Annotated in this window: 55 protein-coding genes and 4 pseudogenes (1 of these 59 only partly in view); 27 read left to right on the forward strand and 32 right to left on the reverse strand. The window is 58.1% G+C overall.

Annotated elements, in window-relative coordinates; genetic code table 11:
• Positions 1-279 precede the first annotated feature (279 nt).
• The 4 genes from CIB54_RS18095 to CIB54_RS18110 form a co-directional block, all read right to left on the reverse strand.
• Entirely contained in the window at positions 280-2,631 is a 2,352-nt protein-coding gene (locus CIB54_RS18095) for a TonB-dependent receptor (RefSeq protein ID WP_101220539.1), read from the reverse strand.
• Between the two features lies 1 nt (position 2,632).
• Positions 2,633-5,035: a hybrid sensor histidine kinase/response regulator gene (locus tag CIB54_RS18100; RefSeq protein WP_101220540.1), complete on the reverse strand. Its 2,403-nt coding sequence runs from the start codon at positions 5,033-5,035 to the stop codon at positions 2,633-2,635.
• Positions 5,035-5,853, reverse strand: a complete 819-nt coding sequence (locus CIB54_RS18105) for a response regulator transcription factor (RefSeq protein ID WP_101220541.1) — start codon at positions 5,851-5,853, stop codon at positions 5,035-5,037. The genes CIB54_RS18100 and CIB54_RS18105 overlap by 1 nt, the downstream gene beginning before the upstream one ends.
• 144 nt (positions 5,854-5,997) lie before the next feature.
• A complete protein-coding gene (locus tag CIB54_RS18110; RefSeq protein ID WP_101220542.1) occupies positions 5,998-6,936 on the reverse strand; it encodes a LysR family transcriptional regulator in 939 nt (312 codons plus the stop codon).
• 149 nt (positions 6,937-7,085) lie between these two features.
• Between CIB54_RS18110 and CIB54_RS18115 the strand changes: the two genes are divergently transcribed.
• The 10 genes and pseudogenes from CIB54_RS18115 (at position 7,086) to CIB54_RS18160 (ending at position 16,493) form a co-directional block, all read left to right on the forward strand.
• Positions 7,086-7,931 (forward strand): SDR family NAD(P)-dependent oxidoreductase, encoded by an 846-nt coding sequence (locus CIB54_RS18115; protein WP_101220543.1) that lies wholly within the window; start codon positions 7,086-7,088, stop codon positions 7,929-7,931.
• 2 nt (positions 7,932-7,933) lie between these two features.
• A complete protein-coding gene (locus tag CIB54_RS18120) occupies positions 7,934-8,092 on the forward strand; it encodes a hypothetical protein (protein ID WP_332871800.1) in 159 nt (52 codons plus the stop codon).
• 265 nt (positions 8,093-8,357) lie between these two features.
• Positions 8,358-9,034, forward strand: a pseudogene (locus CIB54_RS18125) (type II toxin-antitoxin system HipA family toxin); the annotation flags it as partial.
• A 292-nt stretch (positions 9,035-9,326) separates the two neighbouring features.
• Positions 9,327-10,772 carry a hypothetical protein gene (locus CIB54_RS18130; protein WP_101220544.1) on the forward strand — a complete coding sequence of 482 codons (1,446 nt, stop codon included), beginning with the start codon at positions 9,327-9,329 and terminating at the stop codon, positions 10,770-10,772.
• Entirely contained in the window at positions 10,772-11,578 is an 807-nt protein-coding gene (locus CIB54_RS18135; RefSeq protein ID WP_101220545.1) for a hypothetical protein, read from the forward strand. Before CIB54_RS18130 ends, CIB54_RS18135 begins: the two co-directional genes overlap by 1 nt.
• Complete coding sequence (locus CIB54_RS18140) at positions 11,579-13,069, forward strand: hypothetical protein (protein WP_101220546.1); 1,491 nt, start codon at positions 11,579-11,581, stop codon at positions 13,067-13,069.
• Complete coding sequence (locus CIB54_RS18145) at positions 13,069-14,124, forward strand: hypothetical protein (protein WP_101220547.1); 1,056 nt, start codon at positions 13,069-13,071, stop codon at positions 14,122-14,124. The genes CIB54_RS18140 and CIB54_RS18145 overlap by 1 nt, the downstream gene beginning before the upstream one ends.
• A 206-nt stretch (positions 14,125-14,330) precedes the next feature.
• Positions 14,331-14,906: a TetR/AcrR family transcriptional regulator gene (locus CIB54_RS18150; RefSeq protein ID WP_101220548.1), complete on the forward strand. Its 576-nt coding sequence runs from the start codon at positions 14,331-14,333 to the stop codon at positions 14,904-14,906.
• Positions 14,907-15,069: 163 nt separating this feature from the next.
• Positions 15,070-15,624: an OsmC family protein gene (locus CIB54_RS18155; RefSeq protein ID WP_101220549.1), complete on the forward strand. Its 555-nt coding sequence runs from the start codon at positions 15,070-15,072 to the stop codon at positions 15,622-15,624.
• A 95-nt stretch (positions 15,625-15,719) separates the two neighbouring features.
• Positions 15,720-16,493, forward strand: a complete 774-nt coding sequence (locus CIB54_RS18160) for an SDR family NAD(P)-dependent oxidoreductase (RefSeq protein WP_101220550.1) — start codon at positions 15,720-15,722, stop codon at positions 16,491-16,493.
• Positions 16,494-16,568: 75 nt separating this feature from the next.
• Here CIB54_RS18160 and CIB54_RS18165 read toward each other — a convergent pair.
• The 4 genes and pseudogenes from CIB54_RS18165 to CIB54_RS18180 all read right to left on the reverse strand — a co-directional run.
• Positions 16,569-16,862, reverse strand: a pseudogene (locus CIB54_RS18165) (NAD-binding protein); the annotation flags it as partial.
• A gap of 89 nt (positions 16,863-16,951) precedes the next feature.
• Positions 16,952-17,170, reverse strand: a complete 219-nt coding sequence (locus CIB54_RS18170) for a tautomerase family protein (RefSeq protein ID WP_101220552.1) — start codon at positions 17,168-17,170, stop codon at positions 16,952-16,954.
• A gap of 27 nt (positions 17,171-17,197) precedes the next feature.
• A complete protein-coding gene (locus CIB54_RS18175; RefSeq protein WP_101220553.1) occupies positions 17,198-18,304 on the reverse strand; it encodes an alkene reductase in 1,107 nt (368 codons plus the stop codon).
• Positions 18,305-18,340: 36 nt separating this feature from the next.
• On the reverse strand, positions 18,341-18,673 hold the full coding sequence (locus CIB54_RS18180) for a carboxymuconolactone decarboxylase family protein (RefSeq protein ID WP_057725563.1): 333 nt from the start codon (positions 18,671-18,673) through the stop codon (positions 18,341-18,343).
• A 365-nt stretch (positions 18,674-19,038) separates the two neighbouring features.
• Between CIB54_RS18180 and CIB54_RS18185 the strand changes: the two are divergent.
• Positions 19,039-19,230 (forward strand): annotated as a pseudogene (locus CIB54_RS18185) (aldehyde dehydrogenase family protein); the annotation flags it as partial.
• Between the two features lie 64 nt (positions 19,231-19,294).
• On the opposite strand, the gene CIB54_RS18190 reads toward CIB54_RS18185, so the two are convergent.
• From CIB54_RS18190 to CIB54_RS18235, 10 genes are all read right to left on the reverse strand, one after another.
• Complete coding sequence (locus CIB54_RS18190) at positions 19,295-19,999, reverse strand: helix-turn-helix transcriptional regulator (RefSeq protein ID WP_101220554.1); 705 nt, start codon at positions 19,997-19,999, stop codon at positions 19,295-19,297.
• A gap of 2 nt (positions 20,000-20,001) precedes the next feature.
• Positions 20,002-20,934: an NAD(P)-dependent alcohol dehydrogenase gene (locus CIB54_RS18195; RefSeq protein ID WP_101220555.1), complete on the reverse strand. Its 933-nt coding sequence runs from the start codon at positions 20,932-20,934 to the stop codon at positions 20,002-20,004.
• A gap of 194 nt (positions 20,935-21,128) precedes the next feature.
• A complete protein-coding gene (locus CIB54_RS18200) occupies positions 21,129-21,899 on the reverse strand; it encodes an L-rhamnose 1-dehydrogenase Lra1 (protein ID WP_101220556.1) in 771 nt (256 codons plus the stop codon).
• A 28-nt stretch (positions 21,900-21,927) separates the two neighbouring features.
• A complete protein-coding gene (rhaT, locus tag CIB54_RS18205; protein WP_101220557.1) occupies positions 21,928-22,986 on the reverse strand; it encodes an L-rhamnose/proton symporter RhaT in 1,059 nt (352 codons plus the stop codon).
• A gap of 40 nt (positions 22,987-23,026) precedes the next feature.
• Positions 23,027-23,347, reverse strand: coding sequence for an L-rhamnose mutarotase (gene rhaM / locus CIB54_RS18210; protein ID WP_178084424.1), 321 nt, complete (start codon positions 23,345-23,347; stop codon positions 23,027-23,029).
• Positions 23,347-24,228 carry an amidohydrolase family protein gene (locus tag CIB54_RS18215; protein WP_101220558.1) on the reverse strand — a complete coding sequence of 294 codons (882 nt, stop codon included), beginning with the start codon at positions 24,226-24,228 and terminating at the stop codon, positions 23,347-23,349. The genes rhaM and CIB54_RS18215 overlap by 1 nt, the downstream gene beginning before the upstream one ends.
• 70 nt (positions 24,229-24,298) lie before the next feature.
• Positions 24,299-25,732, reverse strand: a complete 1,434-nt coding sequence (gene aldA, locus CIB54_RS18220) for an aldehyde dehydrogenase (protein WP_101220559.1) — start codon at positions 25,730-25,732, stop codon at positions 24,299-24,301.
• Between the two features lie 11 nt (positions 25,733-25,743).
• Positions 25,744-26,544: an aldolase/citrate lyase family protein gene (locus tag CIB54_RS18225; RefSeq protein WP_101220560.1), complete on the reverse strand. Its 801-nt coding sequence runs from the start codon at positions 26,542-26,544 to the stop codon at positions 25,744-25,746.
• 11 nt (positions 26,545-26,555) lie between these two features.
• Positions 26,556-27,740, reverse strand: coding sequence for an L-rhamnonate dehydratase (rhmD, locus tag CIB54_RS18230; RefSeq protein ID WP_101220561.1), 1,185 nt, complete (start codon positions 27,738-27,740; stop codon positions 26,556-26,558).
• 16 nt (positions 27,741-27,756) lie between these two features.
• Positions 27,757-29,052, reverse strand: coding sequence for an MFS transporter (locus tag CIB54_RS18235; protein ID WP_101220562.1), 1,296 nt, complete (start codon positions 29,050-29,052; stop codon positions 27,757-27,759).
• Between the two features lie 116 nt (positions 29,053-29,168).
• On the opposite strand from CIB54_RS18235, the gene CIB54_RS18240 reads away from it, so the two are divergent.
• The 3 genes from CIB54_RS18240 (at position 29,169) to CIB54_RS18250 (ending at position 31,759) form a co-directional block, all read left to right on the forward strand.
• Positions 29,169-30,125: a LysR family transcriptional regulator gene (locus CIB54_RS18240; RefSeq protein ID WP_101220563.1), complete on the forward strand. Its 957-nt coding sequence runs from the start codon at positions 29,169-29,171 to the stop codon at positions 30,123-30,125.
• Between the two features lie 357 nt (positions 30,126-30,482).
• Entirely contained in the window at positions 30,483-30,974 is a 492-nt protein-coding gene (locus CIB54_RS18245) for a (R)-mandelonitrile lyase (protein ID WP_198557201.1), read from the forward strand.
• A complete protein-coding gene (locus CIB54_RS18250) occupies positions 30,971-31,759 on the forward strand; it encodes a carboxymuconolactone decarboxylase family protein (RefSeq protein ID WP_101220564.1) in 789 nt (262 codons plus the stop codon). The genes CIB54_RS18245 and CIB54_RS18250 overlap by 4 nt, the downstream gene beginning before the upstream one ends.
• Before the next feature lie 5 nt (positions 31,760-31,764).
• On the opposite strand, the gene CIB54_RS18255 is transcribed toward CIB54_RS18250, so the two are convergent.
• The 4 genes from CIB54_RS18255 to paoA are packed head-to-tail and all read right to left on the reverse strand — an operon-like array spanning position 31,765 to position 36,587.
• Complete coding sequence (locus tag CIB54_RS18255) at positions 31,765-32,679, reverse strand: LysR family transcriptional regulator (protein ID WP_101220565.1); 915 nt, start codon at positions 32,677-32,679, stop codon at positions 31,765-31,767.
• A 29-nt stretch (positions 32,680-32,708) separates the two neighbouring features.
• Positions 32,709-34,919 carry an aldehyde oxidoreductase molybdenum-binding subunit PaoC gene (gene paoC / locus CIB54_RS18260; protein ID WP_101220566.1) on the reverse strand — a complete coding sequence of 737 codons (2,211 nt, stop codon included), beginning with the start codon at positions 34,917-34,919 and terminating at the stop codon, positions 32,709-32,711.
• Between the two features lie 52 nt (positions 34,920-34,971).
• A complete protein-coding gene (locus CIB54_RS18265; RefSeq protein ID WP_101220567.1) occupies positions 34,972-35,922 on the reverse strand; it encodes an FAD binding domain-containing protein in 951 nt (316 codons plus the stop codon).
• Positions 35,919-36,587 (reverse strand): aldehyde dehydrogenase iron-sulfur subunit PaoA, encoded by a 669-nt coding sequence (gene paoA / locus CIB54_RS18270; protein ID WP_101220568.1) that lies wholly within the window; start codon positions 36,585-36,587, stop codon positions 35,919-35,921. Before paoA ends, CIB54_RS18265 begins: the two co-directional genes overlap by 4 nt.
• A gap of 548 nt (positions 36,588-37,135) precedes the next feature.
• Between paoA and CIB54_RS18275 the strand changes: the two genes are divergently transcribed.
• Both CIB54_RS18275 and CIB54_RS18280 read left to right on the forward strand, forming a co-directional pair.
• Complete coding sequence (locus CIB54_RS18275) at positions 37,136-37,561, forward strand: VOC family protein (protein ID WP_010656575.1); 426 nt, start codon at positions 37,136-37,138, stop codon at positions 37,559-37,561.
• Positions 37,562-37,676: 115 nt separating this feature from the next.
• Positions 37,677-38,936: a cation:dicarboxylate symporter family transporter gene (locus CIB54_RS18280; RefSeq protein ID WP_101220569.1), complete on the forward strand. Its 1,260-nt coding sequence runs from the start codon at positions 37,677-37,679 to the stop codon at positions 38,934-38,936.
• A gap of 152 nt (positions 38,937-39,088) precedes the next feature.
• Here the strand turns inward: CIB54_RS18280 and CIB54_RS18285 are convergent, their stop codons facing one another.
• Positions 39,089-39,412, reverse strand: coding sequence for a winged helix-turn-helix transcriptional regulator (locus tag CIB54_RS18285; protein WP_101220602.1), 324 nt, complete (start codon positions 39,410-39,412; stop codon positions 39,089-39,091).
• Between CIB54_RS18285 and CIB54_RS27900 the strand changes: the two are divergent.
• The 3 genes and pseudogenes from CIB54_RS27900 to CIB54_RS18300 all read left to right on the forward strand — a co-directional run.
• Positions 39,377-39,478 (forward strand): annotated as a pseudogene (locus tag CIB54_RS27900) (nuclear transport factor 2 family protein); the annotation flags it as partial. The gene CIB54_RS18285 and the pseudogene CIB54_RS27900 overlap by 36 nt on opposite strands.
• Before the next feature lie 68 nt (positions 39,479-39,546).
• On the forward strand, positions 39,547-40,566 hold the full coding sequence (locus tag CIB54_RS18295) for an alpha/beta hydrolase (protein WP_101220570.1): 1,020 nt from the start codon (positions 39,547-39,549) through the stop codon (positions 40,564-40,566).
• Positions 40,567-40,777: 211 nt separating this feature from the next.
• Complete coding sequence (locus CIB54_RS18300; RefSeq protein ID WP_232790573.1) at positions 40,778-41,236, forward strand: nuclear transport factor 2 family protein; 459 nt, start codon at positions 40,778-40,780, stop codon at positions 41,234-41,236.
• A gap of 53 nt (positions 41,237-41,289) precedes the next feature.
• On the opposite strand, the gene CIB54_RS18305 is transcribed toward CIB54_RS18300, so the two are convergent.
• Positions 41,290-42,165, reverse strand: a complete 876-nt coding sequence (locus tag CIB54_RS18305; RefSeq protein ID WP_101220571.1) for a LysR family transcriptional regulator — start codon at positions 42,163-42,165, stop codon at positions 41,290-41,292.
• A 153-nt stretch (positions 42,166-42,318) separates the two neighbouring features.
• Here CIB54_RS18305 and CIB54_RS18310 point away from each other — a divergent pair, with 153 nt between their 5' ends.
• Positions 42,319-42,900, forward strand: coding sequence for a TetR/AcrR family transcriptional regulator (locus CIB54_RS18310; protein ID WP_198557202.1), 582 nt, complete (start codon positions 42,319-42,321; stop codon positions 42,898-42,900).
• Between the two features lie 183 nt (positions 42,901-43,083).
• Here the strand turns inward: CIB54_RS18310 and CIB54_RS18320 are convergent, their stop codons facing one another.
• The 3 genes from CIB54_RS18320 to CIB54_RS18330 form a co-directional block, all read right to left on the reverse strand.
• Positions 43,084-43,755, reverse strand: coding sequence for an SDR family oxidoreductase (locus tag CIB54_RS18320; RefSeq protein ID WP_101220572.1), 672 nt, complete (start codon positions 43,753-43,755; stop codon positions 43,084-43,086).
• Between the two features lie 257 nt (positions 43,756-44,012).
• Complete coding sequence (locus CIB54_RS18325; protein WP_101220573.1) at positions 44,013-44,651, reverse strand: TetR/AcrR family transcriptional regulator; 639 nt, start codon at positions 44,649-44,651, stop codon at positions 44,013-44,015.
• A 109-nt stretch (positions 44,652-44,760) separates the two neighbouring features.
• Positions 44,761-45,027 (reverse strand): LysR family transcriptional regulator, encoded by a 267-nt coding sequence (locus CIB54_RS18330; protein WP_232790572.1) that lies wholly within the window; start codon positions 45,025-45,027, stop codon positions 44,761-44,763.
• 176 nt (positions 45,028-45,203) lie between these two features.
• Here CIB54_RS18330 and CIB54_RS18335 point away from each other — a divergent pair, with 176 nt between their 5' ends.
• From CIB54_RS18335 to CIB54_RS18345, 3 genes are all read left to right on the forward strand, one after another.
• Positions 45,204-45,785: a TetR/AcrR family transcriptional regulator gene (locus CIB54_RS18335; protein ID WP_101220574.1), complete on the forward strand. Its 582-nt coding sequence runs from the start codon at positions 45,204-45,206 to the stop codon at positions 45,783-45,785.
• A 51-nt stretch (positions 45,786-45,836) separates the two neighbouring features.
• Entirely contained in the window at positions 45,837-46,940 is a 1,104-nt protein-coding gene (locus CIB54_RS18340) for an alkene reductase (protein ID WP_101220575.1), read from the forward strand.
• A 70-nt stretch (positions 46,941-47,010) separates the two neighbouring features.
• The gene (locus CIB54_RS18345) at positions 47,011-47,754 is read left to right on the forward strand and encodes an SDR family oxidoreductase (protein WP_101220576.1); all 744 of its coding nucleotides are present in this window, start codon (positions 47,011-47,013) and stop codon (positions 47,752-47,754) included.
• A 181-nt stretch (positions 47,755-47,935) separates the two neighbouring features.
• Here CIB54_RS18345 and CIB54_RS18350 read toward each other — a convergent pair whose 3' ends face one another.
• From CIB54_RS18350 to CIB54_RS18365, 4 genes are read right to left on the reverse strand one after another with little or no spacing between them, the layout of a single operon-like run.
• The gene (locus CIB54_RS18350; protein ID WP_101220577.1) at positions 47,936-48,514 is read right to left on the reverse strand and encodes a flavin reductase family protein; all 579 of its coding nucleotides are present in this window, start codon (positions 48,512-48,514) and stop codon (positions 47,936-47,938) included.
• A gap of 56 nt (positions 48,515-48,570) precedes the next feature.
• The gene (locus CIB54_RS18355; protein WP_101220578.1) at positions 48,571-49,020 is read right to left on the reverse strand and encodes an SRPBCC family protein; all 450 of its coding nucleotides are present in this window, start codon (positions 49,018-49,020) and stop codon (positions 48,571-48,573) included.
• A gap of 44 nt (positions 49,021-49,064) precedes the next feature.
• On the reverse strand, positions 49,065-49,451 hold the full coding sequence (locus CIB54_RS18360) for a nuclear transport factor 2 family protein (protein WP_101220579.1): 387 nt from the start codon (positions 49,449-49,451) through the stop codon (positions 49,065-49,067).
• A 55-nt stretch (positions 49,452-49,506) separates the two neighbouring features.
• The gene (locus tag CIB54_RS18365; protein WP_101220580.1) at positions 49,507-49,890 is read right to left on the reverse strand and encodes a nuclear transport factor 2 family protein; all 384 of its coding nucleotides are present in this window, start codon (positions 49,888-49,890) and stop codon (positions 49,507-49,509) included.
• A gap of 706 nt (positions 49,891-50,596) precedes the next feature.
• Between CIB54_RS18365 and CIB54_RS27360 the strand changes: the two genes are divergently transcribed.
• Positions 50,597-50,734 carry a hypothetical protein gene (locus tag CIB54_RS27360; RefSeq protein ID WP_157829741.1) on the forward strand — a complete coding sequence of 46 codons (138 nt, stop codon included), beginning with the start codon at positions 50,597-50,599 and terminating at the stop codon, positions 50,732-50,734.
• 268 nt (positions 50,735-51,002) lie between these two features.
• Here the strand turns inward: CIB54_RS27360 and CIB54_RS18380 are convergent, their stop codons facing one another.
• Entirely contained in the window at positions 51,003-51,917 is a 915-nt protein-coding gene (locus CIB54_RS18380) for a LysR family transcriptional regulator (RefSeq protein ID WP_101220581.1), read from the reverse strand.
• Between the two features lie 269 nt (positions 51,918-52,186).
• Between CIB54_RS18380 and CIB54_RS18385 the strand changes: the two genes are divergently transcribed.
• From CIB54_RS18385 to CIB54_RS18395, 3 genes are all read left to right on the forward strand, one after another.
• Positions 52,187-53,209: a zinc-dependent alcohol dehydrogenase family protein gene (locus tag CIB54_RS18385; protein WP_065953441.1), complete on the forward strand. Its 1,023-nt coding sequence runs from the start codon at positions 52,187-52,189 to the stop codon at positions 53,207-53,209.
• A gap of 702 nt (positions 53,210-53,911) precedes the next feature.
• On the forward strand, positions 53,912-55,336 hold the full coding sequence (locus CIB54_RS18390) for a hypothetical protein (RefSeq protein ID WP_101220582.1): 1,425 nt from the start codon (positions 53,912-53,914) through the stop codon (positions 55,334-55,336).
• A gap of 34 nt (positions 55,337-55,370) precedes the next feature.
• Positions 55,371-56,181 carry the 5' portion of an aminotransferase-like domain-containing protein gene (locus tag CIB54_RS18395; RefSeq protein WP_101220583.1) on the forward strand. It continues 593 nt past the right edge of the window, so 811 of the gene's 1,404 nt are visible here — the first part of the coding sequence; the start codon lies at positions 55,371-55,373; its stop codon lies beyond the right edge, outside the window.

Here is a 56,181-nt window from a genome sequence, read left to right on the forward strand (position 1 = left end):
ACCAAAAAGGCTCTTGCCCCACCACTCGGCACCTCGCTCAGGCTCGGTGTGCCCGCAATCCGACATTGATGTGGGGGGCCGCCGCCACGCGCCATCCATGGCGCGGGGCGGCTAAACCGGCGTCCTGCCGGTTTACCCCCCACATCAATATCGAATTGCGGCCAGCGTGGTTTAACGGGGCGCCTGAGATCAAGATCAAAAGCAGATCAAGATCAAGAGCGGCTCGCTGCGCATCGTGGTTAGCGTTGGGCGCTACAGCGTTGTGTAGATACCTATGGGTCAGTAGCGAAGCCTGACGGTGGTGCCCACGGTTCGTTCGCTGCCCGTCATGACGCCGTAGTCACCGGCGCCGAGCAATGAGTACACGGCGCTAATGTACTGGCGGTCGAAGACGTTGCGCACCCAGCCTTCCACTTCCCAGGCACGGTCCTGGCTGCGTAACCCAAGGCGCAGGTTGGTGAGGCCGTAGCTGGGTTGATAGCTGCCTTCGCCACCTTCGAGGGTGCCGTAGTAACCGGTCCTGAAGCTGTAGTCGATTCCGCTGTAGGCTTGCAATCCATACGCCAGCGAGTGGACGTGGGCCAGGCCGGCGCTGAAGCTCCATTGCGGCGCGTTGTAGAGACGATCGCCGCTGAGGTCGCAAGTCCATTGGCCCGAGGCCGGTGGGCACGGGGCGTTGGGGAAGCTGCGGTAGCGCGCATCGTTCCAGGCCAGGCCCAGGCGTGCGGTGAGTGGGGCGGTGAGTTGCCAGGCCGAATCCAGTTCGATGCCGCGCAGGCGGACTTTGCCGACGTTGATCAGGTTGTCGCGCAGCGGTGGCGCGAACAGCGAGGTCGGCGGGCTGTAGGTGAGCGCCTGGTAGTGGTCGACGTCGGTCTGGTAGACGGCAAGGTCGAGCATGGCGCGGTCCTCCCAGAAGCGCGTCTTCACGCCCAGTTCCAGGGCCGTGGCGCGTTCCGGTGCGAACGTGGGGGCGGTAAACGGGCCGACCACGTCGAAGTTGATTCCGCCGGCCTTGTAGCCCCGCGACCCACTGACGTAGCCCATCACGGCATCGTTGAAGCGGTAACTGGCGCTGAGCAGGCTGGACAGGCTGTTCTCTTCAATCGAGTCGTCACGGTAATAACCACCGCCGAGTGCGATCCCACGCAGCAATTGCCCGCCCGCCTGGAAAGCCTGTGGTAATCCATTCAGCGGAGCGAGGTTACTGACGTCGCGCGCGATCCAGCCGTCCTTGCGCTCCTGGCTGTAGCGCAGGCCGCCGGTGAGTTCCAGCGGATCAATCGGACGCCAGGAAACCTGGCCGAAAAGGGCGCGGCTTTCGCTTTTCTGCTCGCCATCGTACCGTTGCCGGGCGCCCTCCAGCAGCATGGCCGGCACCTGGTCTGGCGCGGTGAAGGCAATGCCATAGTTTTTTTTCAACGACGCCAGTTGGTCGCCGACGAACCATGGTGCGGCGTCCTTGCCGAATTCGACGTCGATCCTGCGGTGGAGCTGCTGACGCAGGTAATAGAGCCCGGCGACATAGTCGATGGACGGGCCTGCGGTGCCCGACAGACGCCATTCCTGGCTGAACTGCCGGTGATCCAGCGCGGTTGCGGACGCGGCCACCGACAGCGCCGTGCTGTCGCCGTCGCGGGTAGCGCGGTAGTCCCAGTCGCGGTAGGCGGTGATGCTGGTAAAACGCATGGCCTGGTCGAAGTCCCGGTTCAATTCCAATGACACGCCGTTCTGCAGAGTCCGCGGTCGGCCCGGTGCGTCGATGCGTGTCTCGCGCCGGTAAGGGGAAGGCTCTGCCAGCGAATAGCCAAGGAACTTGGCGCGCTGGCGCGTCTGGGCGCTGTAATGATTGGCCAGCAGTACATTGCCGGCCTCGTTTTGCTCGGCATGGTCGGCGATCAGGCGCGCGCTGAAATCCGGGCCTGGCGTCCACAGCAATTGCCCGCGCAGGCCCTGGCTGTCGGCGTCGCCGAGGCGGGTGCCATCCTGCAGGTTGCGCACGGCGCCATCGACCGAACGGTTGAAAACGTTGAGTCGCCCGGCCAGTACGTCACCCTGCAGCGGCCCGGAAATAACGCCGCGATATTCCCGCAAACCGCGCTCGCCCTGGCTGGCCTCGAGGTTGGCTTCGGGTTCAAAGGTTGGCGGGCGCGTGATGATGCTCAGCGCGCCGGCGCTGGTGTTTTTGCCGAACAAGGTGCCTTGCGGCCCGCGCAGGACTTCGATGCGCTCGATGTCCATCAACTCGGTGAAGGCCATGCCCTGGCGCGCCTGGTAAACGCCATCGACGTAGGTGCCGACGCTGCCTTCCAGGCCATCGTTGTAGGTGGTGGCGCCCAAGCCGCGCAGTCCGAACCCGGCGAAGCGGGCGTCATGACCGGACACCACCAGGCCGGGTACCCGCTGTTGGATGTCCTGGAACCGGTGCAGGCCGGCCTCGTCCAATTGATCACCGTAGAGCACGCTGATCGGGATCGGCACGTCTTGCACCGCCTCTTCACGGCGCCTGGCGGTGACGGTTGATTCATCCAGCGTGAGCGGGCCGGGTGCCTCAGCCCCGGCATTTGCCGGCGCCCAGGGCAGTGCCGCAAGGCAGCCAACCCAGAGCAGCCGATAACCTGGACCCGGCATGCTAAACCTCCCTGGCCATCTCGCGACGCACCGTGTCCGGGCAGGCCAGCGTCTTGACCCAGGCCAGCAATTCCCGGCTGTCGGCGGGCTTGAGCAGTACCGCGTCGAACGCCAGGGCATCCGGATAATCCTGCGGCCTGCGGGGCGGGACCGCCGAATACAGCATCACGGGAAGAGGGCCCCAGTGATCGCGCACCTGCCGCAGCAGTTCCCAGCCATCCATGCCGGGCATCATCTGGTCGCTGATCAGCAGGTCGACCGGTTGTGCGGCCAGGCAGGCCAAGGCAGCTTCGCCGTCCGCCGCCATGCTCACGTCAAAACCGTAGCCAGCCAGCAGGTCATACAGCCATTCGCTGTTCTGCTCTACGTCATCTACCAGCAGAACATGCTTGCCCCGGCCGTCGAGCGGCGCGGCGTTGTTGTCGACGATGCCCAGTTCCAGATCCTGCTCCCCGGCGCAGTTGAGTCGCAGGCGAAAACTGAAGTGGCTGCCGCCCCGTTCACTGGCGTGCGGTTCGAGCCGGCTGTCCATGCGCGCCAGCAACTGCGTGACAATCGACAAGCCCAGCCCGCTGCCCTCATGGTGCTGCGCATTGCGGCCACGGCGGAACGGTTGCAGCAGGTGTTCGAATTCGTGTGGATCGATGCCGATACCGGTGTCGATCACGCTGAAGTACAGCTCCACGCGCTCGGCAGTCGCGCCCGGCTGAGCGCTCACTTCGAAACGGATCTGGCCGTCGCGGGTGAACTTTGCCGCGTTCGCCAGCAGGTTCATGAGGATTTGCCGAAGACGTGTGAAGTCGGCCTCGACCAGTGGCGGCAGGTCATCTGCCAGCACCGCTTCGAAAGTGTTGCCCTGGCGCGCGGCCAGAAAGCCGGCCTCATCGGCGATCTCCTTGAGGAAGCCGTACAGGTAACCCGGCGCGAGGCTCAGTTGCATGTGCTCCAGTTCGCCACGGGAAAATTCGAGCATTTCATCGATCAGTTCCAGTTGCTGGCGGGCATTGCGTTCGATCGTGGCTTGGTAATCGCGGTTCGGCCCGGCGTGCAGCAGGCGCGCATAGTCGATGATGCGCACCAGCGGCGAGCGCAGGTCGTGGCTGATCCGCGCCATCAGGGCGCTGCGCGCCGCCAGCGATTCGCGCAACTGCGCGGTGCGCAGCGCGACGGTGCTTTCCAGGCGTTCGTGCTCGGCCTGGCGTTGGTGTTCGAGGCTGGACAGCGCGTGCTTTTCACGGTCGCGGCTGCGCGCGACTTCCATGATCAAGGTGCACACCAGCAACGCCACGCCTGCCAGCGTGGACGATAAGCTGTATTTGCTGTGCGGCGACTGCCAGGGCAGCTGTTCCTGAGGGAAAAAAATCCGCATCAGCAATTGGCCCAGCAAGAGCCCCGGCACCAGCCAGGCCATCGAGCTGTAACGCAGGCGTCTGCGCCAGGCCATGACTAACGTGGCGAGCAACACGGCATAAAAGCTCATCAGTGACCATTGGATGAGTTGTGCGCCCTGGACCGGATCGACGTTCAGCCACCAGAGCCGGCCCAGAAGGCAGCCCGACAGGGGCACCCAATAGCTCCAGCCAATGGCTTTGGGCAGGTGCGATACCTGCAACAGCACACGCATATAGGCCAGGAACAGGATGAACGAGACCACGCTGGCGCAGGTCAGCCACTCGCGCGTCCAGCCCAGCGCGGCGGGCCAGTAGACCAGGTAGCCATTGAGGATGCAGGTCAGCAGAATGTAGCTGAGCACCGCGCCCGCGTTCACGCTCAGCAATCGGGAGCGCAGGATCCAGCCGACGATCAGGCCGAACGGGACGACCAGCAGGACAATGCCAAGGGTGAGTCCGTCGCTCAGGTAGGTCTGTTGCTGACTGCGCAGCAGTGCCGGTTCGGACCACAGTTGCGGCTCCAGCAGCATTTGGAAATGGCTCGTCACGCGGATGAGCACAGTGACGTTTTCCCGCGCGGCCAGCGAGATCGGGAACGCAGGCTGACGCGCGGGGGGCTGGGGCCATTCGGTCAGGGGGTGGGCGCTACCGGCGTGTGCATCGCTCCACTGTCCATCGGCGCGCCGGTAGACGCGGATGTCTTCCAGGCGCGGCGCCCCGACCACCAGCAGGCGCGAACACGCCACATCGCTCGCGTTGGTGAACTGCACGCGCAACCAGAATGCGGAGCGGCTATAGCCTTGGGTCGGCCAGCCTGGGCGTGTGGCGGCGAAACGCGCTTCGGGCAGTCGAGCAACGTCTTGCACGCTCAAGCTGGCCTGGGTGTCCTCGAAAATGTGCAGCATGGGCATCAGGTCCAGGTGCTCGGCCTGGCAGATATCCACGGGGGCGGCGCGCAGCAGGCCTGCGGATAACAATGCCAGCGTCAGCAACAGGAACTGTAGAAGCCGCATCAGGCGTGCTCGTTGCCCAGGGCGTGCTGGCGAAACTGACTGGGCGTCATGCCGATTCGCTGGCGGAATGCGGTGGCGAAGTTGCACGCATTGCGAAAGCCCACCAGTTCGGCCACGTCCTGCACACTCATGGCGCTTTCGCAGAGCAGTGCCTGGCCACGACGCAGCCTTGCATCGCGAATGTAGGCGAACACGGTCAGCCCCAAATGCTCACGGAAAATCGCGGAGAGGCGTTTTTCATGGGTGCCGACTTTTTGCGCAAGGCAGGGCAGGGAAGGTATGTCGTCCAGTTGGTGTTCAATCACTCGCATGGCCGCCCTCAACACGATTTCATCGCCTTGCGGTGCTGGCTCGGTCAGGCTGGCCTGAAGGGGCGGCGGCGCTCGCCAGGTCAATTGCAGATGAATCCTGATGCGCGCCAGGACTTCCTCGGGCGCATAGGATTTGGGGATGTAGTCCACCGCGCCCACGGCCAGCCCTTCGAGGCGTTCCAGTGAGGTATTTGCCGATGACAGGAACAGGATCGGCGTATGCCGGGTGGCCGGCGCCTCGCGTAACAGCCTGCACAGGCTGAAACCGTCCATGTGTGGCATGTGAACATCCAGCACGATCAGGTCCGGGCCCAGGGCGAGTGCCCGTTGATAGCCCTGATGGGCATCGCTGGCCACCGAAACGCGCCAGGGCTGGGTCTTGAGCAGAATGAGCGTGGCACGGATATCTTCAGGGGCATCGTCGATCAGCAGAATATGCGGCAGCGCGTCGCACGCGCCCGCGTCCTGCGCAGTCGTTGCCCGCCTGTCGTAGTGGCCATTGTTCATTCGCCAGGTTCTCTTATCGGTTTTGTTGCCGCGACATCGCCAGCGCGCCCCGGGGGATTGGCCAGCAGGCATTCGCTCAAGCGTTGCCTGCCTGCCGGATTGCCGCACTTTAGAGCGTTTTGCAACGATAAGTCACGTCACGCTTCAGCTGACCTGGACGGCCAGCGTCCTTTCAACCCGGGAGTCTGCGTTGAAGTCGAGGAGGGAGATAAAGCTGTCCATCAGCGGTGTTTGGTTGAGGGTGTTCCAGCTCATATATAAGCCGATCGACGGGTTGGGGGCGGCGGTCAACGCAGAGATCCGGCGAAACAGGACCTTGTCGCGCATGATTGAGTTGGCAATTGATTCAGGCACCAGCGCGACGCCAAAACCACAGGCCACCAAGCCGATCAAGGTATGGATCTGTGCGGCTTCCTGCACCACCTTGGGATAAAAACCGGCAGCTTCGCACAAGGCGATAAGCTGACTGTGATAGCCGGGCCCCAAGGCTTCGGGGGTGAATACGAAGTCTTCCCCGGCGAAATCCCGCAAGTCGATCCGGCCCTCCTCAGCCTTGGGGTGATGGACGGGCAGCGCCAGCACGATCTCTTCATTCAGCACTAGACGTGATTGGAAGTTTTGCGCCGAAATCGGCAGCTGGCGCATGAAGGCGATATCCGCTTCTTCGCACAGGATGGCCTTGGCCTGACTGGCGGAGGGCATCTCCCTGATGACCAATTGGACCTTGGGGAAGGTCTCGCGGAACTGGCGCAAGGTATTGAGCAGCGACTCGTATCCGGCGATCGATACTGCGGTCACCGTCAGTTTTCCCGCAATCCCTTCGGACACTTGACGGGCACGTTCGATGCCCAGCTCCAGCTCCTTGAGCGTGCTATAGGCAGCCTTCAGGAACGCACCCCCGGCGGGGGTCAGGTTGACCCCGCGTTTATTCCGGTTGAACAACCTGAACCCCAATTTATCTTCCAGCCGATTGATCGCCTGGCTCAAAGGCGGCTGGGCCATGTGCAGGCGGATGGCAGCCTTGTGGAAATGCAACTCTTCAGCCACGGCGATGAACTGGCGCAGCAGGCGGGTTTCGATCATTTCTTCTGTTCCTTCATTGAACTGATCAGCAGGCTTACAGGGACCCGACATTAACTTGATATTAATCAGGTATCAACTTTGGCCGCCCTTAGTATTAAACAGGTCCGATAGACATTGTTAGGATGAAGGCACTCCAGAGGAAATAGCCAATGAACTTTACAGGAAGAACTGCAATTGTAACGGGTGCGGGTCGAGGCCTCGGCTTTAGTTATGCGCAATCGTTAGCCGCGTTGGGCGCCAACGTTGTGATCAGTGATATCGGCGCAGACAAGCTGGGCGCGGGGGGCGATGGCTCGATTGCCATGGATGCGGCACAAACCCTTAAAGACAAAGGGTTGCGCGTGGTGGGGCATCACGGCGACCTGTCCACCGAACAGGGTTGCCAGCAATTGGTGGACAAGGCGATCGAGGCATTTGGGCAACTCGATATCTTGATTCACAATGCCGGTTGGGTCGGTTATCAACCCATTGAAGAGGCTGACGCAACGTTTATTGGTCGCGCGGTGGATATCAATATTTATACGCCCGTATGGTTATGTAAATTTGCCTGGAAATATCTGAAACACTCTACTGCTGCGCGGGTCGTGCTGACGTCCTCCGACCGTGCGATGTATCAGCATTATGCGCAACCGGGCCTGGTGGCGTACGCCGCCGCAAAGATGGCCCAACTGGGCATCATGAATGCGTTGAGCATGGAAGGCGCGCCAGTGGGCATCCTGGTCAACGCGGTATCGCCGGTTGCCAAGACGCGTATGTGGGGCGTGACCGAAGAACCGGAAAACCTCAAGCCCGAATGGGTAGCGCCGGGTGTGGTCTTTCTGGCATCGCAGCAGTGCAATGATACGGGCTATGTCTTGCGCGCCAGCAACGGCCAGTTTACGGCGACGCGGTTTGTCGAAAACCCGGGTGTCGACTATCCCGTCGATCTGGCCCGAGTCAAAGCCGCCAGTGCCGAGCAGGTTGCCCAACGTTGGAACGAAATCAAGGAGTGTTGAATATGCCTGCTCGGGAAGCGCCACGTCTTTTTTTCGCCTGTCAGGCCGATTTGGGCGAAAGCCCGGTCTGGGATGAAACCTCTGCGTGTCTGCTGTTCGTGGACATCAGTGGCGGCTGGATCAACGCTTTGGGCCCACAGGGCAACCTGACACGCCTGTGATATGCGAGCGTTGTTCATTACCACCGCCGAAGTTGGGATGTCTGCGAACGAGCACGCGGACTATCCGGAGGCGGGCAACATCTACAGCATTCGGTTGCCGATGGCAGGAAGGCCGCGCTACCGTTTCAAGGTACATAAATCCAATAATTGTGGCTAATCACGGAAAATAATCCATAAGCCCCAAAATCAGGGGGGCTATGCAGCTGAATAGAAGCGCGTGTCAATTCTATAATTTCAGGCACTGACGATTGGCTGGGCACACACCATTGAAATGGTCTACGCCGAGTGCCTGCGCATGTGCGGTATCGAACCCCCCCCAAACGCAGTACTTCAGTCTGCCCGATGGGTTGGCGGCATTTGCCAGTAAGCGATTTGACCGCCAGGATGGCTTGCGCAGACCCATGTAAAGCCTTGCGGCCTTTACCGGGGCCGATTCCCGCTCGCCGGGCGTGTTGGACTACGTCAACTTCCTGCGCGCAACACAAATGTGTACCAACGACGTGCGAGAGATGACGGTCGCCTTTGAACGTGCAGTCTTCAACGTTGCGTTCCACAACCGAGACGATCATCCCAAGAACTTTGCAAGACGGTCAGCGGAGACTGTCGCCGGCTTACGATGTGACCTTCTGCGAGGGACCGGGTGGGTATCACCAGATGGATGTGATGGGGGAAGTCCTGTCGATTTCCCGTACGCACATGCTTCGGCTTGCCGAGGAAGCCGAGGTCCCCCCGGAGGTTGCCGGCAGAATGATTGACGGCATTTTTGATGTGGCGAGCCGGTTTGCACGCATTGCCGAGGATCTGTACCCAGAGGTAAACACTCAAGAAACATTGCGCACGATCCAAGGGCGCATTGATCAGAACGTCGCTCGGCTAAACCAAGGTCACGCGAGTAGCGGTCGCCGTTCTGATCCGAAGTCACAAATCTTGGATCGCAAGTGAACCTCTCAAACACGACTTTGCGACATAGTTGTCTTTCGGCATCGTTGGGTAGCCACGCATGGGCGGGGCACCCCAACGCGCCAATCGCGGCACTGACCATTTGTCCAAAACAATACAATTCTGTACTGACCTGTTGCCCTTATCTGTGCGCATTGGCATTATTTCGCCATCACTCGATGCCGGCGCAGGGATGGCCGCGACACGCTGCCTATTTCTGTGCGCCTAATTCGGCGCCAGCCTAGCGCTCATCTATCTCTGCATACCCCACGTCTAACCTTTTGCGGTTCTATAAATGAGTTTCATACGAAAGCTCCTGGATTTCATTGTCCGACTATTCGGTCGCAAGGATGAGCCTGATAGCGATGTATTGCCGAAAATTGATCCTGAGAAAATCCAGAAAGAGCTGCGCGTCGTTGAGCTGGCGCGGCTTCGCGGAGCTGCCGGAGTGCCTTCTAGTACTGCGACGCAGCTTTCAGATGTCGAGCACAGCATTCGGGGCAAGCTGGGCGGAATGCGTGAACAAATACTCAAGTATGGTGAGCGATCCCTAAAAAGCGCCGATAACCGCTTGGGCGCCATTGATGTGACCCGCGACATCAAACGCACTATCGCACTTGGCGAGGAGTTTGAGCGAAACGCCGATCAGGACATTTCCAAAATGGATGGCGAGCTGGCGGAGCTTCAGCAAGCAGCCGAAGGCAAGGCCCATGCGCTCGAGACTTTCCGTGAGAAAAACAAGTTGCAGTGCAGGACTGCTGATGCTGCTGATGGGGATGCCAAATGGAAGAACGGCGGCTTGCTGTTTGCGATGACGGTAGCCGAAGGCTTTGGAAACGCCTTTTTGTTTTCTGAGGGCATGGCCAGCGGATATGTGGGCGGGTTTGTCACCGCATTAATGCTATCGGCGTTCAACGTGTTCGTATGCTTCTTTCTGGGCCGGGCCGGCGCCTATAAAAACCACGTCAAACCGTCCCGGATGTTCGCAGGCTATTTTGCGTTCGGTGCGGCAGTTCTCAGCATGGTCACCGTTGGCTTAGGAACAGCCTATTTCCGTTTTGTACTGCCTCAACTTGAAGATGAATCGCAATCAGCTGTCGATTTGATTCTTGCTTATTTACACAATTCAATCCTTCCATTTCAGGACATCAGCTCATGCGGCCTATTTGCGCTGACGCTCATTTTTGGAGTGGCAGCAGTCTATAAGGGCTACACCTGGACTGATCGTTATCCAGGGTACGCGAAGGTTTACCTGGCTTACGAAGACGCTCAACGCCGCTATGTCTTTGCTATTGAGGCGCTGCGAGATCTGCTGGAGCAGCGCAAGCTCGAATCCCTTCTCCTGATCGATCAGAACGTTGATCGTGCAGCGGCGGCCATTCAGAACTTCAAGCGGAGCATGAACCAGAAAACGATCATCAAGAAGGTCGTGGATGAGCGGATGGTACTGGCCGATGAAACGCTCACTAACCTGGTCCGCAAGTACCGGATTGAGAACGAAATGGCCCGGCCTCGCGACAATCCCCCTCCGGCCTATTTCGACGAGCCCGTGACATTTGTCGAGGTCACCATACCTGACTTCGGCACCGAGAAGGATGAGCTCAAACTCGCTGAGCAAGAACGCTTGATGAACGAAATGATCGCCAGCCTGGAAACGATCAGGGCGCGAATTCAATCGTCGTTTAATCAGAAATACGATCAGGTGCAACCGTTGCAGCAACTTATTTCAGGGAGAGCATAATGGCAATTTATGCCAAAAAAAAAGGGCTTTCCGGTAAAGCTGTCGGCTTATTGGTTGGTGGTATCGCCGTAGCTGCGGCTGGCGTGATGTTCTATATCAATGCCACACGTGAAACCTTCGATAAGGAGACGCTATGTCCATCGACGGGTCCCAAAGGGCAATACGTGGTGCTCATTGATAACACCTCACCGTTCCCATTTACCCAGAAAATCGCTTTAGGCCAACGGCTTAAAACGATGGTCACTGAGGAGCTCCCCGAAGGTTATCTGCTCTCGGTATTTCTTCTCGGTGAAGACTTCAAAAACAACGAAAAACCGTTATTCGAGCGCTGTAATCCCGGTCAGTGGAAGGATAGGAACCAGCAGACGAGCAACAAAAAATTTGTTGATCGCGACTTTAATCAAAAATTCGTAAAGCCGTTCGACGACATCGTGCACAACATCTCGCTAGAAGAACGCAGCAAGAACTCCCCCATTTTCCAAATGCTGCAGCTGGTTGGCATCAATGGGTTTGAACGCGCGCATGTGTCGGGTGAGCGGAGGCTGGTGATTTACTCCGACATGCTGGCGAACATGCCGGAGTTCAGCATGTATAAGGCCAACCTGCCGCCGTATGCGGACTTTCGTAAGACCGCTTATGGACAAAATGCAGCGGCACCGGGCCTGCAGGGTAGCAGTGTAGCAATCAACCTGCTGGCAGCCGATCAGAAAGCCCTACAGAACACCAAGCTCTCCATGTTCTGGGAGCAATACTTTCAAGATAACGGCGTATCTGTGGAAGGTTTTTCCCGGGTCGAGGGGCTATGAGTGAGCATCAATAAATTGATCAAGCGCGTCAGCACCTACTTTGCGCTCGCGGTGCTGCTGAAAATCAGTTTGTCCGTAGCCAGCCTGAAGTTAAATGACCCTCTTTGGCTAGGTTTGGTCTTTCCTCTGACGGTGATGGTCGCGTACTGGGTCATCGGCTATGTCGTTCGAGAAAAATGGGACAAGCAACTCACCCTGGCTAAGTTTGCCGACTCGGTTTACTACCTGGGTTTCCTGTTCACCGTCGCCAGCATCATTATCTGCTTGCTGGACATTGAGAGCATGGGTGACAACCTAAATGGTATGGCCACGCGGTTCGGTGCCGCGATGGTCAGCACAGCACTGGGTATGCTGGCGCGGATTATTCATACCGGGTTTCGTATCGACGCTAATGATGCGGTCAGAAGCGTCGAAGAACGTGCGATTCATGCAGCCGAAAACCTGACTATCTCCTTTGACAACACCTTTCAACAGCTCGAAGTCTTCCGGGACAAGGTTGACGTCGCCTCTCGCGAAGCCGTGCAGAGCGTGAAGGAGCAGGTGAAAGCGTTGTATGAGCACAACATCACCGCCACCGACGCTTACTTTGCCAATGCTACGCAGCAGAGCAATGACGCCTTTGCGCTGATACTTGAAAACACCCGACAATCCAGCGCCAACTTGTTGAGCACGATCAATGAGCTGACCCAAAAGAGCGCTATTACGCTACGGAAGATGGAAGACAATGCCATGGATTTCGGCACGTTGGCGCGTGATCGCGTGGAGCAAATGATCTTTCCTGATGACCTGTTCACCCGCAAGTTGGGTGGTTCAATCGAAACATTGGCAGGCACAACAGACAGTGTGAATGAGGGCGTTGCCGCCTTGGCCGATGACGTTAAAACCGCTACGCGCCAAGTCACCACCGCTATTCGCAGCTTGAATGCCAAGACTCAAACACTTGAGGAGAACCTGGTAGCCGTCGGTGTCATCGTGACGAGCCAGGAGCGCCTGGTGGATGCGATGAAACTACAGAGTAAAGAGGTGATGGACAGTGTTGAACGCGTACAGAAAGAGTACTTGGACTCGCTGGACGACCAGCAAGAAGAGTACCTCAACGAAATCAAGGCTCGTCAGCAATCGGTAGAACGCATTGCAGATAAGCTGGATGCTTTGAATATCCGCATTGAAAGCGCCGATACTGTAGAGCGCCTGGGCAGGGACATCGCCGATGCTCTGAAAGGTGTGCGCGAAGTCAGCCAGAACAACCGGGAGATTTTGGCGGATAATCTTGAGCAGAGTTTAGCGCCGCTGGTTCGGGCTCTGGTTGAAAGTAACGAGAAATACCAGGTGGCTGCGAATCGGATGGAGGAGAGCAATCGTTCAGTCGAAACCGCGCACGGCCAGTTGGATGCGCTGATTAACAAGATTGATGATCTCACTGCGGCAGAGCCGCGCACATCCAATCACCCTGTTGAGCCAGAGGGCCTGGCTGAAGTGAGATCCGCCTGATGAGCGGAAAGAATGATCAAGTGTTTCAGCTCTCGCTGACCGAGATCTTTATCATCGTCTGCTTCATATTGCTGCTGCTGATGGGGTACCAGATTTTTAAGTTAACCCATAAAAATCATGCATTGAATGAAAAGGTGTTGGCTTTCCAGGATCTCGATGTACGTGAGAGTGCGATCAACAAGGCGGCCGAGGCACTGAAAGCGCGTATGACTGCGTTAGGCGTGCGTAAGCCCGATGAGATCATCAGCAAGCTGGTGGACGCATCGAGAACAACAGCAGAGCTGGATCGCTTGAAGGTACTCATGACGCAAAAAAACCAGGAACTGACTGCACTCACGGCAATTGAAAAAGCCTTGATGGAGGTTGCTGGGCAGAAAAAAGGCGCCGACGCCAAGCAGCTCATTTTAGAAACGATGATGTCGTTTGAGCAGCTAAAAAAGCTGGTTGTCGATTCTGCTGATGAAAGCGGCGTACAGCCTACGGATGTGGTGAAACGCGTCGCGGCGCTCAAGGCTCAGTCCGAAATGCTAGCAGCTGCATTCGGGATAAATGCCGACCAGACGAATGACCAGTTCCAAGAAACGATCAAACACGCCGTTGCCCTTGCACAGGCGGAGAAAAAAAACGGTGTGAGTCCAATTGAATTGCAGAAGTCCAATAAAGACTTACGAGGCCAGGTTCAGTTCTTGCAAAACCGCCTGAACAAGGGGCGGGGCGGTGACCTTCCTCCGTGTTGGGTGAATGAAGTCACCGGTAAGGCTGAGATGTTCCTCACTGTGAAACTGAGTGAAAACAATCTTTCATTCGAACCCGCATGGCCGCCAGCGCGTCAGGAGGATGCGATGGCGTTGCCAGGAATTACAGAACTGATGACCAATACCACGCGTACGTATGAAAGCTTTACTCAGGCGGCCAAGCCGGTGTCCGATTTGGGCACACAAAAAGAGTGCAAGTATTACGTGCGATTGATGAGCCAGATTCAAGATGCGGTTACCTCTGATCGGCGCCGACTTATGGTTGAGAATTTGTTTTACAAGGTCGAAGTCAGGCGATAGAAACGTGCTGGCGTGCCCCTGAATCGCTGCGGGTTTGCCGGCGGGATTCTGAATCTGTTGCCCAATCAAGGAGTGAGTGTTTAGCGATGAAGGAGTCTGGATGACGATCACCTTGCTTAGTATGCGTTCTGCATGAGGCTCGCACACTGTCAACTCACGGATGACTGATTTATGATGGCCGATTGATAAAATCTGGATGCGGCATCATGAGTACACGTTCCGACCTTCTGAGCAGCGCTGAAATCCTGCTGCGTACCAAGGGCTACGCAGCCTTCAGCTACGCTGACCTTGCTGCCCAAATTGGTATCAAGAAGGCGAGTATTCATCATCATTTCCCAACCAAGGAAGGCCTTGCGATTGCCATCGTCGAGAGCTACCTGTTCCGGTTCAGGAAACAGTTGGAGCAGATCAATGACGAGAACTCGGATGTCATTGCACGCCTGAACGCGTTTGTCCTGATGTTTGCACAGAGCAGCGCAAACGGCTTGTTGCCGTTGTGCGGCGCGCTGGCTGCCGAACTGATGGCCCTGCCGGACAGCCTGCAGCAGCTGACACGACACTTTTTCGAGATACATCTTGAGTGGCTTCAGGCCAATATCGCGCTGGGGCAGTCGAACGGGGAGCTCAAGGCGCAGTTGGACGTCAACAAGGTCGCCAGGCTGGTTCTGAATACGCTGGAGGGCGGCAGCTTCGTGGCGTGGGCGATGAGCGACCAGTACGAGCAAGCGTCCGGATTTGATTTTATTCTCGAGGCAATGTGCACACTGCCTAAACCCCACTGACAAGTTAATGCGTTGAAAAACCTCGTCTATTCGAGGTTTTTTTTGGTTAATAAATCAGCGTTGGTATAAGGATTAGTTGTGGCTGTTGATTGAATCCCTACTAGTTGGTAGGCTTGTTGTATTCCGAGCAAAATGCCCGGCCAGTCCGAAGAGGAATGTACACATGAGCACGAACTTGAACGGTATCGATGTTGCCGCACTCCAGCAGTTTGCCCAAGGCGTTGCCGAGGATGCGACCAAGCGTCATGCCAGTTTCAATGTCAAAACCCAATGGAAGGGCCAGACCCGTTCCGTCGCGAAGGTCAATCGCTACAGCCTGGCCGGCGAAAACTATTCACGAGATTTCGAAATTGCCGCCGACGAGCCAAACGAACTGCTGGGTCAGAACAGCGCACCCAATCCGCAAGAACTGCTGATGGCTGCGTTGAACGCGTGCATGTCGGTCGGTTATGCCGCCAATGCCGCAATGTTGGGCATCAAAATTCACAGCCTGGAAATTGAAACCGACGGCGCCCTCGATCTGCGCGGTTTCCTGGGCATCGACGAAAGCGTCAACCCCGGCTACGACGAAGTCAGCGTGGTGGTTCGCCTGCACACCGATGCGTCCCGTGAGCGCGTTGAAGAGCTGCATAAGGTCGTGCTGAAAACCTCGGTGAACTACGCCAACTTCTCGAAAGCTATTCGTATGGTGCCGACGTTGGAAGTGCGTGGAGGCTGATACAACCGTTTCGAACAAATAACCAACTGGCGTGCACCTGCGGCAATTGATTGCGCTGGTGCAACACTGACGAACCTGGAAATTCGGAGTCTGTAATGAACGATTATTTTAAAGGCAAAAAACTGTTGGTCGTCGGCGGTACCAGCGGCATGGGCCTAGAAACGGCCCGTATGATACTGAAGGCGGGCGGCAGTGTCGTGCTCACCGGCAGCAAGCAAGACAAGGCCGATGCGGTGCGTAACGAACTGAGTTCACTGGGTAACGTGTCGGTGATCGTGGCCAACCTGATGACCGAAGAGGGCATGCACAGCGTTCTACAAGACATCAACGCCAACCACAGCGATATCAGCCTGATGGTCAACTCTGCCGGGATCTTCATTCCCAAGCCGTTCACCGAGCATGATGCGGCCGAGTATGACATGTACATGTCCCTCAATCGTTCGACGTTTTTCATCACCCAGGCCGTGGTCAAGAACATGCTCGCCGCCAAGCGTGAAGGTTCGATTGTCAATATCGGTTCCATCGGAGCTCAGGCAGCGCTGGCCGGCTCGCCAGCCTCTGCCTACTCAATGGCCAAAGCCGGTTTGCATGCGCTGACACGTAACTTGGCGATTGAATTGGCGCATTCGGGTATCCGTGTCAATGCGGTTTCCCCTGGCATTGTGCACACCTCAATTTACGAGGGGTTCATGGACAAGCACGCGATCCCGCAAGCAATGACATCGCTTAACGCCTTCCACCCGCTGGGACGCGTCGGAGTGCCGGAAGATGTGGCCAACACGATCCTGTTCCTGCTGTCGGACAAAACTTCATGGGTGACCGGTGCCATCTGGGACGTGGACGCCGGTGTCATGGCCGTGCGCGCCTGATTTTCCGTGCCGCTGCAGGGGCTCACTCGATGCTTCCTGCGTCGCTGTGTTGCTGGGAGGTCCTTGAGGGCGAGGGTGTCCCATGTCGGGGTCGCGCACCACCAGTTTCAAGAAGGGGAAATGCTTCTGGGCCAACCGAGTCGGCGTCAGGTTGTCGTAAACGGTGTTTATCAGCACCAGGGCCTGGTCGGCTCCGACGGCGTGCAATAAATCGAGGCGTGTTGCGTCCCCGTAAAACACCTTGGCCCCGAATTTGCGCAACGTTTCGATAGGGTCGGGATCGTTATCGAGCACGATGGCCTCAAACCCGCACGAGATCAATAGACGCCCCGCAACCTGGCCGAAGCGACCGAAACCGGCAATGATCATGTGCTGTTCTTTTAGAACGGAAAAACTCCCCGCCGTTGAGCATGGCAGTGCTCAGCGGCGGGGAGTTGTGTCGCTTAAAGCTCAACCGCTTATTGACCGGCTTGCAGCTTCAAGACTTCGTTAGCCGTGATGGGCTTTCCAGCAATACCCCAGTCTCCGCTTTTGACCTCTTCGAAGATGACCCAGGTGAGGGCGCGCATGTTTTCGCCCTCCACCGAGACCATGGCGTCGGTCACTTTGCGAATGACCTCGGCCTTCTGTTCATCGGTAAAAACGCCTTCAATACCTTTGATAATCACGAGTGGCATGGTGTGTTCCTTGGGCTGGAAGTGAGATCAAGCCTGGGTTTGCGCGTATTCCGGATAATCCGTATAACCTTTGGCGCCGATGACGCCGTAGAACGTGGAGGGATCCGGTTTCGCCAGCGGCCAGCCGTTTTTCATGCGTGTCACCAGGTCCGGGTTGGAGATGAAGGCAGTGCCGAAGGCGATCAGGTCGAGTTCGCCTTTTTTCAACTCCTGGTCGGCGAGGTCCTGGGTAAAGCCGCCAGCGCCGATCAGGGTGCCACGGTAGGCCTCGCGGAATGCCGCGCCGAAGCCTTCAGGTGTGCCAGCTGCAGAAATGGTCGTCTGATAGTTAAGGTGCACGTACGCCAGATCGCGCTCATTCAATGCCGATGCCACGCTCATCCATGTCTCAGCCTCGCCGTCAAAGGCCTCCATATCGTAGATTCGACCGAAAGGCGAAACCCGTACACCGACTTTTTCTGCGCCGATTTCGGCGGCCAGGGCATCAACGGTCTCCAGCAGCAGGCGCTGGCGATTGGCGATGGAGCCACCGTATTGGTCAGTCCGCGTGTTCAGTTTGCTGCTCAGGAACTGATCGAACAGAAACGCGTTGGCCGCCATCACCTCGACGCCATCGAAGCCTGCATCCATCGCCCTGCGCGCAGATGCGACAAAATCCTGGATAACGCGCTGGACTTCATCGGTTGTGAGGGCGCGCGGTGCACTTGGCAGCACCGGGCCTTCTTTGCCAGGTTCGACCCAGGCGTAGACCATGGTCGTGGTGGCGGGAACGGTGCCCGACGAAACGGGCGCCGCGTTACCCGGTTGCAGCGACACGTGTGACAGACGGCCTACGTGCCACAGTTGGGCGAAGATCTTGCCGCCTTCAGCGTGCACGGCATCCGTGACCTTGCGCCAGCCTGCGGTTTGCTCGTCGGTGTAGAGGCCCGGGGTATACAGATAGCCACGGGCTTCTTCCGACACCGGCAGGCCTTCGGTGATGATCAAACCGGCCGAAGCACGCTGTGCGTAATAAAGCACGGTCAAACCGTTGGGAATGTTTTCCGGAGTGCGCGTGCGGGTCATCGGCGCCATCACCACACGGTTGGCTAATGCCAGGCCAGCTAAATCGTAAGGAGCAAACAGCTTATTCATGAGTCATCTCAATGTCGTAAGGGATTGAACGCAGGCTTATGATTTGTCGAACGCGTCCAGCACGTGTGTGCTGTAGACCAGCGCGGCACCGGCGTTCATGTTGATCGCCACACCCAGTGCTTCAGCGACTTCTTCGCTGGTCACACCGACTTTCTTGGCTTCGGCGGCATGGAAGGCAATGCAGCCGTCACAGCGGGTAGTCACTGCAACTGCCAGAGAAATCAGTTCTCGGGTTTTGGCATCCAGATGATTGGTCTTAGCCCCGGCGCTACCGAGCGCTGCCATGCCTTTCATGGTTTCAGGGGTGAGTGCATTGAGTTCCATCAGGCGAGCGTTGATGTCTTTGCGGGTTTGCTTCCAGTCTTGCATGGTGAGTCTCACTGTGTGTGCGGGATTAACTTAAAACAATGATACCTACTAGTTGGTAGGCGTTCAATTGTGTTTCGTTGATATAAACTATCAGTGAGATTTTTAATGGTGGAGAGCGCAGCGATGCCGATTGGCAGCACCGTAAAATAGGGGCGATTTTTCCTAAAACAGGCTGCCACTCGCCAGCGATCATTTCGTCCGGCTTGGGCAGGCAGCGTGAGCGGATCGACTGTTGCTCTTCATGGCTGCACCCACTGCACGCTATCAAACACAAAACCAGGGCTCAGAAATCCCGTTCCGGTTTTGCCCGACGCCACGCCGATTTCCAGCGTGTTGACACCTGCGTGCGTGCTGTTCACGAAGCCCTCGAGCCAGGCGGGAACGCCCGCTCAGAATTTTCGATGATGCCGACCTAGAGGCCGCAGAGGAAGGCACGCTCGTCCAAGTCTGCCAAAAACGGCCAGACCTGCGTCTGTATCAACCGTATCTACGTTCAGGATGCGATCTACGATGCCTTCGCAGAAAAAATCAAAACCGCAGTGTCTACGTCGAAGGTTCGCGCAACGCGCGCCTGGTGATTTTCGCCTGAGGCGCATCATCCGACCTCGTTTGTTCCTCCGATCAGCACTCCTTGCCAGAGCCGTTACAAGGCAAGACCTCATGAGCTCGCCATTCCTTGATAAGCTGACGTCGGTTACGACTATAGCGCTCGGCAAGCACTTCCAGTTGTGCGATGTCATCCATGGCGATCACGCGGAACCGGTTGTCCGCTTCACACCACGCCGACAGGAAGCGCTTTGCGTCTATGAAGCCCAGCATGATCGGCCAGATAATTTGTTTATCTGCCGGTGCGTGGGATATCGACAAGGTGATAAGCAGTTTGCGCTGATCACGCAATGCGAATCGGACTTCACTCAGGTCGATTGAAGTGGAAAGGTTGGAGTCGGCGCCCACATAGAACGTTTCGTCGTCAAAGGTGTGACGCATATCCAGAGGCAACACGGCATTGATTTTGGCCAACGCATTCTTTACCGCGAGGGCAAATTTTTCGTCTGTCTGACGATTGACCCACTGGGCACCTACTACAAGCGCCTGGATTTCTTCTTCTGTAAATGCAAGCGGGGGTAACAGAAAACCAGGTTTCAAAATATAACCTAAGCCAGGCTCACCCTCGATGTCGGCGCCCATCCCCTGCAACGTCACCACATCGCGACGTATTGTGCGCAATGAAACGCCCAATTCCAGCGCAAGTGTCTGACCCGACACCGTTCTACGATGTCGGCGCAGCACTTGCATCAGCTCAAACAAACGGTGACTCCTGGCCATGTCTACTCCATCGCGATGACACCTTTACCGCCGAGCTTACGGCCTTTCTCAAGCTCAGTGATAAGTCGAATCGCCTCGGCCATCGAAACGGTTTGGGCAACTCGGACGTTGTAGTGCCTCTCACTGGCAGCCTTGGCAAGCTTATCCAATATCTCGGCGCGCGGTGAGCCTATGACCATTTTGAGTCTGCGATCAAAAAAAGCGCGGACAAATTTACCTGGGCCGGGGTTTAGATCAAGAAATACGCCGCCCGGGTTTAGCGTCGCAACGCCTTCAGATATCGACAGCGTTGCCGCAGTGTCGTAAACCACGTCGAATCTGTTAGCAATATTCGATAGGTGCAGGTTCCGATAATCATAAACAGTGTGCATACCCAACGACTTTGCTTGCTGCATATCCCTGTCGCTGCAACTGCCCGAGACGACGGCCCCCTGCATCCGAGCTATTTGTACAGCTGCTTCGCCTACGGCTCCGGCGCATCCATTGACGAAGACATGCTGGCCGGCTTGCAGCTTGGCCTTGTCTATCAGCCCGTTCCAGGCAGTTACACCTGGGGTGCCCAGGCAGGCGGCGTGCTCGAACGGCACGTCATCCGGCTTATGGGCTAAAAAGGCCTCTTTTGTGATAACGGCATGACCAAACGCTCCGCTTTCCTTAAATCGGGCGAGTCCAAACACCGCGTCCCCGACCTTGAATCGCGTGACGCCGGCGCCGATCGATATAACCCTGCCAGAGAAATCCATTCCCATCGCGCGGGGGAATTTCCTACCGGTAACGATCTTCATTTGCCCAGTCCGCAGCTTCCAGTCAATTGGATTGATCGCTGAAAACTTGACGCTGACACCGACCTCACCTTCGCCTGGGTGAGGGAGCTCAAAGTCCTGGACCTGCATGATCTCTGGCCCGCCATATCTGCTGTACTGAATGCGTTTCATGATGCGTCTCCAAACTCCGGCATACGACTGGGGTTGTCACCGAGTGGAATCTACAGCGCAAGGCGGTCAGTTTTTGTCACCATTCGATCAGCTTTCTACTTTTGCGGCGCAGCCAATCAATGCATCCGCTGACTGGTCGACCGTAATCGCGGGCAAGCCCACACATTGGAAGTGTGATGTCTGGGAAGCGATGGTTACTGCAGGTTTACGAACAACCCGCCATCCACCAGCAACGAAGCGCCGGTCACATAACGCGCCATGTCCGAGGCGAGGAAGACGATCGGCCCGGCCACGTCATCGGGTTCGCCGAGGCGACCCAACGGCGTGCGCGAGGTCATGTAGGCGAGTTTTTCCTCGTCGGCCAGGTCGTCCTTGTTGATATCGGTGGCAATGGTCCCCGGCAGCACCGAGTTACAGCGAATGCCGTAGGGCCCCAGGGCAATCGCGCAGGACTGCATCAACGAATGCAGCCCGGCCTTGGTCGGCGTGTAGTGGGTTTGCATGCCGCCGCCCACTAGGGCACTGATGGAGCTGACGGCGATGATCGCGCCGCCACGGCCCTGGTTTTTCATCTGGTTGGCCGCCGCCTGTACGGCGAAGTAGGCGCCGTTGAGGTTGGTGTTGACGGTTTTCAGGTAGACCTCGCGGGGCATGTCGAGGAACGAATGGAACGGGCAGATGCCGGCGTTGTTGACGAACACGTCGACGCTGCCGAACGCCTTGACTGCGGCGGCCACCAGCTTGTCGCCGGTGTCCGGATCAGCCGCATCGCCCCCCACTTCAATGGCCTGGCCGCCAAAGGCCTTGATCTCTTCGATCAACGAATACGCCGCCTCGGTGCCTTGGCTACTACCGCTATTGCCGATAACCACGCGGGCACCCTGGCGCGCACATTCACGGGCGGCGGCGCGGCCGATGCCACGGGAGGCGCCGGTGATGATCACGGTTTTGTCTGCAAGCAACATAAAAACACTCCTTCAAAAATAAGCGGCATCAGCCGAGGTAATTGCCGTAACCGACCATGGCGATAGCGCCGAGGATCACCGCGATGCCGGCCATCAGTACGCCTTTGTTGGCCGCGCTGGTGCCGTGCCATTCGCGCAAATACAGGCCCCAGCCATTGGACACGATGATGATGAACGACATGTGCAGCACCCAGGAACTGGCGTCGTTCTGCAGGCGGCTTTCGCCCATGCCGTAGAAGAAAAACTGCAGGAACCACAGGGTGCCGGCAATGGCCACCAACAGGTAGTTGCCGAGCAACGGTGTGCTGCGGTCGGTGTAGTTATGGAAAGTACGGTTGCGCCAGTTCAGCCACAGGCACCAGATACCATTGGTGGTCAGGCCGCCCCACATAATCACCATGAAGGTCACGTTGTTCTGGAACAGGCTATTGGCGCCATGTTCCACTGCGGCGGCGGCCAGGGGCCGACCAGCGGAAATGCCGTAGCTGAAACACGCACTGAGCACGCCGGAAATCACCGCCACCAGCAGGCCCTTGCCCAGGGAGAACTCGCTGACACTGGCGAACTTCACCGCCTGGGGCACTTCCCGTTCCTTGATCAGCCCGGCTTTGCCGCACACCGCGATACCGATCAACGACACCGCCACACCCCACAACACCCAATGCCCGCCCTGAGAGGCCAGCATCGAGGTCAGGGTGCCTTCGGTTTCCTGGGTGAACAGGTCGCGGTACAGGGCCGGCATCAGAGCGCCAAGGGCCGAGGTGAGGCCCATGATCAACGACATGCCCAGGGACAAGCCCAGGTAGCGCATAGTCAGGCCGAAGGTCAGCCCGCCGATGCCCCACAACACGCCGAACATATAAGTCCAGAGCAGGGTGCCGCTGTCGGCCGTGCGCAGGATTTCCACCCAGCCGGGCACCGTCAGTTGGGCGGCGATCAGTGGCACGATCAGCCAGGACACCAGCCCGCCGGTGATCCAGTAGCTTTCCCAGGCCCAGCCGCGGACCTTCTTGTAGGGGATGTAGAAACTGCCGGAAGCGAAGCCGCCGATAAAGTGCAGAATCACACCAAGGAGAATGATTTCCACGTCGTTGAATCCTTTTTATTGTTGTTGTGGCTCGGTTGGATCAGGTGCGCGTCAGTTGGAACATGGGCAGCAGGTCGACACTGATTGGCGAGGCGTCCGGGTGGCTGGGCATGATGTCGTGCATGTAGGTCCACCAGCGTTGCATCAAGTCGGTGCCAGGCAGTTCATCCAGGCCATGCAAGTCCTCGTGGGTGAGCATCGCGAACAACGCGTTGGCCGGCTCATCGAGGAAAATCCGGTAATCCACCACGCCCGCGTCCAGCAGGGCCTGGGCCAGTTCCGGCCAGATCTGGTCATGGCGCCGGCGATACTCGGCGGCCTGGCCGGGGTTGAGGTTCATGCGAAAGGCACGGGTCTGCATCACTGGTCTCCATGGGGCGGCGTCGGTGTATAGATGCGCACCGCGTTATGCAGGAAAAACTTCGCTTGCACCGCCTCGGGTTTGTCGGCCATGCATTGTTTGACGAGCCCCAGGGTGGTGGCGAAGTTCGCCAGGTGATCGCTGTTGGGCCAGTCGCTGCCGAAGAAGCAACGCTCTTCGCCAAAGGCCTCCCACAGTACGGCCAGGCGGTCGTGGTAGAACGCCGTGTCGGTGATCAAACCGTGCGGCCCGAGCTGGGGGATTTCCGCCAGTTTGGCGAACACCTTCGGGCGCTCGGCGAGGCGCAGCAGGTCGGCGTGGTAGGCGGCTTCTTCACCCGCCGGCACTTGGGCGTTGGGCAGGTGATCAACGATGATGCGCAGCTGTGGCAAAGCATCGCTCAGGTGCAACAGCGCCTTGATCAAGCGCGGGTTCGGATTGGCACTGTCCAGGCCACGGCCGCAGGCGGCCAATTGGCGCAGGCCGTCGATAAAGCCGGGGCGAGTCTGGTCTTGCAGCAGGTCGCGGTCCCACAGGTTGCCGTAGCGCAGGCCGAGGAACAGCGGTTCTTCCGCCAACGCCTCGAGGTCGTCGGCGAAGTCGGCGTGCAGCGGGTCCAGGTTGCCGATAAAACCCAGCATGCGTGGCTCACTGCGCAGTGTGTCGAGCAGCCAGCGGTTATCGTCGCGCCACGGGCTGGCTTCCACGGCAATCGCGCCCACCACATTGTGTGGGCCGGCCAGGGCCCAGTAGTCCGCCGGCAGGTGCGCAGCGTACAACCGGTTGCCCGGCTCAGGCCAGGGGATGCCCTGGTGGCGGCGCGGATCAAACAGGTGCAAGTGGCTGTCGATGATCGGGCCGCTATAGAGCGTCAGGGGCATGGCGCAGTCCTTATCAAAAGCAAATTCGCAAGGGCCTGCACGCTAGCGTGCGTGGCCCGGTTTAACCCACTCAGCCCTGCAGGTACACCACATGCGTGTGGGTGTACTCGTACAGGCCGTGTTTGCCGTCGGCGCCGCCAATCCCGGATTTGCGCACGCCGGCATGGAAGCCTTGCATGGCCTCGAAGTTCTCGCGGTTGACGTAGGTTTCGCCAAAGTCGATCTCGCGTACTGCGTGCATGGCCTTGCCCAGGTCGCGGGTGTAGATCGACGAGGTCAGGCCGTAGTCGCAGTCATTGGCCAGGGCGATGGCTTCGTCAAGGTCGTCGACAATCTGGATCGGCAACACCGGGCCGAAGATCTCTTCGCGCATGATCTCCATATCGGCGCGGCACCCGGCCAAGACCGTTGGCTGGAAGTGAAAGCCCGCGCCGAGGTCGGCAATCTGCCCGCCGCTGACCAAGTTGGCGCCCTGGCTCAGTGCGGTGCGAACTTTGCGGTCGACGCTGTCGAGGCCCTGGCGATTGATCAACGGGCCCATTTCCACATCGGCCTGGGCAATCGGATCGCCATAGCGGGTCGCCGACATCGCCGCGCTGATGCGCTCGATAAACTGATCCGCGACCTTGCGTTCCACATACACCCGTTCGGCGCAGTTGCACACTTGGCCGGTGTTGATGATGCGCGAATCGCGGATGGCTTTGACCGCCAGCTCCAGGTCGGCATCCGCGAGCACGATGGCCGGCGCCTTGCCGCCCAGCTCCAGGTTGAGTTTGGTGATGTTCGGTGCGGCGGCGGCCATGATCCGCGTGCCGGTGGCGACGCTGCCGGTGAAACTGATCATGTCCACGCCCTTGTGGGCAGTCAGTGCACCACCGACATTGCCATCGCCGCACACCACGTTGAACACGCCGGCGGGCAGGTCGGTCTCGGCCACCAGTTTGGCGAATTCAAAGCAGTTGTTCGGGGTTTCTTCGCTGGGCTTGATCACGATGGTGTTGCCGGTGAGCAGCGCCGGCGCCATTTTGCGCGCGATCAAAAAAAACGGGAAATTCCACGGCAGGATGCCGGCCACCACGCCCAACGGTTTGCGGAACAGGAAGATATTTTCGTTGGGCCGGTCGCTGGTGATGATCTCGCCTTCGAGGCGTCGCGCCCATTCGGCCATGTAGTCGAGGTAATCGGCGGTGAAGTTCACTTCGACCTCGGCCAGGCCCGTGATCTTGCCTTGCTCCAGGGTAATGGTACGCGCGAGGTGGGCGACGTTTTCCCGCAGCTTCGCGGCGATGCGGCGCAGGTGCCCGGCGCGTTCGATCGCGGGTTTGCGGGCCCAGTCTTTTTGCGCACTGCGGGCAGCGGCGAGGGCTCGGTCGACATCGGCGGCGATGGACGCCGGCACCTTGGACAGCAAGGCGCCGGTAGCTGGGTTGAGCACATCGATGTGGCTATCGCTTGCGGTAAAGCGGCCGTTGATGAAGTTCTGGTAAACGGGAACGGATGACATGGGCAGGTTCCTCAGTAAGTGCGCGAAGGCGCTTGGGTGTCGGCAGCCGGGCGATAGCGGGCGAGGGTGGCCAGGGCGCTCTGGCGTAGCAGGCTGATATCAATGGCCACCGCGATAAAGCGGCAACCCCAGGCCTGATAGCGGCGGGCGTCTTCTTCATTGGGCGCCAGGATGCCGCTGACCTTGCCGGCGGCGAGGGTCGCATCCACTGCGTGCCTGATACGTTCCTGCACCTCGGGGTGGCCGGGGTTGCCGGCGTGCCCGAGGCCGATGGACAGGTCGGCGGGGCCGATAAACACCGCGTCCACGCCTTCCACGGCGGCAATCGCCGCGACGTTTTCCACGCCCAGGCGCGACTCCACCTGCACGACCAGGCACAACGCTTCATGGGCGGTGTTGAGGTAGTCCGCCACGCCATCCCAACGGGTGGCGCGGGTCAGGCCGCCGCCGACACCACGAATGCCGTGGGGCGGATAACGCATGGCACGCACCAGGGCCTGAGCCTGTTCGGCGGTTTCCACCATGGGGATCATCAGGGTCTGGGCACCGACGTCGAGCAGTTGCTTGATCAGGCTGGCGTCACCGTTGACCGCGCGCACCACCGGCGCGGTGGCGTACGGAGCCACGGTCTGCAATTGGCTGAGCACGCTGGGCACGGTATTGGGCGCGTGTTCGCCGTCGATCAGCATCCAGTCGTAACCCAGGCCTGCGACGATCTCGGCGGCGTAGCCGGTGGCAAAACCGGCCCAGATGCCGTATTGGGTGGCGTCCTTGGCCAGGGCGGCCTTGAAGCCATTGCGGGGCATGTTCATGACGGCGCTCCTTAGCGGTTGTACGGACGGTGCAATTGGCAATCCGGGTTCAGGTCTACGCCGAAACCGGGCTTGTCGAGCACCGACAGGCGCATGCGGCCATTGACTGGCACTGGCTCGCCAAGCAGTTGCGGATGGAACATCGGCACCACTTCATCGGCCTTGGGCGCCATCATCAGAAATTCGGCGAACGGGCTGTTATGGCGGGTGGCAACAAAGTGGTAGCTGTACACCGACGAGCCGTGGGGCACGACCATTGCGTTATGGGCATCGGCCAGGGCGGAGATTTTCACCAGTTCGGTGAGGCCGCCGCACCAGCCGACATCGGGCTGGATAATGTCGCAGCAGCCCATTTCCAGAAGCATGCGGAAACCCCAGCGCGTGGCTTCATGCTCGCCAGTGGTCACCAGCATGCCTTTTGGCACGTTGTTGCGCAGGGCGGCGTAGCCCCAGTAATCGTCCGGGGATAGGGCTTCTTCGATCCACTTGAGCCCGTGTTCGTGGGCGCCGATGGCCAGTTTGGTGGCGTAGTTCACATCCAGGCTCATCCAGCAATCGAGCATCAACCAGAAATCAGGGCCGACCCGTTCACGCATGGTCGCCAGTGCTTCGAGGTTCTTGCGCAGGCCTTCCTCAGCCTCGCTGGGCCCGTGGTGCAAGGGCATCTTGCCGCCGATAAAGCCCATTTTCTGCGCCAGGTCGGGGCGCGCGCCGGTGGCGTAGAACTGCAACTCATCGCGTACCGCGCCGCCGAGCAGTTGGTGAACGGGCTCCTGGCGGATCTTACCGAGCAGGTCCCACAGGGCCAGGTCGACACCGGAAATGGTGTTGATCACCAGACCCTTGCGGCCGTAGAAAAGGGTGGACTGGTACATTTGGTCCCAGATCTTTTCGATATCGGTGATGCGCGCGCCTTCGATAAAGCGCGCCAGATGTTTTTCGACGATATACGCCGCGGGTTCACCCCCGGTGGTCACGGCGAAACCGACGGTGCCGTCGCTGGCTTCGATCTCCACCACCAGGGTGCCGAGCACGTTGATCCCGAAGCTACGACGGCTCTGGCGGTACTCGGGATATTTGCTCATGGGCGTGCAGATGTGATCGTCGATCCAGTGGCCGTCGCCCTGGTCGTGGTAATCGGCGCCGCCGCCTCGCACTACGAAGGCGCGTACGTGTTTGATGGTGAGATGACCCATGGTGTGACTCCTGGCGTTAAACAGTGGCCGGCGTGTTCGACGCGCTGCGGCCGGGTGAATGGATGCCCAGCACCAGCAATGCGGCCAGTACTGTGGTAGCGGACAGCAGGTACAAACCGGCCGCCGGGGAATGGAAGGCGCCTTCGGCCCAGTGCTTGATCACCGGGGCAATGAAGCCGCCGAGCGCACCGAAGGAATTGATCAGGGCAATGCCGGCGGCGGCGGCGCTGCCGGCCAGGTAGCTGGAAGGAAAGGTCCAGAACACCGGCTGCACCGCGATAAAGCCCGAGGCCGCAAAGCACAGCGCGAGCATGCCCAGCAGCGGGTTGGCGAAGGTCACCGAGCAGGCGATGCCGGCGGCCGCCATCAATAGGGTCAGGCAGGCGGTGCGGCGGCGCTCGCCGGTGCGGTCGGAATAACCGGGGATCCACCAGGCGGCGAACAGTGCGCAGACCCAGGGAATTGCCGAGACCAACCCAACCATCAAGCCGACCTTGGTGCCGAGCAGGCCGCCCACCTGAGTAGGCAGGTAAAACACCACGCCATATACGCTGGCCTGGATCAGCAGGTACACCAGGCACAGGTACAGCACCGAAGGTTGGCACAACACGGTCAGCAGGCTGCGGCCATGGGAGGTTTTGTGTTGGTCTTCGCGGTCGAGCAAGCTTTGGATTTGCTGGCGCTCGTCCACGCTCAGCCACTTGGCGTCGGCCGGGCGGTTGTCCAGATACCAATAGGCCCAGATGCCGACAGCGGTGGCCATCAAACCTTCGACGGCGAACAGCCATTGCCAGCCGTGAATCCCACCGAACCCGTCCATCTCCAACAGCAAACCGGACAACGGGCTGCCGAAGATGAATGCCAGTGGGGCGCCGAAGTAGAAGAAGCCCATGGCCTTGCCACGCACGGCTTGGGGGAACCAATAGGTGAGGTAGAGGATCACGCCGGGAAAGAAGCCGGCTTCGGCCACGCCTAGCAGGAAGCGCAACACATAGAAGCTGGTTTCGTTATGGGCGAACACCATCGCCGCCGAGATCAGGCCCCAACTGACCATGATGCGGCACATCCACAGGCGGGCGCCGACGCGGTGCAGGATCAGGTTGCTCGGCACTTCCAGCAGGGCGTAGCCGACGAAGAACACACCGGCGCCAAAGGCGAAGGCGGCATCGCTCAACCCGGTATCAGCCTGGAAGGCCTGTTTGGCAAACCCGACGTTGGCGCGGTCGAGAAACGCCATGATGTACATCAGCAGCAGAAAGGGCAGCAGCCGCCAGGATATCTTGGCGAGCAGGGGCGCAGGCAGGGTTTTCATAAGGGAGTCCGTCGTGTTGTTCTTATGGGCCGGACTGTACGGCGGCCGAGCAATGCGCTACAAATCGAATCTCGCTTAAAGGTGATAACCTCAGGGTATCGATTAAAAGGAAAAAAATGCGTAGTCCCGCGATCTCTCCCAGCCTGTTCAACCGCCTGCGCTACAAGCATTTGCATATGCTGGTGGCGCTGAGCTCCAGCCAGAACCTGCACCGCGCGTCCCAGGCCCTGAACATGTCGCAGCCCGCCGCCACGCGTATGCTGCACGAGATCGAGGACATGTTCGGCTGCGATCTGTTCGAGCGTTTGCCGCGAGGGATGCGTCCTACGGCGCTCGGTCAGCAACTGATCAACTTCGCCGAGTCGGCGCTGAGTGGTCTGGACCGCTGTGCCGAAGATTTAACGGCGCGTAAGCAGGGCGGTTATGGCTACCTGTCCATCGGTACCATCATGGGCGCCGCGCCGGATCTGGTGATGGACAGCATTGCGCAGATCAAGTCGCTCAATCCGCAACTGCGTATCCGCATCATGGGTGACACCAGCGACCAGGTGATTCAGTTGCTCGAACAGGGCCGTATCGATCTGGCGATCTCACGCCGCAACGCCGCCACCGACAACCAACACTACAGCTTTGAACCCTTGGGCAATGAGCGCCTGCTGGTAGTGGTACACGCCGGCCACCCGCTGGCCCAACGCGATCAGCTATCGCTGGCGGAACTGGTACATGCCTGGCCGTGGATTCTGCAACCGCAAACCAGCCCGGCGCGTATCAGCTTTGACCAGGCGCTGCAGGACCTGGCATTGCCCAGCCCTGCCGATATCATCGAATGCAGCTCGGTGTATTCGATGCAGCAACTGATCCAACTGACTGATGCGGTGATGGTGTTGTCGGAAAGCGCCCTGCGTGACTACCTGAAGATGGGACTGGTGGTGGCACTGCCGGTTGCGTTGGATGTGAGGCTGGCACCGTTTGGCTTGCTGATGCGCAAGGGCGACCCGGTGAGTCGGGAATTGGGGTTGTTTATCGACTTGTTGCGGCAGAAGGCAGCCACTCTGGACGCTGTCCCTGCGTAGGCGCGGGCTTGATCGCAAAGGTCGTTGACGCGGACGGCCTGAATACTCGCGTTGTTCTCAGTTTTCAGAAAAAACCACGCAGATAACACGAGGGCCGGGAACGCTTGAGTGCATCGGCCATCGCCCTCAGGACAATGGAGGGAGTATGGAAGTGGTCCCTGGGCGACCCCGCTAGAGCGGAAGGTCTCACACCTTCGCTCGCGCCAGCACGACGTTTGCGCATGCCCCCAGCGCTGAGCCCGCACCGGCCAATTGTTGAGGGCTGCTCATCGGTGCATAAACCAAACAGCCGGTAGTTGAACCTGGAGACATCCATTAGGTTGGTCGCAACCCTATTCATTGAGCAAGGAGCTACCGATGCGCCCGAGAGCAGCCAGGCCAGGAGTCGCCCTGTTGGCCACCATCGCATTTAACGCCTGCGCTGCTGATGCCCGTTCCGGGCACGCCATGACGATCGTGAGAAATGGTGAGCAGGCATCCGTCATCGGGCCGCCAACTCATTTCGTGGGGCCTGCACGAATTGACCCTCTCTTCGCCCCACGGGCACCGTCGAAAGTCTCGGCAGGGTATGTGACCTTTCAACCGGGTGCGCGATCGATGTGGCATACCCACCCGTTGGGACAAATGCTGGTGGTCACTGTGGGTACTGGATGGGTTCGACAAGAGGGCGCTGATAAACAGGTCATCAAGCCTGGAGACGTGATATGGACGCCGCCTGGCGTCAAGCATTGGCACGGCGCAACGAGCACGACCGGCGTGACTCACATAGCGATTCAAGAGACGCTTGACGGCAAAAATGTCGAGTGGCTTGAGCCAGTTACCGAAGCCCAGTACGGCGCTTCATTATGATTATTCGAACATTTGCAGCAGCAGGCTTAGCGCTGTGCTTGTCTGCATGCGCCACCCCCGAGGGGGCGCGGACTGAGGAAATTTCGCACATGTCAAATTCAGCCGATATACACGCCGCATCACCGGTAATGGCTCACAACGCTGACACATTACTGCTCGGTGAGGTCTGGAAGCGCCCAGAGTTGTCTCCCCGTGACCGCAGCCTGGCAACGGTCGCCGTCCTGGTTGCGCGAGGTCAGACAACTGAGCTGGCGGCATACCTGGATCTGGCGTTGAAGAACGGGGTGACGCCCTTGGAGTTGTCCGAAACTATCAACCATCTCGCGTTTTATTCGGGTTGGGGTAACGCCGCTGGAGCAGCGTCGATTGCCAAAGAGGTGTTCAGCAAACATGGCATAGCCTCTGACCAACTGGCGCCGGTGTCGCCTGAGCTATTGCCTATCGATCAGGCTGCCGAAGACACACGCGTTGCAGCTGTCGACAAATCTGTTGGCCCGGTTTCGCCAGGGTTAGTGAAATTCACCACCAGTGCGTTATTCAACGATCTCTGGCTGCGGCCGGGCCTTGCGCCCAGAGACCGTAGTCTGATTACTGTTACGACGTTAGTCGCAAACGGTCAGGTTGCGCAGATCGGTTACCACCTCAATCGTGCCATGGACAATGGCCTGACGCAGACCGAAGCTTCCGAGTTGCTTTCGCATCTAGCGTTCTATGCTGGCTGGCCTAACGCCTTCTCAGCCGTGCCGGTATTTAGCGATGTCTTCACCAAGCGCCAGGCGAGCTGAAATCGCTAGGGGAGTGGCCCCATGGGTTCGAGCTCGCGGATAAGGTCAATCAGTAGGCGAATGCCTACGGGAACCTGTCTGAAGCTTGAGTAATAGATGTGAAATCCTGGGTCATGGTGAGTCCAGTCCTCAAGGACTCGCCGCAGGGAGCCTTGCGCGATCTGTCGTTCGACGACTTTCGCAGGCACATACATCAAGCCGGCGCCGCGCATTGCCATCGCTACACCGACACGGGTCTCATCGATAGTGATGGCGCCCGGCGCGTCTATCTCCAGCTGTTGGTCCTTATTCGAGAATTGCCAGTGGTAGATTCGTGCATTCCCCAGGCGCACGCGTAAACAACGATGTTGGTACAGCTCTTCCGGATGTAGTGGGGTACCGAATCGCTCAAGGTAGTCAGGCGCGCCAACGACGGCCCATGCCACATCGGGAGAGAGTCGTTGAGCGATCATGTCTTCGGGCACCGTCCCGCCGAATCGAATCCCTGCATCATGGCCATCGCCGATAACGTCGACCATTCGGTTAGTCACGGTGAGGTCAACCTCGATGTCCGGATAGCGATCAATGAAAACCGGAAGAACGGGGCCGAGCAGCAGTTTTGCGCCATCGCTCAACACGTTCAGGCGGATACGCCCGGCGGGCTCATCGCGTAGCCGGTTCAGGGTCTCCAGCGCCTGCCCGATATCATTTACGGGAGTGCTGATGAGGCTTTGCAGCTCCTCGCCCGCCGCCGTGAGTGTCACGCTTCGGGTGGTGCGATTGAGCAGTCGAACACCAAGCCGTGTCTCCAGCCCTTTCATGGCATGGCTCAGTGCAGACGCGCTGATGCCCACGTCCAGACCTGCCTTTCTGAAGCTTTGATGCCGAGCGATGGCGAGGAAATAAACAATGTCTGCCAGGTTCGTGCGGCTCAGTTGCATTGATGACTCCGAAGCAAAAAGCGGTAAGGTCAGCCCACAGCGGGCAAGTGGTCTATCAACTTGTCGAGCGTAATGGGGTAATCACGAACCCTAATGCCAGTGGCGTTATAAACAGCGTTGGCAATCGCCGCTGCCGCTCCAGAAATACCGAGTTCGCCGACACCCTTGGCCTTCAGCGGAGTCGCATAGGCGTCAACTTCATCCAGGAAAATTACCTCCTGATGGGGGATGTCGGCATGCACCGGCACTTCGTAGCCAGCCAGATCGTGATTAACAAAATAGCCCAAACGATGATCTACAATCATTTCTTCCATCAGCGCTGCACCTGCGCCCATAGTCATTCCCCCGATGATCTGGCTGCGTGCCGTTTTGGGGTTGAGTATTCTGCCTGCTGCGCACACTGCCAGCTGGCGGCGAATGCGAATTTCTCCTGTGGCCGCGTTTACACCAACCTCTACGAAGTGAGCGCCAAAGGTTTGTTGGGCATACTGCTTGGCCAAGTCGCCAAACTCCATGACGTCTTCGGCCTGCAAGTCGCCGTCTATTGTCGCTTGCGCCAATGGTAGGTTGTTCGACCCTTCACGGACGTGGCCATCGATAAATTCGGTTTTTGTCGGATCGAGGCCCAATGTGGTTGCGACGGCTTCTCTGAGTTTCACACAAGCAGCATAGACGCCCGCCGTGGAGGAGGCTGCGCCCCATTGGCCGCCTGAACCCGATGATTCCGGAAATCTTGAGTCGCCCAGGTAGACGTTTACCTTGTCCATGTCCACGCCCATCATTTCCGCAGCCGTTTGAGCAATGATGGTGTAAGAGCCAGTGCCAATATCAGTCATGTCGGTTTCGACGGTGACCATGCCCTTGCGATCAAGCCGTACGCGAGCAGCAGACTTCGTCGTGGGTGCGCCTCGAATCGCGGACGCCATCCCCAACCCGATCCACCAACCGTCATGCAGTTCTTTAGCCGGTTGGGTACTACGCCGAGCCCAGCCAAAATGATCGGCTCCCGTATTCAGGCATTCGACTAACTGGCGCTGAGAGAACCGGCGATCAGGCTGCTCCGGGTCTACCTGAGTGTCGTTGATGACGCGAAACTTCACAGGATCCATCGCCAGTTTCTCAGCCATTTCGTCCATGGCAATTTCCAGTGCCATCATGCCTGGAGCTTCACCGGGCGCGCGCATGGCGCTACCTTCAGCAAGGTCGAGTTCGGCGAGATACAAACGTGTCATGCGGTTTGCGCCCGCATACAACGTACGGGTCGATGCGGTGGCCGCTTCAGTGCGACCACCGCGCAGATTGCCAGACCAGCTCTCGTGGCCGACGGCAGTGAGTGTGCCGTCCGGATTTGCACCGAGCCGGATTCTTTGAATCGTCGCGGGTCTATGGGTCAGATTGTTAAACATAAGCGGGCGGGGGAGTGCTACTTTCACCGGGCGCCCGGCCGCTCTAGCGGCAAGAGACGCCAATACGGCGTCGCACAGGATGGTGCCTTTTCCACCAAAGCCGCCGCCGATGTAGGGCGAGATCAGGTGAATGTTGTCTTTGGAGATGCCAAGCGTTTTAGCCAGGTCTCTGACACCCCAGTTCATCTGCTGAATGGATGTCCATAGCGTCAGTTTGTTTCCCTGCCACTGAGCGATGGTGGCGTGGGGTTCCATCATCGCGTGGGCATGATCCGGGGTTGTGTAATGGCCGTCGAGGGTGACCGCTGCCTGCTTGAACGCGCCTTCGAAATCCCCGGTTGCGGTGTGTGGAGGAGGGCCAAAGGCACCCGGCGCGGGTGTCGTGGCTGACGCTCGCTGCGCTGCCAAGTCGTAGGCGCCAGGCTCTCTTACGTAGTAGACCCGAAGCAAAGCCGAAGCGGCCCTGGCTTGTTCAAACGTGTGCGCGACCACGATTGCTACGGCCTGGTGATAGTGATCGATCTTTGGGCCGGCAAGTGCGCGATCAACGTAAAATTCGCCCCTGTCCAGTTGACCCGCATTCTCATAGGTGACGATTGTAATCACGCCGCTGGCTTGGCGTGCTTCGCTCGAATCAATTGAGGAAATTCGGCCTTTGCCGATTGCTGAACCGACGACATAGCCGTAGGCGGTGGGACTGACAGCGGCCTGTTGTTCGTAAGCATAGGTCGCCGTGCCGGTTGTTTTCAGTTTGCCTTCAACTCGATCTTTGGGTTGACCAATCACCTTCATTTGATCGATGGGATTGGTGCTCGCAGGCGTATCAAACTTCATGAGGCTTACTCCTGATCAGTCGACCGCAGCCGTGCAATGTCGGTGATGTCGCTTAGGAAGATGCGGTGGAAAGCGCAAGGCCAATTGTCCGTTCCGCCAGTTTGATCTTGAAGGCGTTCTGCGCAGTAGGATTGGCGCCAGCCAGCAACTGCCTGGCTACGGCTTTCGCGCCGTCAGGCAGATAAGCTTCGGCCTCTTCACTTCGCCAAGGCTTGTACGCCACGCCCCCCAGGGCGAGTTGCCCCGTCCGGTCTGGCAGTACGATCGCCGCGACAGAAACCAGCGCGAACGCGTAGGAGGCGCGGTCACGAACCTTGTAGTAGATATGCTCGCCCCCTAAAGGTTTAGGCAGCGTCACGGCAGTAATCAGTTCGCCGTTGTTCAGGATGTTCTCGATATGTGGGGTGGTCCCCGGTGCGCTGTAAAGGTCGGCGAGATCAATTGTTCTGACCTGGCCGTCCGAGTTGAGTGTTTCGACCCTTGCGCCCAATGCTCGCATCGCCACAGCCATGTCACTGGGATGGCTGGCAATGCAGGCATCGCTGACCCCGACGATCGCTTGTTGCCGACTGGCGCCACCGATTGCAGAGCAGCCGGCACCCGGACGCCGCTTATTGCAAGGCTGATGGGTATCGTAAAAGTAGGCGCACCGGGTGCGTTGCAATAGATTGCCTGCCGTTGTGGCTTTGTTGCGCAATTGTCCTGACGCTCCCGCTAGCAGCGCCTTGGATAGTACGGCGTAGTCTCGACGCACCTGAGGCGCAGCAGCCAAGTCAGTGTTACGCACCATGGCGCCGATCCTTAGTCCGCCGTCCTCGGTCGGGGTGATTTCATCGAGCGCCAGGCCGTTTACATCGATCAGGTGCTGGGGGATTTCTATTTCCAGTTTCATCAAGTCGAGCAAATTGGTGCCGCCGGCGATGAATCGGGCACCCGGGTTATTGGCCGCGGCGTTAACCGCATGCGGCAAAGAGGTGGCCCGTTCGTAAGTAAAGGATTTCATGCCTCACCTCCGGCTATCTCGTGAATGGCATCGACGATGTTGGAGTACGCCCCGCAACGGCAGATATTGCCACTCATGCGCTCGCGGATTTCGGCGGCTGTGACGGTGCTCCTGGCGATCAAATCGCCGCTGACGTGGCTGGGTATTCCAGCCTTTATTTCTTCAAGCATCGCGACTGCTGAGCAAATCTGCCCAGGCGTGCAGTAACCGCATTGGTAGCCGTCGTGCTTGATGAATGCCGCTTGCAGAGGGTGCAGGTTGTCCGGCGTACCGAGCCCTTCAATGGTGGTAATGCTGTCCCCTTCGTGCATGACCGCAAGCGTGAGGCATGAGTTTATTCGTCGCCCTTCTACGATTACCGTACAGGCACCGCATTGGCCGTGGTCACAGCCCTTCTTGGTGCCGGTTAAATGCAGCCTTTCTCGAAGGACGTCCAGAAGCGTGCTGCGGTTATCGACATCCACGGCAACTCGCCGCCCGTTGAGGGTAAACGTCACATGACTGCCAGGCGGGCTCTGCGCTGCTGATTTCGTGTTGGCAGTCGCTTGGGCATCATCGACCTTTGCTAATACGGCCGTGACTGCAGTACCTGCGGTACCTATCAGCACTTGTCGTCGGGAGAGTTCTATTCCAGCTCCCGTTGCGGTGGGGGTTCTAGTGTTCATCAACGTCTCCATTCGCAGTAGGTGTGGCTGAAGCCGGTGCTCAGTGTGGGAGCCTATGGCACTAGGTTGCAGCTGATAACTGGCGTTTTCAGAATGAATCCGTGAGCAGCGCTCAGTAATCCAGGCCTCGGCCCGGAGTGGGCAGGAACCCGGTGTGCGGGCTATAGCGGACTTCTCGGGTTTGCCTCTCTGCATCTATCCAGAAATTGGCTCGCGAGATGCTCATGCTCTGCGCGATGTTGCAATACGCGGTTGCCAGGGGGGGGGCGATCCGCGTGTCCATCGGAGGTTGGGGCGTAATGCCAGGCGCCTAGGGTTGCGGCGAAGAAAGGGGTGTTTGTCGATCAAATTTCCCATGCGATTCAGGCGGGCTGGGAGCAATAAAAAGAGATTGCCGATTAACAAAATAAAATTGTGCTTTTGAAAAATTTATATTGATTTTTTTTAAGTTGGTTCGGCTTTAGCATAAATCCACCTTCAAAAAGCCGTCGGGCAGCGATCACGGTGTCCGCCACCACAAACCAATAAAAATTGTTATCGGAGTCCTGATGAGTCTTTCTCCTTTCCACCTCGCAATCCCTGTGTATGACCTGGCCGCTACGCGCACCTTTTACGGTGAGGTATTCGGCCTTGCCGAAGGCCGCTCTAGCGAGCAGTGGGTCGATTTCGATTTCTACGGCCACCAGTTGGTCATCCATGAACACCCGAAGACTGCCTCTCAGGAAAGCGTGCACAGCAATCCGGTCGACGGCCACGACGTACCGGTTCCGCACTTCGGCATCATTCTGGAATGGGCTCAGTGGGAAGCGCTGGCCGAGCGTCTGAAATCCTTCGGTACCAAGTTTGTAATCGAACCCTACATTCGTTTTAAAGGTCAGGTCGGCGAGCAAGCCACCATGTTTCTGTTCGACCCGTGCGGCAATGCGCTGGAGTTCAAGGCGTTCAAGGATATGAGCCAGCTGTTCGCTAAATAATAAAAAAACCTGGCGCACGTTAAAGCGTGCGCCCAGGAAATTTAAATGAGCTGGAAGCTCATGAATCTAGCTACTGCGCTTACGCAGTCCTTTCATTCCAACAAAAAGGCTAGACATGAAACGTATCCCCTTAGTTTGGCAAATCGTTGCCGGGCTGTTGCTTGGCGTGCTCGTGGGTTGGTATTTCAATACCCACCCGGAAAATCAGGTGTGGGTCAGTAGCGAAATCCTCAAACCGCTCGGTGATATCTTCATCAAGATGATGACGATGGTGGTCGTGCCGATTGTTTTCTGCTGCATGATCCTCGGCATTGCCGGGGGCGGTGATAACAAATCGTTTGGGCGTATGGGCGCAAAGTCATTGATCTACTTCTTTGCAATCACCAGCCTCGCCATCGTGCTTGGCTTGTGCTTCGCCAACCTGTTCGAGCCGGGTAGGGGCACTGAAATCGCCGGCATTGCGCACAACGCTGCAGCCGTGCACATGGAGCCGTCGAAAGGTGCGCTGATCATTCTGCAAAACATCGTGCCCGATAACGTGATTGTCGCGATGTCGGAAGCGAAGTTGCTGTCGGTGCTGTTCTTTGCCGTGTTGCTGGGCATGGCGTTGAACACCTTGCCTAACGAGAAGAGTGCACCGGTTGTTGCGGTGGTGCAGGGCTTCTCCGACGCCATGTTCAAGGTGGTGTCGTTTGTCATGGCCTACGCACCGATCGGTGTATTCGGCATGATCGGCGCCACGGTGGCGACCTTCGGATTTGCCTCGTTGCTGCCGTTGCTCAAGTTGATCGGCGTGGTGTATCTGGCGCTGATTACCTTTGCCCTGGTGATACTCGGCGGCATTTGCTACTTGATCGGTGAAAACGTCTTCAAGTTGATCAAGTACTTGCGCAATGAGCTGATTCTGGCCTTCTCCAGTGCTGCCTCTGCGGCCGTCATGCCACAGTTGATGACCAAGCTGGAAGCCTATGGCGTGCCTCGACGCATCGTCAGTTTCGTGGTGCCGGTGGGTTATGCGTTCAACTTGGACGGTGCTTCGATCTTCCTCGGTGTGGCGACGATCTTCATTGCCCAACTCTATGGCATCGATCTGTCGTTGACTCAGCAAATTCTGCTGGTGGTCACGATGGTGCTGACGTCCAAGGGCGCTGCGGGTGTGCCTGGGTTTGCCATCATCATCCTGTCGGCCACCTTGGCGTCTGCCGGACTGCCGCTGGAAGGGGTCGCGTTGATTGCCGGGATCTTCCGGATCATCGACAGCGGCACCACTACCTTGAACGTGCAGGGTAACGCAATTGCACCTCTGGTCATCGCCAAGTGGGAGAAAGCGCCCCTGGAGCGAAAAGGGTCTGTAGGGGTCGAGCAGAACGTTTAATCAGTGACACACAAGAGCCTTCCACGTTAACCGCGTTAAAGGCTCTTTCCATGGCTGGTCAATCACTAAACGTTGTGCGTGTTTATGCCTTTAAGTCTGAAGCTAGGCGAGTTATTCAAGTGGATTGGCATCGATTTCAGCGCGTCTGAAAGTCAGGATTGCCTCCTCATGCCCGCGCCCCATTCGCGCATCGCACGGACCAACGGAGCAAGCGTGTTGCCTAATTCTGTGAGCGAATATTCCACCTTGGGCGGGACCTCACGATAGATTTCGCGATGGATAACCCGGTCAGTCTCCAGCTCTCTGAGTTGCAAGGTGAGCATCCGCTGCGTCACATCGGGAATTAGCCGGCGCAACTCGTTGAAGCGCTTTGTTCCGGACATCAGGTGGAACAGGATGAGCGATTTCCACTTCCCACCGATGACATCAACGGTAAAGGCGACGGGGCAGGCATTTCCTTTACCGACTTTTTTCATCTGTTGAAAGTCGATGGCAAGTGGACGGTCGTCAGCAAGATTTATCACACCCATGTCGCGCCTTGAGCCTCTGTCGTCCTTGAGTCTGCGGTAGTTGAGGCTGCCCAGTACTCAGACATACAAATGGAAACGTCATGAAAACCCTTACCTCTGCTCTCGCCCTTACCGTCGTGTCCCTTGCGCCGGGTGCTGCTTCTGCCACCGGCTACCCGGGGGTTGAGCACAACACGGCGAAACTGTTGCAATCGCTTGAAGGTGGCCAGACGCTCGACTCCATGACGCCGGTCGATGCCCGTGCCGCGCTGGCAGGTGCCCAGGCTGCCCCCCAAGTGGCCTTGCCGGCAGCTGATGTCAGCGAGAAGACGATACGCGTCAACGGCAGCGATCTGACGTTGACCATCGTGCGTCCCGTCGGTAGCCAACAGAAGACCCTGCCCGCGTTCATGTATTTCCACGGCGGCGGCTGGGTGTTGGGCGACTTCCCGACCCACGAACGACTGGTGCGTGACCTGGTGGCAGGCTCGGGTGCGGTGGCGGTCTTCGTCAACTACAGCCTCTCGCCAGAGGCGGCATACGGCGTCGCCACCGAGCAAGCCTATGCCGCGACAAAATGGGTGGCCGAACATGGCAAAGAGATCAATGTAGACGGCACGCGCCTGGCCGTAGCTGGCAACAGCGCAGGTGGGAACATTGCCGCCGTGGTTGCGTTGATGGCCAACAAGAAGGGTGCACCCGCACTGCGTTCGCAAGTGTTGCTGTGCCCAGTGACAGATGCCAACTTCGAGACGCCGTCGTACAAGGAGTTTGCCAACGGCTATTTCCTGACGAAGAACATGATGGTGTGGTTCTGGGACAATTACACACGCGACGCCGAGGCACGTAAGCAGATTTACGCTTCACCGCTGCAGGCCACGAGCGAGCAATTGAAAGGCTTGCCGCCGACGCTGATCCAGACTGCAGAATTCGATGTCCTGCGTGATGAAGCTGAAACTTACGGCCGCAAGCTCGACGCTGCGGGTGTACCTGTGAAGACGGTTCGCTACAACGGCATGATTCACGATTTCGGTCTGTCGAACGCGTTCAGCCATCTGCCGACGCCGCGCAGCGCAATTGCGCAGGCTTCTCAGGAACTCAAGACCCGCCTGAGCAAGTAACTTCAAAAACAAAGCGCCCGCAAGTCACGTTGAAACTGCGGGCTGCGTTAGTGCAAACACAGGGTCATCTCATTGCGCGGCTGCCTGCGCACAGCAGATTCCATGAGCGTCTGCCGGGTTTTTGTGGTTGAGCATATTTCAATAATTACACTCCTTGTGAAGAGCGACTAAAATGAAAATCATATCTTTTAAGCAGTTGTTTTTTGTGGGCTTGATTTCGAGCGTTGGCGCGCTGGCTCACGCAGACAACTCACCGAGCAATCCGCCAGTAATCAGTAGTCAAACAGTCAGCAAAGCTACTTATGTAGAAGACTATCAGGCTATCACCAAGGTGCTTAATACATATATTGAGGGTTGCAAGCAGGCCAAGAGCAGTATCATGAAACCCGCTTTCAATGAACAGGCGACAATGTACAGCGTCGGCACCGGTGGCAAGCTGGAAGGCGGTGCGATTCCAATTCTGTTCGAGGGCGTTGATAAGGGGTTTCGCCCATCTCCGGATGCGCAAGCTGCTATTACGCGTATTGAAATCGTCGGTAATGCCGCGAGTGCTCGCATTGACGCCAACGGCATGTCCGGCCTCTCTTTTACCGACTTCTTCCATCTGCTGAAAGTAGAAGGCAAGTGGACGGTTGTTAGCAAGATTTTCCAAACGCATGCAGCGCCTTGATTGCTGTTTACTCCGTTGGGCATGTGCTCCAATATTCCAACGATGTCTGGCGTCTAATGCTTCTTCACGGCCTGTTCAATAATCAGCTGAGCCAGTAATTTTACTGGCTCGGTAAGGCTGCGGCGTGCACGATGAACCAGCCCGATGTCGCGATGGAATGTACGTTGTTTCAGGTCGATCGCGCGCACTTCAGCAGGCCACTCCTCAGGAGTGGCCGTTTCCGGTACCAGGGCCATACCGACGCCATTCGCAACCAGTTTGATGATCGCATCCAGCTCATCGAGTTCGCAGACTTCATGCAATGAAAAATGGGTTTGACGCAAGAACCTATCAACCTGGCGCCCGCCAAAAGATGAACGGTCATAGCGGATAAAGGGTTGGCTCGATACCAATTCCGCCCAATCGTCTCCCGGCATATCGGCGGGGACGATCAGCCGGTAAGGTTCTCGCGCCAAGGTTGTCCAGCGCAGGTCACTGTGAAGCGAGAAGGGCGGGCGAATGATCGCGGCCATATCGATTTCGCCTGAATCGACTTGGTTCACCAACTCCATCGACAAGCCGGGGAGCACTCGCGTCCTGCATTGCGCAGAGCGTTGATGAAATTCAGCCAGGGCTTCTGGCAGGAAGGAGCGCTGAACCGAGGCAATCGCTCCCAGGGTGACCAAAACGCTCGCGGGAAGACCCACCGATGTCGAGCCCAGATCTTTAAATTGGCGTACCAGTTCCTGACCCTGCGCCAAAACCTGGTGACCCATTCGATTGAGCTGAGCCGAGCGTCCCTTACGGTCGAACAGCTGTACCCCTAGCTCCGCCTCAAGGCGTTGCATCTGGGCACTGACGGCGGCTTGGGTGAGGCCGATCGTGCTGCCGGCAGCCGCAAACGTGCCTTCTCTCGCCACCGCGATAAGTGTTTTCAGTTCTTTGATCATGCTCAAATAATAATTATGTTTTGCTTCGAAATATATTTATATTTTTGTTGCTGAAGCGCTGCGCAAAATGGCTTCCTATACAGGTGAACAAAGGGCAGGCGTTCTGACGGGCGCCTGACGCTGGATCATTTTTTTGCTAGCATGCGCCGCATTATGAAGAAACCCGCCCATGACATGCGCCAGCACATCATCGATGTTGCGAGGTCGCTTATGACCCAAAGAGGCTACACCGCCGTCGGCCTCACCGAGTTGCTCGCGGCCGCGGGCGTACCTAAAGGCTCGTTCTATCACTACTTTCGTTCCAAGGACGAGTTCGGACAAGCGCTGCTCGAAGAGTACTTTGAAGAGTACCTCGGGCGGGTCGATGTGCAATTGGCCAGCGAGGGCTCCGGTGCTGAACGTCTGCTGAGCTATCTAAGCTATTGGGCCGAGACGCAGGCGTTTGATCACACGGATCAAAAATGCCTGGTGGTCAAATTGGGTGCGGAAGTGTGTGACCTGTCCGAAAACATGCGCGGTGTGCTTGAAAAAGGGACTGCCCTGATCATTGAGCGGATGGTTCGTTGTGCTGAGCAGGGTAAAGCGGATGGCTCAATTGACGCGTCCGTCGACTCGGCAACACTGGCGCAAGCGCTCTACCAGATGTGGTTGGGCGCCTCGTTGCTGGTCAAGGTCAATAGAACACGCGAGCCGTTTGACGCGGCGCTTGAAATGAGTCGACGCTTGTTGGCCTAGTGTCCGGCTTCGTCACGCTGCTCGACGTCACCACGGCGATGAGTTTCGGATGCACCGCCAACACTTTGCGCGTCGGCGTGTAGACCACGCCGATGCGCGGATCTGACAGTGCCAACGCCAATACAGGGCGACCACCCCATCCGCTTGCGCCAACCAATAGCAGCGTTACTGTCTTCAGCTCATTCATGCCTGAGGGCAATGCCGGACAAAATGCTCGATAGCCTCAGCGACCGGCGTGGCGCCTTGGGTCAGTTCGATAATGACGCGATTCACTCCCGGCTTTTCAATGATCTGCAACAAAACTGCCGCTACGTCTTCACGCGGCACGTCACCATAGGGGATGGCCAGGCCGGCGTGGACAGTGCCAGTGCCCGCCGAGTCCAGCAGCGTGCCCGGGCGCAGGATGACCCAGTCAAGGTCGGTTGCGGCCAGGTGCACGTCGGCGCGTTTCTTCACGGCCATGTAGTTTTCGAAGGTCTCGGAAACCGTTTTGCCACGTGATGCCTCCGGAAACGCGGAGACCAGGATAAAGCGCCGGATACCCGCCCGTTGAGCCGCGGCGACAGACAGTTCCAACCCGTGACCATCAATAGCATCGGTCATTTGTGCGCCGCCTTTGCCGCCTGCACCGGCCGCGAATACGACTGTGTCGCTGCCCGTCATGAGCTTGGCCAGCGCTTGCGCATCGAGTTCAAGCAAGTTACCGGCGACGGGGGTGGCGCCCAGTGCTTTGAGCTCTTCGGCTTGTTGCGCATGGCGAAACAGCGAGCGTGGCTGATGACCTCGTTTGGCCAGTTGTTGGGCGAGACTGCGGGCGACTTTACCCGAACCACCGACGATAAAAACTGAGTTCATAGTCACTCCAGATCAGGCGATGTTCTATAAATGGCCCGCTCAAGCGAACCTGCAAACGTCATTGACGATGCATGCAGGTCTTTATTCTATATTGATCACTACATAAATTGTCAAGCGCGCTGGCAGCGTCTGCCTCTGGCCACTTCTGTGCAATGCGAGCGGCGAAATAGGCTAAAACCGAAGAGCCATTAACAAATATAATTGTTTTAACGTATTCAAATATATTGTTTTAGTTGCTTCGCGGGGGGCGTTAGCATTCACGCACTGTCAACGAGTGAAGGGGTCAGCATCGCGACGGCTGTTGCGCCGATGCCTTGCAGATCCTCTCGGCTCGCAGCGTCATGCGCTTGCAGGGACATGCCTTCGAGCAAGGTATTGAGGGCCGCGGCGAGCAGCCGGGTGTCGGTTTGCGGTTTGAGCTGACCTTGTTCCACCGCGCGATCCAGGCGCTGCTGTAAGTAGTCACGGCCCTCTTGGCGTAAAGCCTTGAGGGTGGCGGTGACTTCACCGGCATCGTCGGAGACATTGACTGCCGCGAGCACGACCATGCAGCCACAGGGGGCCTCGGGTTCGGTCAGGATCGAGGCTGAAGTGTGGAAGAAGTCGCTGATGGCGCGCACGATGTCCGGCTCGGTGTCCATGCGCTCCCACGTGGCATCCCAGAACGTCGCTTCGTAATAGGTAACCGCTTCCAGAAACAACTTGGCCTTGTTGCCGAACGCCGCATACAGGCTGGGAGGGCTGATGCTCATGGCTGAACACAATTCCGCCACCGAGGCGGGCTCGTAGCCACGCTTCCAAAACACTGCCAGCGCCTGCAGCAGAGCCTGGTCGCGATCGAACGCGCGCGGGCGTCCTTTTGCGCGTGGAACAGCGATTGGGGTGGAGTTGGTCATTGAGTGCAGCACCTTGGGGCGTATCGCCAGACGAGCATGCCTGGAGGAAAGTTCTGCTCCAATGATACACAAAATGAGATTTTCGGTTGCACAGCGTCATTTTGAGCTTTCAGGTTGACCGTGACGCGTGGCCAAGGGCCGGTACGTTGTATCGCTCAAGCACATGACCCATACCGCTCAATAGCGGTATCACATGCTTTGCAATGTCATCAGCGACTGCGGTGGGCACCCTCTCTGCGTTTCGGCGAAAAAACAGTGGGTCCTGAAAAATCAGCCTGAGCTTGGAGAGGCTGTTGCTGACCGCGGGCTGTCCGATGTTCAAGCGCTCAGATGCCCTGGTGACACTTTTTTCCTGATAAAGCGCAGCAAAGATCACCAGGCAATTGAGGTTGAATTGCGCAAGGCGCTCGGTATTGAACGTTGACGTGGGGGGGAGGGGTGTTCATGAGCTTGACCCTGTCATTTGTCTTCGTTCGCCGTTGGTCGTAGAAGGTGAAGCTATTCTAAAATTTACTAGACGACCGGTCTATTGTTAATTAGAGTGGCTGCATTATGAAGAAGCATCATTCTGAAACTCGCCAACACATCCTGGACGTCGCCAGGACGTTGATGACGCACAAAGGCTACACCAGCGTAGGGTTAGCCGAGGTGGTAGCGGCTGCAAGCGTGCCTAAAGGTTCGTTCTACCACTACTTCAAATCCAAGGAAGAATTTGGTCAGGCATTGCTTGAACAGTATTTTTCCGACTACCTCGCAACGGTCGACACGCTGTTGATGGGCTCTGCACCCGCCGCGCAAAGGTTGCTGAGTTACTTCCAGTATTGGGCGCAAACCCAGTGCTCTGATTTGCCGACCGACAAGTGCCTGGTCGTTAAATTGGGCGCCGAGGTGTGTGATCTCTCGGAGGGCATGCGCCGGGTGCTCGACCAAGGTACTCAGGCCATCCACGCGAAGCTTGAGCGTTGTATCGAGCAGGGGCTTGTCGATGGATCGATCACGTCCGCAGTACCAAGCGCGTCGCTTGCGCAATCGCTCTACCAGGTTTGGCTCGGTGCCTCCCTGATGATGAAGATTGGCAAGCGCGATGCAGCCTTTGAAACCTCCCTGGCATTAGCAAAGCGACTGTTGTCGTAGCTATTTTTTTTTCAACTTACTAGACGACCGGTCTATTTAAATGAGGTCATCATGACAGATAACGCTCGCCGTACTGATTTATTCACCCCCATCAACCTGGGCGCGATGAAACTCGCCAACCGTATTTTGATGGCACCTGTAACCCGTAGCCGCTACGCCGAAGATGGCATCCCCAACGAGCTGCACGCCGAGTATTACGCACAACGCGCCACGGCGGGCTTGATCGTCGCCGAGGCCACCAATATTTCCGCGCAAGGTCGCGGTTACGCGTCCACCCCCGGCATCTGGAGCGAGGAGCAGGTTGCGGGCTGGAAGAAAGTCACGAACGCCGTGCATGCCGCCGGCGGCAAGATCGTCAGCCAGCTGTGGCATGTGGGACGCTTCTCCAGTGTCGAGCTGCAACCTGACGGTGCCGCTCCGGTCGCACCTTCTGCCATCAAGGCTGAAGGTGACACCTACACCACCAAAGGCTTCGTCCCGGTGTCGATGCCACGAGCGCTTGAAACCGATGAGATCCCGGGGATCATCGAGCAGTACAAACGTGCTGCCGAGAATGCCAAACGTGCTGGTTTTGATGGTGTAGAGGTTCACTCGGCCAACAGCTACCTGCTGGACCAGTTCCTTCGCGATTCGACCAACCATCGCACCGACCAGTACGGCGGCTCTATCGAAAATCGTGCGCGCCTTACCCTGGAAGTGACCCAAGCAATCGTCAAGATCTGGGGCAACGACCGCGTTGGCATCCGCTTGTCGCCGGTGACGCCTGACGCCGGCAACACGCCGCCTGACAGCAACGTGATGGCGATGTATGGCTACCTGATCCAGCAACTGAATGCATTTGACCTGGCGTACCTGCACTTCGTTGAAGGCGCGACCGCCACCTCGCGTGACGTGCCGGAAGGCGTGGACATGGACGCACTGAGCGCGCAGTTCAACGGGCCCTTCATCGGCAACAACAACTACGACCTGGAGATGGCTATTGAGCGCCGCGCCCAAGGCAAGATCGACGCCGTGGCGTTTGGCCGCCTGTTTATCTCCAACCCAGACCTGGTTGAGCGCTTGCGTCGTGGGGCCGAACTGACCATCGCACCGCGCGAGTCGTATTACGGCGGCGGCGCGAAGGGCTACACCGACTGGCCCGTCGGCAACTACTGATCCCCATATATCCGCGATAACCCCAAAAACTGCCCTCACAGACGGGCAGTTACCAACGAGAGGAACGCCCATGAACTATCTGCAGAGTAAAACCGCGATCATTACTGGCGCATCGTCCGGCCTGGGTGCTGCATCGGCACGTGCCTTGTCCGAGAAAGGCGTTCGAATTGTCGCGGCGGCCCTGGACCAGCAAGGCCTGGACGCCATCGTCAGCGAGCTGAAAAGCAAGGGCGGTGAAGCAGTAGGTCGCGTCAGCGACGTTACCAATCCTGAGGACATGAAAGCGCTCGCGCAATTTGCTCAGGACTCTTTCGGTTCGGTGGATATCCTGATCAACAACGCAGGCTTGATGCTGTTTTCCAACTGGGTCGACCTGGCCACCGATGATTGGGAAAAGATGATCAACGTGAACATCAAAGGCTACCTGCATGGTATCGCAGCGGTGTTGCCGTTCATGTTGAAACAGAAGTCGGGCCAGATCCTGAATATGGATTCGGTTGCCGGTCACCAGGTCGGGCCTGCTGCGGGAATCTACAGCGCCACCAAGTTCTTCGTGCAGGCCATGACTGAGTCGATGCGCAAAGAGTTGGGCGTGCAGCACGGCATCCGTGTCAACACGGTCAGTCCGGGTGTGATCAACACCGGTTGGGCCGATAAAGTCACCGACCCGGCAGGCCGTAAAGCGGCTCAAGAGCTGAATAAAATCGCAATCTCGCCGGACGATATCGGTCGCGCAGTGGTGTACGCACTAAATCAGCCCGAAAACGTCACCGTCAACGACCTGATCATTTCGCCGACCCGTCAGGATTGGTAAGTCATAGGCGTTGAAATCACCCAGCCCAGGCACCGGCGCAACGCCGTGTGCCTGGGCGTTACAGGATCCGTCCTGTCTCCTACCGCATGCCCCAAGTCGCGCTCTACGGCCCGGTACCCTGCGCATTACTGATGCTGGGTAACCGCCTGGGGCCAGGCACCGAGCCTCGGTTGAAACTGCACTAGATCACTGATGGGGTTAGCGCTTCGCCGATCGCATAAAAGTGCCCGCCTGCGATGTAGTGCAGGCTACGAAAATCCGGGTGCGCACGCTCAAAGTGCCAATGGCCGTCGCTGAATACCCGTGTGTCGGCCCAGGCAGCGACGACCTCACCGATAAACAGGTCGTAGGTCGACTGATTGTGCGGTTCGGGCAATAGTTTGCACACAAGCCAGGCCGAGCAGCCGGCCACGAATGGCGCGTCATGGCCGCTGATACTGAACAGCTCGACGCCGCTATGAGCCAGCTTCTGTGGATCTTCCTGCAGGCTGACGCTGCCGACATCGCGGGTCAATTGCAGTTGTGCCACGGTTGGAACCTGAATCACAAAGAGGCCGCTACGCTCTACCAGTTCGCGGGTCTTGGCGATCTTGTCCAGTACCACAGTGACTTTGGGCGGTGAGAAATCCAATGCACAGGCCCATGCCGCGGCCATCACATTTCGAGTCTCCTCGTGTTGAGCAGATACCAGCACGGTGGGGCCGTGGTTGATCAGCCGATAGGCTTTTTCAAGCGGCACTTCGGCAATGTGGTCGTGCATCCTAACTCCTGAAAAATTGAACCCCGCATCCATTGCTGGAGCGGGGTAGGGCACATTTATGCTGTGGCGGTTTGGTTCAGGTAAACCTGGAGACTTTCATGCCCGCCGACAATGAGCGACTCGATGGTCGAGGTCCATTGCCCCTCTGGGTCAGGCTCGCGCGTATCGAAGGTCGCAGACCACACAATCACGGCTTCGTCTTTGCCAGTCAACGGGATCAGGCGCACGGTCAACACGTAGTTGTCGACAGGCAGTGGCGCTTCAACGAAACGGTAGGAGAACTGCAGATTCACCGCGTCTACCGACAACAACTGCTCGCGCAGAATGGCGCCATCCTGCAACGTCAGCCGGCGGATGCAGCCGACCAGACCGTCCGGCTGACCGTCTTCTATGACGCTCTGTGGGATCGCCGGATGCCATTGGCTGATTTTCCCGAAGCGCTTGAGTACATCCCAAACGCGCTCGGCGCCGCCGTCTACAACGGCGCTGTATTCAACTTTTGCCATGATTCATCACCTTGAGAAACATCATTGCGTTCAAGCCGCTCGGATCAGCCTTCGAACTGGTGATAAACCTTGGCGATCACTTTCCAGGTGCCGTCGATTTTGATCAGCGTCAGGTAATCGTTGTAGTCGGCGCCAATCGCGTCCTTTTCCATGTCCACACGTACCACGGCGGTGGTTGGGGTGATCGCCAGCACGTCCAGGCGTGTGCTGATATCCGGGGCTTTGCCATGGGTGCGGACGAAGTCGAACAGGTTGCTGATCGGGCCGCCCAACAGTTTGCCGTTGGTGAAGCCGTACATCACCGCTTCCTTGTGGAAGGCCTGCTCCAGCACTTCCGGGCTGCCGGCACGCAGGCCGTCTGCGTATTGCTGGGCCACGGCGACAACGGCGTTGTAGTCCTGGGTGGGTACTGCTTTGATGTTTTTGCTCATGGTCAAACTCCATTGCATGGTTTTGGCGCCAATGGGGCGCGGTTCAAGCGGTGGGTTAAGGAGCAACGTGGGTGTGGTAGATCTTGCTGATGACGGTCCACTTGCCATCAACCTTCAGCAGGTTGAAGAAATCGGTGAAGCAGAAGCCGGAGATGTCATTGGTATCGATACGTGCGCTGGCGGCGGTGCCGACGATATCGACGTTGACGATGGCGCCTTTGGCTTCCGGTGAAGGGCGGAAGGCGCTGTCGATGATGTCGAACAGCCCCTGGATCGGGCCACCGGTCAGTTGACCTTCGCCATCCACGCCAAAGATAGTGGCCTGCTCGCTGAAGGCAGGTTTCATAAGGCTGCTTTTGGCTTGCTTGCCACCTTCGTTATAGTGGTTCAGTACCGTGACGATGGCGTTGTAGTCTTCGACATAAGTTGGGTGGCTCATGGTGTTACTCCTAGTTTGAAGAGGGTTGAAGAAGGGCTTGGTTGATTGCTTTGGTACGAAGGCAACCCGTGCGCACCACAAATCTCGCGGCATACAGCGCAATTCCGCGGACGCCGAGCGAGCGAATAATCTCGGTCCAATGCGCGATGTTGTGCGCGGCCAGGTCTAGCACGTTGCCTATTCCATTCTTTTCGGTCGGTCGGCTGGGGATGATTACCGTCCAACACATCACTGAAGGCTAATTAAATAGCGAGCGCTACATATTGATTGTATTCTATAGCGATCACTACAGTTAGTGGCAAGAAATTTGCTGTCGGTGTTGGCGAAGTGCGAAGTGGATGCCCGACGGTGTCGCCAATATTCGATGGCCGCATGGCCGCATGGGCGAACCATGACGCCAAAGCTTTGCGCACAGGGCACCTGCTTCTACAGCTCTGCGGGCACCTTCAGCTTTTTGGATAGGTGCGAGATCACCAAGGCGGTCGTTAATGACGCCCATCTACCTTTCAATCTGGGATGGACGTAACTGCGCAACTGTCGAGCCTTTGAGCACCGTCAAGGGGCGCTACGACCTTGAGGTAGCGGGCACTCAGGGGGTGCTCAACCTGCGCCATGGCGCAGAGGCGGAACGGAGAATCGGCGATTTAAAACGGCAGGAGACTTCGCGCATTCATACCCGAAAGGCGATGAGCGTGTGGTGTGCTGAGTGGCCGAAGCCTTGTCTATCGCGCAACAGCGCAATACGTGCATCTTGATCAACTCGCATCTGCTGCAATGGAGCGACAACCATGACGACGCCCTGCGCATTTGTGAGCGACTCAATCACCCCAAGCTGGGCCTCTGATTCATGCCAGTGTCCATGTGATCACCTTCGGCCGCGCGGAGTTTTCCCAGGTAGTCCTGGAGGCGTTTGCCCTTTTGCAAGACCGGGTCTTGCTGCGCGGCCTCAACCGCAAGAAACTCATTGGCCTCAGGCTGGGGGCATCCTCTTCAAACCATCCAAAGCATGCCCTCAGATATGCCCCCAATGTAGCAATCCACTGGAAGTGAATGGAGCTCCATGGGGGGTTGAAAGCCAGAAATGATCAGCCGAACAGCCTGCCAAACGAAACCTAAAGACTTTCAGGATCGCCAAAAAACATCTGAATCCGCGACCTCAACCACCGTTCCCCCGGATCATTATCCTGCGACCCGCGCCAGGCCATATGCAGCTCGAACGAGCGCACCGGCAGCGGCGGGTCTTCGGCGCGCAGGCCACCCGCCGAGGTGAGGGCGTCGGCGGCGTAATCGGGCACGGTGGCGAGGATATCGGTGCCTGCCAGTAACGTCCCCAGCCCGTTGAACTGGGGGACGGCCAGCACCACGTGGCGTTTGCGCCCGAGTTTTTCCAGTTCTTCATCGATAAACCCGCTCAGGTCGCCGGCGAACGACACCAGGGCATGCGGCCTTGCGCAGAAGTCGTCCAGGCTCAATGAGCCGGGTACGCTGTCGGCGCGCAGCAGTTTCGGCAGGCTGCGGCGCAGTACCTTGCGCTTGGCGTTGGCCGGCAGCTCGGCGGTATAGCTGACGCCGATGGAAATCTCACCTGAAGCGAGCAGGCCGGGCATCAGGATGTAGTTGACGCGACGCACCACCAGCACGATGCCGGGCGCTTCGGCGCGCAGGCGCTTGAGCAGTTGTGGCAGCAGGGCGAATTCCACGTCGTCGGACAGGCCGATGCGGAAGACTGCGGTGCTGGTGGCCGGGTCGAACTCGGCGGCGCGGCTGACGGCGGTGGAGATCGAGTCCAGCGCCGGGGAGAGCAGGGCGAAGATTTCCACGGCGCGGGCCGTCGGCTCCATGCTGCGCCCGGTGCGTACGAACAGTGGGTCGTCAAACAGCCCGCGCAGGCGTGACAAGGCCGCACTGATGGCCGGCTGGCCGAGAAACAGTTTCTCGGCGGCACGGGTCACACTGCGCTCATGCATCAAGGTTTCGAATACGATCAAGAGGTTAAGGTCGACACGACGCAGGTCGTTACGGTTCATCTTGTGTCCTGGAAGAGTCAGCGAACTTGACGAGAGTGGCCATATCAAGAACCTCCAGGGTTCCACTCTGAAGCATGACCGGCATGAATCTTACGGGTAAAGGCTGGTACTCTGCACCGGATAATTGAGTTTTCCTACGTTAGCTGAGGTCTATTCCTCACATGCGGAATCAATGACAGACATGTCGACTATTAATAGCGACCTGTGGTCTTACCCGTAAAGCCCAGATAGAGTTCATGGCATTAGAGGTTACTTTGACGAGGTTTGCGATGTCCCGCACGATTCGTTTTCACAAGTTTGGTCCGGCCGAGGTGCTCAAATGCGAAGAGCATGCAGCCGCGCAGCCCGCACCGGGCGAAGTGCAGGTGCGTGTCGACGCGATTGGTATCAGCTGGTACGACATTCTGTGGCGCCAGAACCTGGCGTCGTCCCATGCACGTCTGCCGTCGGGCCTTGGTCATGAAATGGCGGGTGTGGTGGTCGCGTTGGGCGACGGCGTGGACGACTTGGCGGTGGGCGACAAGGTCGCCAGTTTCCCCGCCGAAAGCCCTAACGATTACCCGGTGTATGGCGAGCAGATCGTCCTGCCGCGGTCGGCCCTGACCCGTTACCCGGATGTCTTGAGCCCCATTGAAGCCAGCGTGCATTACACGCCGCTGTTGATTGCCTATTTTGCTTATATGGACCTGGCACGGGTCAAACCCGGGCAGTTCGCCCTGGTGACCGATGCCAGTCACTGCGCCGGGCCTTCGTTTGTGCAGTTGGGCAAAGCCTTGGGTGTACGCGTGATTGCCGCGACCAAAGACAGCGACGAGCGCGAGTACCTGCTGTCCCTTGGGGCGGAAAAAGTAATCGTCACCGAAGAGCAGGACCTGCTCATGCAAATCAACAAAATCACTGGTGATCGTGGCGTCGATGTGGTGTTCGATGGCCTCGGCGGGCCACAGATGTCGTTGCTCGGCGATGTGCTGGCGCCACGCGGCAGCCTGGTGTTGTATGGCCTGCAAGGCGGTAACCAGACGCCATTCCCCGCCTGTGCGGCGTTCCAGAAGAATATTCAGTTTTTTGTGCATTGCATCGGCAACTTCACTGGTAAGCCGGAGCTGGGCATCATTCAGGACCAGGTGGCGTTGCAACGTGCCTTGCGTGATATCAATCAACTGACTGCCGACCGGGTACTGGTACCGCTGAAAACCACGGTGTTTCCGTTCAGCCAGTTCGTCGAAGCCCATCGCTACATGGACGAATGCCCGTGCCGTGAACGGGTTGCGTTGCAGGTTGAAGCTGTTTGAGCTGTAGGAGTATTCGCAAATGAATGCTCAAGCGTCTGCGCGGATACGGCAGATGCGCCATTTGTCAGGGCTTAACCCGCGCCAGGGTTGAGCCGCTCCGAGGGCGTTGCGCCCCCGTAAACAATACCTTTGGCCCTTACGCCGCCCTGAAATCCAGCGCGGCGCTGTCGTGTGGGCGTTACTGAAGTTCACACCGCGGATCATCTGAACTGCTTTCCTGCGTTGTTCTGTATCTATTAATCATTGTTTGAGCGCCGATAATTGTGGCTTCACCATCATCTCAAGGATTGAGCAATGATTAGCTATTGCACATTACTGTCCCGCATCAGCGAACTAACCAAGCGATACCCTGGCTGCCGAAAAGCACTCAGAACATCCGACCTTGTTGCCAGAAGCAGGATTAAGTGGGTGATTTAATATTTGTCAGAAGTTTCGCTAGTTTATTAGTTAAATCGCTGTAGGAAGTTGTCGGAATATTCCTAGGATGTGCGACCTGGCCACACAGGGCCTTGGACTTTCGCGTCTGCGCGCAGGTTTGGTTGTACACGGCTCAGGTGCCTGCCCGGTGATTTTGTTGCCAGGTGCTAGTGTTTAATCATCTTTGTGCGCTCCAGGGGAACACAAGCCTACAGATGTAATGGGTCAAGCAACGACATTAAAAAGTTGCTTTGAAACTGATATTTCAACTCAGGTAGTAGAACGATGAGCGCAATTCACGAACAAGCCATGAACTATGTTTACCAGCAAGTTCTGCAACGTTTGATGGGGCACTTCACGCGCGCCGAAAGGACTGCACTCCAATTGTTGATCCAGCGAATAGTGGTGGCAGCAGGCGGCATGGAACAAGTGGCTAACTACAAAGTGTTGATCGCCCACGGCGGCGGCGAGGTCAGCAGTTACACCCTGGCGCTGCTGCGGGCGGCGCAGTTGAGCATCGCTGGCCGTGCGCCCAAGACTTTTCACCTGCGGGTAGCGACGCTGCGGCATGCCGGGATGACACAGGCAACGCTTGACGGTCTGAATGAGGGCTACAGCGCACTGTTTTTCCACGATGATCCTCGCGTGGAGCTGTTGATGGTGGAAAACCAGGAGGTGCAACCTTTCCATCATCAGCGGCCCGCATCCAGCGTTGGCCGTGAGGTCAGCCAGCGCAATATGCTGATGATCGGGCACCTGACGTCCGGGGATGTCCGCGCGACGCTGTGCAACGATACTTACCTGGCCCTGGGGGATTTCTACCAGCGCGTCAGCACGTGGAACGGCGGCGTGCACGCCGTGGTCAGTGGTGACTCGCCGCGCAAGCAAAGCCAATACCTGGCCTGGCTCAAGCGCGCGGCACTGGGCGCGGGCGTCACTGTCCCGCCGCGTAGGCCCGCGTCGCTCAATATTCTGTTCGCGCGCATGCAGGAGTGGAGCACCGGTTGCTACCGCGACCTCTATGGCGAGCAATTCGTGGAGGTCGACAGCCCTGGCCGTGGCGGGCATCGCCATTTGGCCCATATCGGGGTGGCCGATCTGCTCGACGAGGTCGATATCGCCTCGGCACCGCTGCTTATCGAGTTCCTGGCCCACAAGTCGGACCCGTTCGACTTTCACTTCAGCCATCCTGACTATCCCAACCCGCTGCTCATGGCACACCTGCATGGGCTGCAGGCCCAGTGCCTGCGGGAGTTGTCGTACGAGGAGGGCGTTGAAGCATTTGTGCATCAGGCAAGGGATGCGATGGGCCGCCGACAAATCCCGCAGAGCCTGATCGACGAGATGAGCAGTCACGATGGGCGCGTGTTGTCGACGACCTACGCCAGGGAATTCTTTGGCCTGGACCAGGGCCAACTGACTTGCCTGTTGTTCTCCCCCTTCATTCATCACGGCGAGCGCCTGGAGGGTTACCTGCGTCAATGCCACCCCGGCATGCTGGTGGGGCTTCCCGAATTGCATAAGGCGTTGCAGGGCAAGCCCGCTGCGGACATGCTGCAGCAATGGCTGATTGACACCAGTGGCTTGCCATTGCCTCTTCTGCAGCACTTGTACCGCAAGCGGCCGCTACAGGCGGGCCGTAGCGCCCAGGCACGCAAACGCCGCGGAGCGCGGGTGCAGGCGCAGATTGCGCAGTTGTCGGGACGTTAAGCGTGCCGGTACGTGCAAGCCCGGGTGGACGCTCATGAAGCTGCGAGGAGAGCGGCAAGCTGATTTTGCCTATCAGGCGGTGTACCGCTACATGATCAACCTGATCAACGAAGTCAGCCTTGAAACACCGGTAAAGTTGCCTTCTCTGCGGCAACTGTCGACCCGGTTGAAAGTGTCGATCTCGACGATTCAGTACGCTTACTCGATATTGGAGAAAGAGGGGCGGATCTACTCCGTGGCCAAGTCAGGCTACTTTGCCTGGCCGGTGGCCGCCAACGCACAAATGACGACCGATGCCGATTTGCTTGAGCGCCTGTATGCGGCAACGCGGCGGCCAGCCATGGTGGTGCTCAGCGGCGATGAACCGACGCTGCTGGGCTCACTGGATGGCGCATTGCTGACGCTGGAGCGCCAACTGATCCGCCGTTACCCGCACCACCTGCAAACTCGCTGGCAACCCTCTGGCGTCTGGGAGCTGCGCGCGGCGCTGGCGGCAAGGTATACCTCGTCGCCCACGCGTTGCTGGCAGGCGGATGAGGTGTATATCGGAGCCGACTTGCGCGGTGTCCTGGAGATCCTGATTGACGCCCTGAGCCTCAAGGACACGGTAGTGGTTGTCGAGTCACCCTGCGATTATCGGGTCTTGCGCCTGTTGCAGGGCGCGGGCGTACGGGTCATCGAATTGCCTTGGCAGGCCGATGGCCACTTCGATTTGACTGCCTTTGAACACCTGCTGCGTCACGAGCCGGTGCATCTGGTGCTGCTGTCGTCGGGGGTGAGCATGCCGTCAGGCAGCGTGTTGTCGCTGCAGGAGCGGTTACAGGTGGCGCACCTGCTGGATCGCT

The sequence above is a fragment of the Pseudomonas fluorescens genome, from assembly GCF_002837185.1.
GTDB lineage: Bacteria > Pseudomonadota > Gammaproteobacteria > Pseudomonadales > Pseudomonadaceae > Aquipseudomonas > Aquipseudomonas fluorescens_AM.

Coding starts and splice junctions, on each gene's coding strand:
- CIB54_RS18095 (WP_101220539.1), bottom strand. CDS start 2,631: ATGCCGGGTCCAGGTTATCGGCTGCTCTGGGTTGGCTGCCTTGCGGCA.
- CIB54_RS18100 (WP_101220540.1), bottom strand. CDS start 5,035: ATGCGGCTTCTACAGTTCCTGTTGCTGACGCTGGCATTGTTATCCGCA.
- CIB54_RS18105 (WP_101220541.1), bottom strand. CDS start 5,853: ATGAACAATGGCCACTACGACAGGCGGGCAACGACTGCGCAGGACGCG.
- CIB54_RS18110 (WP_101220542.1), bottom strand. CDS start 6,936: ATGATCGAAACCCGCCTGCTGCGCCAGTTCATCGCCGTGGCTGAAGAG.
- CIB54_RS18115 (WP_101220543.1), top strand. CDS start 7,086: ATGAACTTTACAGGAAGAACTGCAATTGTAACGGGTGCGGGTCGAGGC.
- CIB54_RS18120 (WP_332871800.1), top strand. CDS start 7,934: ATGCCTGCTCGGGAAGCGCCACGTCTTTTTTTCGCCTGTCAGGCCGAT.
- CIB54_RS18130 (WP_101220544.1), top strand. CDS start 9,327: ATGAGTTTCATACGAAAGCTCCTGGATTTCATTGTCCGACTATTCGGT.
- CIB54_RS18135 (WP_101220545.1), top strand. CDS start 10,772: ATGGCAATTTATGCCAAAAAAAAAGGGCTTTCCGGTAAAGCTGTCGGC.
- CIB54_RS18145 (WP_101220547.1), top strand. CDS start 13,069: ATGAGCGGAAAGAATGATCAAGTGTTTCAGCTCTCGCTGACCGAGATC.
- CIB54_RS18150 (WP_101220548.1), top strand. CDS start 14,331: ATGAGTACACGTTCCGACCTTCTGAGCAGCGCTGAAATCCTGCTGCGT.
- CIB54_RS18155 (WP_101220549.1), top strand. CDS start 15,070: ATGAGCACGAACTTGAACGGTATCGATGTTGCCGCACTCCAGCAGTTT.
- CIB54_RS18160 (WP_101220550.1), top strand. CDS start 15,720: ATGAACGATTATTTTAAAGGCAAAAAACTGTTGGTCGTCGGCGGTACC.
- CIB54_RS18170 (WP_101220552.1), bottom strand. CDS start 17,170: ATGCCACTCGTGATTATCAAAGGTATTGAAGGCGTTTTTACCGATGAA.
- CIB54_RS18175 (WP_101220553.1), bottom strand. CDS start 18,304: ATGAATAAGCTGTTTGCTCCTTACGATTTAGCTGGCCTGGCATTAGCC.
- CIB54_RS18180 (WP_057725563.1), bottom strand. CDS start 18,673: ATGCAAGACTGGAAGCAAACCCGCAAAGACATCAACGCTCGCCTGATG.
- CIB54_RS18190 (WP_101220554.1), bottom strand. CDS start 19,999: ATGGCCAGGAGTCACCGTTTGTTTGAGCTGATGCAAGTGCTGCGCCGA.
- CIB54_RS18195 (WP_101220555.1), bottom strand. CDS start 20,934: ATGAAACGCATTCAGTACAGCAGATATGGCGGGCCAGAGATCATGCAG.
- CIB54_RS18200 (WP_101220556.1), bottom strand. CDS start 21,899: ATGTTGCTTGCAGACAAAACCGTGATCATCACCGGCGCCTCCCGTGGC.
- rhaM (WP_178084424.1), bottom strand. CDS start 23,347: ATGCAGACCCGTGCCTTTCGCATGAACCTCAACCCCGGCCAGGCCGCC.
- CIB54_RS18215 (WP_101220558.1), bottom strand. CDS start 24,228: ATGCCCCTGACGCTCTATAGCGGCCCGATCATCGACAGCCACTTGCAC.
- aldA (WP_101220559.1), bottom strand. CDS start 25,732: ATGTCATCCGTTCCCGTTTACCAGAACTTCATCAACGGCCGCTTTACC.
- CIB54_RS18225 (WP_101220560.1), bottom strand. CDS start 26,544: ATGAACATGCCCCGCAATGGCTTCAAGGCCGCCCTGGCCAAGGACGCC.
- rhmD (WP_101220561.1), bottom strand. CDS start 27,740: ATGGGTCATCTCACCATCAAACACGTACGCGCCTTCGTAGTGCGAGGC.
- CIB54_RS18235 (WP_101220562.1), bottom strand. CDS start 29,052: ATGAAAACCCTGCCTGCGCCCCTGCTCGCCAAGATATCCTGGCGGCTG.
- CIB54_RS18240 (WP_101220563.1), top strand. CDS start 29,169: ATGCGTAGTCCCGCGATCTCTCCCAGCCTGTTCAACCGCCTGCGCTAC.
- CIB54_RS18245 (WP_198557201.1), top strand. CDS start 30,483: ATGCGCCCGAGAGCAGCCAGGCCAGGAGTCGCCCTGTTGGCCACCATC.
- CIB54_RS18250 (WP_101220564.1), top strand. CDS start 30,971: ATGATTATTCGAACATTTGCAGCAGCAGGCTTAGCGCTGTGCTTGTCT.
- CIB54_RS18255 (WP_101220565.1), bottom strand. CDS start 32,679: ATGCAACTGAGCCGCACGAACCTGGCAGACATTGTTTATTTCCTCGCC.
- paoC (WP_101220566.1), bottom strand. CDS start 34,919: ATGAAGTTTGATACGCCTGCGAGCACCAATCCCATCGATCAAATGAAG.
- CIB54_RS18265 (WP_101220567.1), bottom strand. CDS start 35,922: ATGAAATCCTTTACTTACGAACGGGCCACCTCTTTGCCGCATGCGGTT.
- paoA (WP_101220568.1), bottom strand. CDS start 36,587: ATGAACACTAGAACCCCCACCGCAACGGGAGCTGGAATAGAACTCTCC.
- CIB54_RS18275 (WP_010656575.1), top strand. CDS start 37,136: ATGAGTCTTTCTCCTTTCCACCTCGCAATCCCTGTGTATGACCTGGCC.
- CIB54_RS18280 (WP_101220569.1), top strand. CDS start 37,677: ATGAAACGTATCCCCTTAGTTTGGCAAATCGTTGCCGGGCTGTTGCTT.
- CIB54_RS18285 (WP_101220602.1), bottom strand. CDS start 39,412: ATGAAAAAAGTCGGTAAAGGAAATGCCTGCCCCGTCGCCTTTACCGTT.
- CIB54_RS18295 (WP_101220570.1), top strand. CDS start 39,547: ATGAAAACCCTTACCTCTGCTCTCGCCCTTACCGTCGTGTCCCTTGCG.
- CIB54_RS18305 (WP_101220571.1), bottom strand. CDS start 42,165: ATGATCAAAGAACTGAAAACACTTATCGCGGTGGCGAGAGAAGGCACG.
- CIB54_RS18310 (WP_198557202.1), top strand. CDS start 42,319: ATGAAGAAACCCGCCCATGACATGCGCCAGCACATCATCGATGTTGCG.
- CIB54_RS18320 (WP_101220572.1), bottom strand. CDS start 43,755: ATGAACTCAGTTTTTATCGTCGGTGGTTCGGGTAAAGTCGCCCGCAGT.
- CIB54_RS18325 (WP_101220573.1), bottom strand. CDS start 44,651: ATGACCAACTCCACCCCAATCGCTGTTCCACGCGCAAAAGGACGCCCG.
- CIB54_RS18335 (WP_101220574.1), top strand. CDS start 45,204: ATGAAGAAGCATCATTCTGAAACTCGCCAACACATCCTGGACGTCGCC.
- CIB54_RS18340 (WP_101220575.1), top strand. CDS start 45,837: ATGACAGATAACGCTCGCCGTACTGATTTATTCACCCCCATCAACCTG.
- CIB54_RS18345 (WP_101220576.1), top strand. CDS start 47,011: ATGAACTATCTGCAGAGTAAAACCGCGATCATTACTGGCGCATCGTCC.
- CIB54_RS18350 (WP_101220577.1), bottom strand. CDS start 48,514: ATGCACGACCACATTGCCGAAGTGCCGCTTGAAAAAGCCTATCGGCTG.
- CIB54_RS18355 (WP_101220578.1), bottom strand. CDS start 49,020: ATGGCAAAAGTTGAATACAGCGCCGTTGTAGACGGCGGCGCCGAGCGC.
- CIB54_RS18360 (WP_101220579.1), bottom strand. CDS start 49,451: ATGAGCAAAAACATCAAAGCAGTACCCACCCAGGACTACAACGCCGTT.
- CIB54_RS18365 (WP_101220580.1), bottom strand. CDS start 49,890: ATGAGCCACCCAACTTATGTCGAAGACTACAACGCCATCGTCACGGTA.
- CIB54_RS18380 (WP_101220581.1), bottom strand. CDS start 51,917: ATGAACCGTAACGACCTGCGTCGTGTCGACCTTAACCTCTTGATCGTA.
- CIB54_RS18385 (WP_065953441.1), top strand. CDS start 52,187: ATGTCCCGCACGATTCGTTTTCACAAGTTTGGTCCGGCCGAGGTGCTC.
- CIB54_RS18390 (WP_101220582.1), top strand. CDS start 53,912: ATGAGCGCAATTCACGAACAAGCCATGAACTATGTTTACCAGCAAGTT.